Genomic DNA, 42,073 nt, shown 5'->3' with positions numbered 1-42,073 from the left:
AAGACCAAGAATCGCAGAATAACCTGGAGAATACCCTGAAAGCATAAAAATTGTGATTATGACAAGTGGAAGTATATAAAACCACTGTTTTTTAAAGATTTCTGTGGCGGAAAATTCACTCTTTTCACCAATAATATTGTGTTTTTTTGCTTCAAAATGAACCATGACAAAGACTGAGAAAAAATACATTAGTGCAGGGAATATCGCCACAAGCATTATTTTTGAATAAGGCAGACCTGTAAGCTCAGCCATGATAAATCCACCTGCGCCCATAATCGGCGGCATGAACATGCCTCCTATGGAAGCTGCTGGTTCTATTGCGCCTGCTACATGGGGCTTAAACCCTGCTTTTTTCATCATTGGTATTGTGAATGCACCGGTTGAAACAGTGTTTGCAATGGCAGAACCTGAGATGGAACCAAAAAGTCCGCTTGCAATAACTGCAACTTTTGCAGGACCACCGATTTTATGACCCACTGCAGCAAGTGGCCAGTCAATAAAAAATTTCTGGGCACCGCATTTTTCTAAAAAAGCACCAAAGAGCACAAACAAAATCACATAGGTGGCCAGAACATTGGCCATAATTCCAAACACGCCATCACTTTTATAAAATATACTGACACACAATTCAGTAAACGGAGCGCCTGCATGGGAAATCAAATCCGGTGCCAGATACCCGTAAACACCATAGGTAAGCATTACTGCACCCAGAAAAACAAATACTTTGCCCACCACCCGTCTGGCAAGTTCGATACCCACTAATACACCAATGATGGCAAACACCATATCCGTTTGTGTTTCCGCACCAGTACGGTAATTAATGGTTTCAAACATAAACATCCAGTATCCGATGGAGGCAAGGGAAAGAAGAATGAGGATATAATCCACAACCCTCATAATTTTTGATTTTGATTTGTATAAAAGGAAGACAAGCAAATAGGTTATAATGATGTAAACGCCCCTGTGATACTGGGTTGCCATGGGATGAATCACCGCAGCATAGGAGTAAAAAACGACCAGGATCACTGAGCATGCATCAAACACAATTTTCTCAAATCTATTTAACTTTTCGTACACGGTTTGCCTTCCTGTTGTTTGAAATCACTGGGGACAGATTTCAAATCTGTCCCCAGTGATTCGGTTACCGGTTAGAGGATACGAATTTTCTTTATTTAAAACCCGTACCTTAAATTAAGATATACCCGTTAAACTAACTTATGTCTATTTTAAAATACCTTTATCTTTCCAGAATTTTTCAGCACCCGGATGGAAAGGCGTTACAACACCGTCAGCACCGGTTGCAAGGGCCATCTTCTTAAATGTCTTTTTCGCAGCATGCATATGGGCCATCCCCTCATCAGTATAAATAAGGGAAAGGATTTCATATACAGAATCTGCAGGCACTTTTGAATTAGCTACCCAAAGGGCTGAATCCTGAAAGGAAGGAGAGTCATAATCTACACCCTTATAGGTATTGGCAGGGACAGACAGTTTTGTAAAATACGGATATTTCTTATAAAATCCGCTTGCTTGAGCATCTGCATCAAGGTTTACAAGGGCAATGTCATTTGTCTGTGCCGCCATGATGACAGCACCGCTCGGAAAAGCTGTAAACAGCCAGAAAGCATCCAATTGCTTGTTTCCGAATGCCTGGGCTGCATCATTGTAGCCCATTGCATTTCTTTCAATTTTATCCCAGACACCCATGTGACTGAAAAAGAGTTCACAGTTTGCAAATGCACCGGAACCGGCATTACCAACACCCACTTTTTTGCCGACAAGATCTTTTACGCTTTTGATTCCGGAACCGACACGGGTTATCAATTGGCCAGGTGCACCATAGAGCCATGCAACAGCCAGGACATTTTCATACTTTTTGGTATCATTTTTCATCATGCCGTTTCGACCCAGATAAACATGACCTGAATAAACAACACTAAATTGTTGTTTACCGGCATCTGTTTTTCTCATGTTTTCCACGGAACCTGCTGAAGACTGTGCCTGCACTTTAAACGTGCTAGACGCTTTTACAGGTTTATACACCTGGACTGCGTTGGCAACCACCTGGAATGTACCACCGGCAGGGCCGCCACCGAATACGAGTCTTTCTTTTGTAAAGGCTGTCTGGCAAAATGCCAGGGTGAGTACAGCGATAAACCCAATAACTAATAAACGTTTACTTTTCATACGATTCTCCTGTGTTTGGTGTTAAAACATAAAATCCATCTCTACCATTTAGCAGGCTACTAAATATGTAGTCAATGAATCAATTAGAGGATTTCTGATTCTGGTGTAGGTAAATTTCTTACAAATTATATGACCTGATCCACCGAGGAGAGGATATAGGAAAATCTCTGGCCGTTTTTAGACTTCGATTTATAAAACTTCAGGCACTTGTGAACGATGCTCAATACCGCATCATGGGTGTGGAGTCCCGGAACTTCCATGGCAAGTCTGGGATGGCGCCCCAATCTTCCGCCAAGCATCACCCGGAAGCCTTTTCCTTTTTCCCCGAGAGTTCCAGTGGGGCAGGCGCTTATGCATTTGGCGCAATAAAGGCATTGATGGCTACTAATTATAGGCTTAACATTCTCTTCATCCAGCATAACGGCGTTTTCATCACAAACCTCCACACAGGCACTGCAAAGGGTGCAGGCTTCATCGAAAACACCTGGCAGAACCGCTCCAATGATACCGATATCCACAATCTGAGGCCTTGAGCAGGCATTCGGGCAATCGGAAAGCGCAACCCTGAACTCGTGGTGGAATTTTAGATCCCCTTTTACAGTCTCTTTTAAAAAGGAAAGGATATTCTCTTTTTCAATAATTGTTTCAATATCCTTTGCAAGCTGGGTGCATGAATTTGCCGCGTTCGGGCATCCGGCACCCCCAAAGCAGGTTGTGACCTCATATCCTTTAATTTCTTTTTCCATCCCGCCTTTGGAAAGGAATTTTTGTTTCAATTCAGTCACATCCGACAATTCAACAAATGTCTTTCCCTTTTGTTCAACAAAATTCTCAATTTTTTTTTTTAACTTTTTGTCTTACAAAAAAAGGAATTTTTTTTATGGCCCTGTCTGCATCTTCAGACCAGTTCATGAAAGGATTTGTCCACGGGGACTGACCACAACTTCTTTAAGCGGGATATCAACATCTGCTTTTTCTAGAGCCTTCTTAATAATTATCGGCAGGGCAGAACAGCAGGGCACTTCCATGACAACGGATGTGATACTTTTTATCCCTGACACTTTAAATACCTGGGAAAGCTTTTCAACATTTTCGTCGGCATTGTCAAATTTGGGGCACCCTATCATCACAGCATTTCCTTTCAAAAAATCTGCATGAAAGGCCGGATAAGCCACAGGCACACAATCGGCTGCAATCACAAGATCTGCGTCTTTGAGAAATGGTGCACCCGCCGGAACCAATCTGATCTGAACCGGCCAGTGACCCAGACTGGATGCGCTGCCGGATGATTGACCGGGTGCCTGCGTTATTGGTTTATTAGCACAGTCACAAGGACTTTCGTTGGCTGTCGGGAAGGTACTGATTGTATTGGAAGGACAGCCACAGGCAATGGTTTCTGCTTCTTTTTTTTGAATTTTCTGCTGTTTCAACAACACTTCAACAGCTTCTTCATCAAAATCGTCTGCCTCTCTTTCTATGATCTTTAAAGCATCCTGGGGACAGTCACCTATGCACGCACCCAAGCCATCGCAATATTTATCTGCAATCACTTTTGCCTTACCATCTATGATTTGAATCGCACCTTCTGCACAGGCAAGCACACAATTTCCGCAACCGTCACACAGTTCTTCATCTATTTCGATTATTTTTCTGGTCACTTTCATATCGTCGTCCCCCTCATTCTATATTGATTTAAATCATATGCGCTTTTTTAGATCGCATATGATTTAATTTTTATTTTCTAATTCGTCCCTACCAACACCTGTTTTGCAAGCTCGTTTCCGGCTGTGGTTAAAAAAAGCCGGTCAAGTTTGGCGAAAAACTCCTTATCATCAACACCGTTTTTCCCTTCGCAACTTACCATATGGGTCAGCATATCCGCATCATGCAAAACTTTGCGGTTCAAACTGTCTTTTTTTGCCGGACGATTATGGTGTCCCACAATCTCAATAACTTCATTGATCAATTCCTCTTTTGCTCCCAGTTTTTCCATGAGAACTCTTGCCACTTTCGGGCTCTCTTTTTCCATGTATTCAGGTTTTATTGAATCATGTTTCTCAAGAACATTTTTTACACCGATATCATATAAATATGCCGCGCAAAGAACCACGGCAAGATTTGCTTTTTCTTTTTTTCCGATTTTCTCTGCAAAATTAGCCACCTTTGCAGTATGCCCAATACGTTTAAAATCCGTGCCCATATATCTTTTCATTTCTACGGCCACCCGGTCTTTTAAGAGATCATCTCTTTGGGCGACAAATTCTTCAGGCAGCGTTCCAAGACATTGCTCGGCAAATTTACAATAGGAAGCGCAGCCAAAATCCATCTTGGGATTAACAATCTTTTTTTTGCAGTTTGCACATCTTCGAGTGGCGTCATCCTTGAAAAACTCCATGGGATGACCGCATTCCGGACATTCAGTTTCAAAGATAGCGTCTTTATTCCAGTATTGGGTATCTTGTCCCGGGCATTTCATTTTAAGCCTCCTTGCAAACTTTTGGTTTACAGCCGGTGCATGATCTTTTCATACACCGGCTATACATTTTCTTTATTTACTTACCCTGCATCATAGCTGCTATATCAGCATCAGCATCTGTAGTCGGTTTAATATCAAAATTTTCAACCAGAACATTCAGTACTGTCGGGGAAACAAAGGCCGGCAGTGTGGGTCCAAGTCGGATACCCTTTACGCCCAGATGAAGCAGAGCCAGAAGAACGGCAACCGCCTTTTGTTCATACCATCCAATATCAAAGGAAATCGGCAGATCGTTGATATGATCAAGACCAAACGCTTCCTGGAGTTTAAGGGCAATGACGACAAGTGAATAGCAATCGTTGCACTGTCCGGCATCAAGCACCCTTGGGATTCCGCCGATATCGCCCAGATCCAATTTATTGTACCTGTATTTTGCACATCCGGCAGTCAGAATTATGGTATCTTTAGGCAGTTTTTCAGCTACTTCGGTAAAATAATTTCTTCCTTTTTGACGACCGTCACAACCGGCCATGACAATAAATCGTTTGATTGCGCCTGATTTTACAGCATCAACCACCTTGTCTGCAAGCGCCAGCACCTGGTTGTGGGCAAACCCGCCGACAATTTTACCGGTTTCAATTTCTTCCGGTGCGTTGCAGGTTTTGGCAAGCTCAACAATTTTAGAAAAATCTTTAGCACCTCCATTCACCCTGTCTGCAATATGTTTTACACCTGGAAAGCCAACCACACCAGTGGTAAAGACCTTATCTTTGTAGGTATTTTTCTTTTTCATGGGGATAATGCAATTGGTGGTCATGAGAACAGGGCCGTTAAAGGATTCAAAATCTTCATTCTGATGCCACCAGGAACCGCCATAATTGCCTTTAAGATGGGCAAATTTTTTAAAAGCAGGATAATAATTGGCCGGAAGCATTTCACCATGGGTATATACATCCACGCCGGTCCCATCCGTCTGTTTTAAAAGTTCTTCCATATCTTTAAGATCATGTCCGGAGATCAGTATTCCAGGATTTGTACTAACACCGAGATTTACTTCGGAAAGTTCCGGATGGCCGTAAGCTGTTGTATTGGCTTCATCAAGAGCTGCCATAGTAGTGACTGCAACCTCACCGGCTTTAAGTACCATGCCCACCATTTCATCCACGGAGAGATCCTGGGTGGTGGACGCAAGTGCCTCAAACATGAAATCAAAAATTTCATCTTTTTCTACGCCCAGAACCGATGCATGATCTGCATAAGCGGCAATCCCTTTTAACCCGATGATAAGAAGTTCACGAAGGGATCTGACATCCTCGTTTTCCGTGGCAAGTACACCAATGGTTTCAGCCTTGGCTTTAAAGGAAGCCACATCATCGGAATACCAGGTGGCACTCTCATGAAGATCCGACCCCACTTGATCCTTCACTCTTTCATAAAGCTCTTTTTTAACTTTTTGCGCCTGCTGAATCCAGTCAACCAATTTTTCTTCATCAAAATTTGCATTTGTAATAGTGGTAAATAAAGCCTGGGCAACAAACAGAGCGGCATCTTTGGGAGTTGCTGAACCTTTTGCCTTTGCCGCGCTTGCAATAACACCGATTCCTTTGAGGTTATAAATCAACAGGTCCTGAAGAATGGCTGTATCATTCTCTTTTCCGCAAACACCTTTAATGGTGCATCCTTGGTTTTTCGCTGTTTCCTGACATTGAAAACAAAACATGTTACTTTCTCCTTATATTATAGTTAATGAACAATTAATCTTTACATCCTGGCTTGAAGTTATTATAAAAAAAGATATAAATCCTTGACCTGGATCAAGTAATCTTACTTTTTTTGATTTTTTTTGATTTTAAAAATTTTTTAATTATTTTCGAAAGTTAACTGGAGAATTATATATTATTAAAAAATTAAAAGCCATCCCTCTTTTTTCAACTCTTTCTGATGAGCACCTGGAAAAAACAGCTACCATTGCCACAACCCTCAAATTTGATAAAGGGGAAATAATCTTCCATGAAGGAGATAAGGGGGATGGGTTTTATATGGTTGAAAAAGGAAAAATTAAAATTTTTAAACTTTCCTTTGAGGGCAAAGAACAGATCCTTCATATTTACGGTCCCGGCCACACCTTTGGAGAAGTCCCGGTTTTTGAAGGAAAAAATTTCCCAGCCTCTTCCATGGCGCTTGAAAAATCAGACATTATTTTTCTTCCCAGACATAAATTTGTAGACTTGATTACTGCAACACCAGGGCTTGGAATGAACCTGCTGGCAGATCTGTCCAAACGACTCCGGGAATTTACCATACAGATTGAAAACTTAAGTTTAAAGGAAGTCCCTGCTAGACTCGCAGCCTATATTCTCACGCTTTCCAAAGAACAGAAAAACAAAAAACAGGTGATCCTTCCCATATCAAAGGCACAATTGTCCAACCTGATCGGCACCACCCCTGAAACCGTTTCCAGAATATTTAAAAAAATGATGGCTTCTTCTTATATTGAGGTACAGACCAAAACCATTTTAATTAAAGACCTTGAAGGGCTTCTTGAACTGTCAGAATCAGGCAGTCTTTCTTAAGTTAAAAAAGCACCAAATATATGACAAAAAAGGCGAAATATACTATTTGGGGAAAAGATATAGACCCTGCTGCAGTATCGCAAATGGAAGATGCTGTAAGCCTTCCTGTCTCCATCAAAGGTGCTTTGATGCCGGATGCTCATTTGGGATACGGGCTGCCCATCGGTGGTGTGCTGGCGGTTAAGGATGTTATCATCCCGTATGCCGTCGGGGTTGACATAGCCTGCCGGATGAAAATGTCTGTGCTGCCCATACCTTTCAAAGATTATGAGACCCATAAACAGGTCTTCAGACAGGCCCTTGAAACCCAGACAAAATTCGGTGTGGGAGAAGAGTTTTCCCGCCCCAGGCAGCATCGGGTAATGGATGAAGACTGGACATTCAGTCATGTCGTCAAATCCTTAAAAGACAAGGCCCATAAACAATTGGGAACCAGCGGCTCAGGAAACCACTTTGCAGAATTTGGTAAACTTTGCCTAACCCGCGATGACATCGGTCTAACGGCAGGAGAATATATTGCGTTTCTGACCCACTCGGGCAGCAGGGGTGCAGGCGCCAGGATAGCCGACCATTACTCTAATCTTGCAAAAAGGCTTCATCCTGAACTTGGCAGGCCGTTAAACAATCTTGCCTGGCTGGACATGAAAAGAGGAGAAGGTATTGAATACTTCAAGGCCATGGAACTTATGGGAAGATATGCATCTGCCAGCCATGAAATTATTCACACTGCCGTGTTGAGCTTTATTGGGGAAGAATCAATTGCGACAATAGAAAATCACCATAATTTTGCCTGGAAGGAAAAAATCGGGTTACGCTCCGTGATTGTCCACCGCAAAGGGGCAACACCTGCTGACAAAGGAGTTTTGGGTATCATCCCCGGATCCATGGCTGATCCGGGATTTATTGTCAGGGGACTTGGAAATGATGAATCTTTAAATTCAGCCGCCCATGGGGCCGGACGGCAAATGAGCCGAAATGCTGCCATGAAACGATTCAGTTTTAAAGATTTACAAAAAATTTTACAAAAAAAAGACGTGACGTTAATTTCTGCTGGACTTGATGAAATACCCATGGCATATAAAAACATTGAAGTTGTCATGGATCAACAAAAGGATCTTGTTGAAATTGTGGCAAAATTTGAACCCCGACTGGTAAAAATGGCGCCACCCGGCAGAAAAAAACGACGAAAAAAAAGAAAATAATTGTTTTTTATTAACCTAAGTAGTCAAGGAGGGGAAAATGGGAAAACTTTTAAGGGTAAACACAAAAGAAAAAACCTTTGGGTTTGAAGAAGTACCGGAAGCTTATGCAGGTTTAGGAGGCCGGGCACTCACATCCAAAATGATTCTGGATGAAGTGCCGGCGACCTGTCATCCGCTTGGAAAAGCAAACAAACTGATTTTTTCCCCGGGACTTCTTACCGGTTCCCCCGCAGCCAATTCAGGCAGATTGTCAGCCGGGGCCAAATCACCGCTGACAGGTGGCATCAAAGAGAGTAATTCCGGTGGATATGCTTCCCAGAAACTTGCAAGACTGGGCATTGCAGCCCTGGTTCTTGAAGATAAGCCGGAAGAAGATGAGTTCAGCATCATTGTGATTAACAATGATAGTGTTGAAGTTCTGCCGGCAGGAGACCTTACGAATGCGGGTAACTATGAAGTGATGGAAAAACTATGGCAAAAATACGGTAAAAATGTTGCCGTTATCAGTATTGGCCAGGCAGGCGAACAATGCCTCAAAGGGGCCAGTATGAACCAGGCCGATTTGAATGGAAGGCCGGGACGTGCCCACGGCAGAGGGGGTCTGGGTGCGGTCATGGGATCCAAAAAAATCAAAGCCATCGTCGTGGATGACAAAGGTGCCCCCCGTGTTGAAATTAAAGATCCGGAAGCGTTTAAAGCCGCCAACAAAAGATGGGTGGACATGTTAAAAAGTCATCCCGTCTCCGGACAAGGCCTGCCTTCCTATGGTACGGCTGTGCTGGTAAATCTGGTCAATGAAGCTGGCGCATTCCCTACCAAAAACTTCAGATCCGGCCGATTTGAGCATGCCCAGGATATCAGCGGCGAAAAAATGGCGGAGCTCATTGAACAAAGAGGCGGTGTTACAACCGAAGGATGCCATCCGGGTTGTGTGATTAAATGTTCCAATGTCTACCATGACAAAGATGGCAAGTATCTCACATCCGGGTTTGAATATGAAACCATCTGGGCCTTTGGTGCCCATACCACCATCAAGGAACTGGATGATATTGCCATGCTGGACAGGCTGTGTGATGATTTCGGCCTTGATACCATTGAAATGGGTGTCGCTATAGGTATTGCCATGGAAGGCGGCATGATTCCCTGGGGAGATGGCAAGGCTGCCATAGATCTTCTGTCAAAAGTTGGTGATTTTGCTCCTGAAGGAAAAATCATTGGAAATGGCTCTGTGTTCACTGGCGAGGCCCTTGGTGTGGACAGGATACCTGTAGTCAAAAAGCAGGCCCTTCCTGCCTATGATCCAAGATCCTGTAAAGGCGTTGGGGTGACCTATGCCACAACTCCCATGGGGGCTGATCATACGGCAGGTTACGGTGTGACTGCTAATATTTTGAGTGTTGGCGGAACCATCGACCCTTGCAAAAAAGAAGGAAATATTGAGCTTTCCCAGAACCTTCAGGTTGCCACAGCAGCCATTGATGCAGCAGGACTTTGTCTGTTTATTGCCTTTGCCATACTTGACGATGAAGACGGGGTTCCAACCATTGTAGACATGCTTAACGCAAGATATGGACTGACGCTCACACCAAATGATATTGTTGCCCTTGGAAAATCCATCCTGAACAATGAAAAGGAATTTAACAGGAAAGCCGGGTTCACAGAAATTGATGACCAGCTTCCGGAGATGTTTAATGAAACATTTCCTCCTCATAATACAACGTGGGATTTTACTCTCGAGGAATTGTCAGAAACGCTTAAATTTTAAACCGTAAGTTTAAATAGCGTTTGATCAAAAATAAGGGCAGTACTTCTGCCCTTATTTTTTCAATTGTAACTTAATCTGCCAATATTTAAGATAACCAAATGACCTTCTTTTTTATTTTCACCAGCTTTCTTTTTATCATTTACCTTTACACCGGTTTTAGGTTAATCCCGTCTCTTCTGAAAAAACGGGCTGCACTATACTGTTGGGGTATCTTTTTCCTTTCCCTTATCTCTTTGATGGTGCATATTTATTTACGGGTCAACTTTATTTTTCCCGGTATTTCAACGGGCCTAGCCTGGATCGGATATACATCACTTGGCCTTGTCAGTTACCTTTTTTGCCTTGCCTTTTTCCGCGATCTTCTGATCATACCTTCTCTGATGATATTAAAAACAAAACAACTCTTTATAAAATCAGAAAAACTGCCCTTTTTTAATCCGGAAAGAAGAATTTTTCTCTTTAAGGCATCAGGTTTAACAATCACTGCTTTGAGCACATCCACCACTGCCTTTGGATATGCCACCGCCCTACAGGATCCAAAGGCTGTCCAAATTGATATTAAATTAAAAGAAAACCTCAAAGACTTAAAGGGGCTCAAAATTGTTCAGTTTACAGATCTTCATGTGGGCTCTACCATCAAATACGATTATGTTAAGCGCGCCTGCGATACAATCAACACCCTGAAAGCCGATCTTATTGTTTTCACAGGAGATCTTGCAGACGGGTCTCCGCAGGACCTTGCCCTTGATGTTTCCCCTTTGATGGATCTTTATGCACCCCTTGGAAAATATTTTGTCACAGGCAACCATGAATATTATTCCGGTGCAAAAAGATGGATTCGTGAAGTAAAGATGTTAGGGTTTGAGCCGCTCATCAATGAACACCGGGTTATCGAATATAACAACGGACTTTTAACCCTTTCAGGCGTGACGGATATCAGGGCCGGAACTTTTTTCCAGGATCATCAATCAAGCCCCGAAAAAGCCATTCAAGGATGCCCTGAAAAGAGTTTCAAACTGCTCTGCGCCCATCATCCCAAAAGTATTTACAGGGCCTCACAGGCAGGGTTCGATTTACAGTTATCCGGTCACACCCATGGCGGTCAGTATTTCCCGTTTGATTATTTTATCAGGCTTAAACACCCGTTTGTGAAAGGGTTATACCAATATCAAAACACACAGCTTTATGTCAGCCAGGGTACCGGATACTGGGGGCCGCCGTTAAGGCTTGGAACTTTTCCTGAAATAACCCTGTTCAAATTTATTTGATGGATTTATAGATTTTCTTTTGCTATAAAAAGAGCCAAAGCTTTTATATATGTCTGAAATTTATCGGTATTTAAAGACCACATAATCACCACAATATAAACCATATTTTTTTGGGAATAATAAAAAGAATGAAAATATATCAATATCCTTCCAAGAGTGCAGAAAAAAGAGTAAAAGATACCATAGAACGAGGCTTGGGATTCTCAAAACAGGATTATGAGAGGGTTGAAGCCTATCTTGAAGATGTAAAAACACGGGGGGATGAAGCCCTTGTTGAATACACCAAGAAATTTGATTCAAAAAAAGTCACCATTGATTCTTTAAAAGTGACCCAAAAAGAGTTTGAAATTGCATTAAAAAACGTTGATACATCATTTTTAAAAGCCATAGACCGATCTGTCAATCAAATTGAATATTTTCATTCAAAACAGAAAGAAAACTCCTGGATTGATACACCCAGAAACGGTGTCATGGTGGGACAACTTGTCAAACCAGTGAGTACTGCAGGTGTTTATGCGCCAGGAGCAAAGGGAGGGAAAACCCCTTTGGTGTCATCTGTATTAATGGGAGGAATTCCTGCAAAAATAGCTGGTGTTCCATCCATTAATCTTATGACCCCGCCCATGGAAAACGGTGAAATCAACCCATATATTCTTGCTGCAGCCCAAAGGATTGGAATTACTTCAGTTTTTAAAGCTGGAAGTGCCTGGGCAATAGGTGCCTTGGCCTATGGAACCCAAACCGTCCCAAAAGCAGATGTGATTGTTGGTCCTGGAAATATCTATGTGACGCTTGCTAAAAAAATTGTTGTCGGCATAGTAGGAATTGACATGATTGCAGGCCCCAGCGAAATACTTATCATTGCCGATAAACACGCAAACCCTCAATTTCTGGCAGCAGACCTTCTTTCCCAGGCTGAACACGATGCCATGGCCTCTTCCATACTTGTGACAGATTCACCAAGCCTTGCCAAAAATACAGTTGCCGCCATTGAAAACCAGATTGAAAAACTATCCAGAAAAAATATTGCAAAGAAATCCATTGAAAAGTTCGGTGCCATTATGCTGGTCCCGGACATTGAAACCGGAATCGAACTTTCAAACCGTCTTGCACCTGAGCATCTTGAGCTGATTGTCAAAGAGCCCTTTGATTATATCAACCAAATACAGAATGCCGGCGCCTTGTTTTTAGGGCCGTACACCCCTGAACCCATGGGAGATTATATTGCAGGGCCCAACCATGTCCTGCCCACTGCCGGGACAGCAAGATTTTCTTCAGCTTTAGGTGTTGAGCATTTCACAAAAAAAACCAGTTTAATTCATTATTCAAAAGCTGCCTTTAAAAAGGAAGCCGACGATGTGATCCGACTGGCTGAAACCGAAGGGCTGACTGCCCATGCTAACTCGGTTAAAATCAGAAAATAACAATTTATTGAAACATCATTTTACGTATTGACTAACACCCTGATTTTAATCTATAAATAACGGTTGTTTTAAATTTTGATAATAATTTTTAGGTAAAAGAAAAAATAATGCAGACCATACGAGGGTTTAGAGATATACTGCCGAAGCATATTCCCCTCTGGCAGAAAGTAGAGAAAGAGGTAACACATTTATTTGAAGCATTTGGGTTTAAAGAAATCCGGATTCCCATCCTGGAAAAAACAGAACTTTTTGCCAGAAGTATCGGAGAAGTAACCGATATTGTTGAAAAAGAGATGTATACCTTTGAGGATCGGAAGGGGGACAAACTGACCTTAAGGCCGGAAGCCACAGCTTCTATTGTCAGGTCTTACATCCAGCATAAAATGTATGCAATAGACCCTGTCAGAAAATTTTACATGATCGGCCCCATGTTCAGACGTGAAAGGCCCCAAAAAGGAAGATACCGTCAATTCTATCAAATTGATGCAGAAATATTGGGGGTGGAATCTGCCTATGTTGACAGTGAATTGATTTTTCTGTTAAACGAATTATTTAAACGTCTTGGACTGACCGGGCTTTCAGCACATATAAATTCCCTTGGATGCCCTGAATGCAGGCCATCCTTTCAAAAAGCACTTTTGAATTTTATTGAATCAAAAAAAGACAGGCTTTGTGAAAACTGCTTAAGAAGGATGGATAAAAACCCCTTAAGAATCATTGACTGTAAAATAGCAGGTTGTAGAAAAGCGCTTGCCGATGCCCCTGCAACCCTGGACTACCTCTGCAATGACTGTTCAGACCATTTTAATATAGTAAAAACAACCCTTGAAAAACAAGGCATTGATTTTATTGTGGACAAATCCCTGGTGCGCGGCCTGGATTACTATACCCGGACTGCCTGGGAAATTCAGACCACTTATCTTGGCGCACAAAGTGCAGTTGCCGGCGGCGGGCGATATGACGGCCTTGTCAAAGAACTGGGCGGCCCCCAAACACCCGCGATAGGGTTTGCCATTGGCTTTGACCGACTGGTGGAGGTAATGGAACAGACTAATAAAACATCGGAAGCCCTCTCCCTTGATCTGTTTATCATTTCTTTAGGTGATGCGGCCATGGAAAAAGGATATCACTGGTCCTGTGAGCTGAACCAGGCCGACATTCGCACAGAGATTGATTTCAGGGGAAAAAGCCTGAAATCCCTTATGAAACGGGCAAACAAACTAGGTGCCCAATATGTATTGATTGCCGGTGAAAATGAGCTGGTCGAAAATGCCATTGTATTACGAAACATGAATACCAAAGAACAGGTATCTCTCGCCATAGAAACCCTGATTCCTGAACTGATCAAGATAATTAAAAAATAATATAGAGGAAACACTACGTGACTGATTTACTAGGAGATTTAAAAAGAACACATCATTGTTGCCAATTAAGGGACACTGATATCAATAAGGAAGTTGTTTTAATGGGCTGGGTTCAGCACCGCCGTGACCATGGAGGGGTAATATTTATTGATTTAAGGGACAAAGAAGGTATCACCCAGATTGTTTTTAACCCGGAAAATTCAAAAGCGGTTCATAAAAAAGCCCAGGAAATCAGAAACGAATATGTCATTGGTGTAAAAGGAAAAGTCATTGCAAGACCCTATGATATGCTCAACCCGAACATGAAAACCGGTGCCATTGAAGTATTGATAGATGAACTGAGCATTTTTTCCAGGGCCGAAACTCCGGCATTCCCGATTGACGACCGGATCGAAGCATCGGAATCCATTCGGTTGCAATACAGATATCTGGATTTAAGACGACCCCAGCTGAAAAATAATATTCTGGCAAGACATAAGGCCACTATAGCTGTCAGGAACTATCTTGACAATAACGGGTTTGTGGATATTGAAACACCTTTTTTGACCAAAAGTACACCTGAGGGTGCAAGGGATTACCTGGTTCCGTCCCGGGTCAACCAGGGGGACTTTTATGCGTTGCCCCAGTCTCCTCAGCTTTTCAAACAATTATTGATGATCGCAGGTTTTGACAAGTATTATCAAATTGTCAAATGTTTCAGGGATGAAGATTTAAGAGCGGACCGGCAGCCCGAATTCACCCAGATCGACATGGAGCTTTCTTTTGTTGATGAAAAACAGATTATGGAGATGGCCGAGGGCATGATCGTTGCCATTTTCAAAAAAGTGCTGGATATGGACCTTGTCACACCCTTCCCAAAGATCACCTATGACGATGCCATGACAAGATTTGGTCTGGACCGGCCGGACTTGCGATTTGGCCTGGAATTATGTGATATCTCCGATATTGTAAAAGATGCCGGATTCAAAGTGTTTGCAAACGTGGTAAAAAATGGCGGCCTTGTTAAAGCCATTAATGCAAAAGGATGCGCGAGCTTTACCAGAAAACAGATTGACGAGCTGACTGATTTTGCTGCTGTATATAAAGCAAAGGGGCTCGCCTGGATAAAGATCAAAGAAGATGCATGGCAGTCTCCCATTGCCAAGTTTTTTACCGATGAAGAAAAAGATGCCTTAAGAAAACGACTGGACCTTGAACCCGGAGATATTGTTTTCTTTGTGGCAGACCAGCCGAAAATCACAAACGAAGCCCTTGGCCAGTTAAGGAATGAACTGGCAAGACGACTTGAACTGATTTCTGATGATATCTATGAATTTACCTGGGTGACCCAATTTCCATTGCTGGATTATGATGAAACAGAAAAACGTTATCAAGCCCTGCACCATCCATTCACCGCACCCCTTGAGGAAGACATTGAAAAACTTTCTTCCAATCCTCTTGCGGTTAAATCAAGGGCCTATGACCTGGTGTTGAACGGAATTGAAATCGGCGGCGGAAGTATACGTATCCATTCTGCCAAACTTCAGTCAAAAGTATTAGATTGTCTTGGAATTGATGAAAACGAGGCCAATGAAAAGTTCGGGTTTCTTTTAAATGCCCTGACATCCGGAGCACCACCTCATGGAGGAATCGCATTCGGGCTCGACCGCCTGATGATGCTGTTGTGCAAAGAAGACTCCATCAGAAATGTCATTGCCTTTCCAAAAACACAAAAAGCAACCTGCCTTCTGACGGAAGCGCCGTCAAAAGCATCAACAGCACAGCTTCAGGAACTTGCAATTAAAGTATCCAAAATAAAAGAATAATGTCAAGGATTGAGTACGTTTGAAAGACAAGACTTGCAAACAGCTTTTAGAATAGCTGTTTGCAAGGATTTTAGACAATCTATAATTCTAACGCTTCTCTTAATTTATGAGAAAAATCGATTACACTGTAAGGCTTCAGAATATACCCTTTGCACCCTTGTCTGAGCATTTTCTGGACCTTTTCATCAATGGCATATCCTGTTGAAATCAGCACCTTAATATCGGGATTTAGTTTCTTGAGTTTCAGGAATGTCTCAAGTCCGTTCATTTCCGGCATAATCATATCAAGAACAACAAGATTGATCTCTTCTTTTTTCTCTTTATAAAGTCTTATTGCTTCTTCTCCGGAAGCTACAGTTAGCACACTATACCCAAGCGCCTTGCAAATTTCTCGTCCAATCGTCAGAATCCTTTCCTCATCATCAACCAGAAGTACCGATTCATTCCCCAGAACCAGCTTTTCATCTTCTACAGGAATATCTATATTACCTGCCGCTTCCTTTAAAGGTAAAATAATGGAAAAAGAAGATCCAGCCTTTGGAGAACTCCACACATCAATGACCCCGTTATGATTCTGAATGATTCCCTTGGCAAATGTTAACCCCAGCCCCTTTTTCTCAGGATATCGTTCATGGCCTGCGGAATAAAAAGGAGTGAAAATATTCTCCAACACATCTTTTTCCATACCGATACCGGTATCTGTTATGGTGATTTTTACGAAAAATCCAGTGTTTAACCCATAAGAACCTGCGCTTCCATTTAAAATAGCGGCAGATTCAGTGACAACGGAAAGTTTTCCGCGTTTTGGCATGGCCTGTAGTGCATTATCGACAATACTTATAAAAACCTGGGTGATTTTATCAGAATCTGCTTCAACGATCAGGGGTTTTGAGTCAAGTTCCACATCCAAAACAATGCTTTTTCCATTAAGATCAAGGTTTTCCACTACTTTTCGAACCAGCCGGTTTACATCAATGAAGCTGGTAGAATACTCATCAACTTTTGCAAAACCAAGTAACTGGTTTGCAATTTCAGATCCTTTATCAATGCATTGGATGATTTCTATGATGTGTTGATAAAGCGGATCAGAAGGTTTTATGCTATTCTTCATCAGCGATGTTTTGTCTTTAATTACAGCTAAAAGGTTATTAAAATCATGGGCTATTCCACCTGCAATCGCTTCCATCGCATCGGGAGTTTCACTTTTTAATTGAATATGTTCCATTTTGGCACCTTCCCTTATAACCAATTAATATTCTCTATTAATCCAAACAAATTTTAATATAGTAAAAAGATAAGGGTATTTCAATCAGGGAAAACCCTGATTTTTGCAAAAAAATTAAACTTTTTTTACTCCAGGAAAACAATCCCTTCTTTAATTGCAAATTTTGTCAGCCCGGCAATAGTGAAAATACCGAGTTTTTTCATGATATTTGTGCGATGGGTTTCTATTGTTTTGATACTGACGTTCAGTTTTTCAGCGATGTTCCTGGTTTTTTCCCCTTCTGCAACCAGTTGAAGAACTTCCCGTTCTTTTTTTGAAATTTCTTTGAATTTTGGCATATCCTCGATATCTTTAACCATATTACCCTGGCTGTCGACATACATCCTGGCAATGGATGGGGTTAAATAAACATTACCTTTATTGACTTCCTGTATGGCATCATACAATTCATCAAATGCAGACTCTTTTAGGACGTATCCCGATGCACCGGATGCAAACATCTTATCTATGATTTTCTTACTGGAATGCATGGAAAGAGCAATGATCTTAGTATTTGGAACTGCCCGTCGTATGGCTGCCGTTGCTTCCACTCCATTGAGATCCGGCATTGAAATATCCATCATCACAATATCGGGCTGATGCGCTATTGCAAGAGATATGGCTTCACGGCCATTCTTTGCAATATCAATGACATTCACCCCCTTTTTTTCAAGAAGGTTTTTCAGTCCTTCCCGAATAATGGCATGGTCATCTGCTATGATTACCCTGATTTTCATATTCCTCACTGCCAATTTTATTTCAACCGGCAAAAGTCTATCCTGATGGCAAACTAAAATCAAACAATACTTTAAAAATCTTTATTATTTTTATTGACAAAAAAATTTAATTATTTATAATCTTTTTTCATTATGTTGTTCTTGTATATAGAAACAAAAATCAATCGGCAACAACCCGGCAAAAGTGCTGCGGCAGGTTTCCCACTTTGGCGATGGTGGCGCAAAAACACCTGTAGCAGCGGTCTAACTTAAAAAACAGAACCATAACTTAAAACAAAAAGGCTGCAGGCAAACATTGCAGCTTTTTCCTATTTTAGGGCTGTAGAAACTTATAGCCTTTTTTATTGCTCAAAGGGTTGAATACTGATACAAAATCAAATGGAGGGAAACAATGTTAGTAGTAATGGAAAAAGGCACAAGTGAAGAAAAAATTCAAGCTGCGGTAAACGCAATTGAAAAAAGAGGTTACACCGCTCGCCCCATACCCGGAGGAGACAGGGTATCCATCGGAATTCTGCACAATAAGGGTTCTGTCGATGCCACCCATTTTTTAGGGCTTGACGGTGTAAAGGAGGTTATTCCGGTGACAAAACCGTATAAACTTGTCAGCCGGGAGTTTAAGCAGGAAAACACCCACATTAAAGTTGGTGATGCTGTTTTCGGCAATGGAAGCTTTCCCGTAGTTGCCGGCCCCTGTGCTGTTGAAAGCGAAGAACAGGTCATGTCTATTGCAAAATCTATTAAAGAGGCCGGTGCAAAATTATTTAGAGGAGGTGCGTTTAAGCCCAGGACCTCTCCTTATTCTTTTCAAGGGCTTGGGAAACAAGGCCTTAAATTTTTAGCAAAAGTACGGGAAGAAACAGGGTTGCCCGTTGTAACCGAAGTCATGGATGTTGAAAATTTTGATCTGGTTGAAGAATATGCTGATGTTGTCCAGATCGGCACCAGAAACATGCAGAACTTCAGTCTTTTAAGACGTGCCGGAAAATCAAAAAGACCTGTAATTTTAAAAAGAGGGATGTCAGCCATGCTTCAGGAGTGGCTCATGGCGGCTGAATATATCATGGAAGAAGGCAACAGCAATGTCATTCTTTGTGAAAGAGGCGTAAGAACCTTTGTAAGACACAGCCGAAACACCTTAGACCTTTCTGTTGTACCGGCAGTTAAAAAAGAAAGCCATCTTCCCATCATTGTTGATCCCAGCCATGCAGCCGGTGTCAGGGACCAGGTCATACCCCTTGCTTATGCTTCAGCAGCGTTAGGTGCGGATGGGGTGATGATTGAAGTTCACAATCATCCGGAAGACGCCTTGAGCGATGGTGCACAGTCTTTATATCCCCATCAGTTTTTTGCAGCTATGGAAAAAATGAACGCCATCCATGCAATTGTTGGGAAATAATAATGGAAATATTCCATGTTAAAGGCCGGTCAAAGCTTTCTTCCATCTATGTAGGAGAAAGCCTTAAAAACCTGGAAAATTATCTGCCTGACTCCCAAACCATTATCATCACAGATGAAAATATAAAAAAATATTATCAAAAAGATTTTCCAAATGTTCCCGTCATCACCATTGGAACTGGAGAAGGTATTAAAACCCTTGCCACTATTGAAACCATATTTAAAAAACTTGTTCATCATTCCTGTGACCGCTCAAGCTTTATTGTGGGAATCGGCGGTGGTATTGTCTGTGATATTACGGGATTTGCAGCCTCTACCTTTTTAAGGGGAATAAACTTCGGGTTTGTATCCACCTCTCTTTTGTCCCAGGTTGATGCCAGTATTGGCGGAAAGAACGGGGTTAACCTGGATTCCTATAAAAATATGGTGGGGGTCTTTAACCAGCCCGAGTTTGTCATTTGTGATCTTGATCTTTTAAACACCCTGCCCAAAAAAGAAATTTCAAACGGGCTTGCTGAAATCGTCAAACACGCACTGATTTCAGATACCGACATGTTTAATTTTATCGAAAATAATAAACAAAAAGCCCTTGCCCTTGATTATGACACCATTTTCAGACTTGTCGCAGATTCCTTAAGAATCAAATCCCAATTGGTCCAGCAGGATGAAAAAGAATCTGGCGAAAGAAGAAAACTCAATTTCGGTCACACGATTGGCCATGCCATTGAAAAAATTGAAAAAGCAGGCCACGGAAGGGCTGTCGCCCTGGGAATGGTGGCTGCTGCCATATTTTCACAGGCCAGGCATCTGATAAACCAGGGAGATGTTTCAAGAATCCGTTCACTCTTAAATGATCTTAATCTGCCAGTAACCCTTGATTATAATGCAAAAAAAATCATCAGCGCTGCCGGAAAAGACAAAAAAAAACAGGGCAACGACCTTTTTTACATTTTCCTTGAAAAAATTGGAAGAGCACGGGTTGAAAAAATCAGCTTTGATGAAATGAATGAATTCATAACATCGGCCTTTAAATAATAAAAGGAGGGAAAAATTATGGCAAGCGTAAAAGGAACCCAAACGGAAAAAAATCTGTTAACCGCATTTGTTGGTGAGTCCCAGGCAAGAAACCGGTATACTTATTTTGCCAGTGCGGCGAAAAAGGAAGGCTTTGTTCAAATTTCTGATATTTTTACAGAGACCGCCAACCAGGAAAAAGAACATGCTAAACGATTTTTCAAATTTCTTGAAGGCGGAGAAATTGAGATTACAGGTGCATTCCCCGCAGGTGTGATCGGAACAACTCTTGAAAATCTCAAAGCGGCAGCAGCAGGAGAGGAATATGAATGGACAGAAATGTATCCTGATTTTGCCGCAACTGCCAGGAAAGAAGGCTTTGATGCCATTGCCATGGTATTTGAAATGATTGCTGTTGCAGAAAAACAACATGAAAAAAGATATACCGACCTGGCTGTCAATATTGAAACGGGAATGGTATTTAAAAAACAGGGCAGCACAAAATGGAGATGCAGAAACTGCGGGTATGTCCATGAAGGAGAAGAGGCCATTGAAATGTGCCCGGCTTGTGTCCATCCACAGGCTCATTTTGAGCTGCTGGCTGAAAACTGGTAAAATTTAATATACTTGCCAATACGAATTTAAGGGGTAAAACAGCTTTTATTAAATCATCAAAAGCGTTTGCCCCTTATTTATTCAGACAGCATTTGATTAATTGACAAAGAATGAATAAGAACATATATTTACAGGATATTTTTTAAACCATAAACATAAATTTAGGACGGTTGCCATGACACAAAATATAATTGAACTTGATGATGATTCCTTTGAGGATAAAGTTCTCAAATCAGATAAGCCTGTAATGGTAGATTTCTGGGCACCCTGGTGTGGTCCTTGTAAAGCCATTGCCCCGACCGTTGATGCCCTTGAAAAAGAATATGGCAATAAAATGACATTTGTAAAAATAAATGTTGATGAAAATCCGATCAGCCCCAGCAAATATGGTGTTCAGGCAATTCCTACGCTGATTTTCTTTAAAAATGGAGAAATAGCAGATCAGATCACCGGAATGGTTGCCAAAGAAAAACTTGAGGAAACTATCAAGGGCGTCCTTTAAGGAGAGGTTATAATGACAACGACTGACCATGATCTTGTAATTATTGGTGCAGGTCCTGCCGGTCTGACAGCAGGAATCTATGCCGCCAGGGCAAGGATGAATGTCCTGCTATTGGAAAAAGTCGTACCAGGTGGTCAGATCCTGGTGACCGACTGGATAGAAAATTATCCTGGTTTTCCCGAAGGCATTTCAGGGTTTGATCTTGCTGAAAAAATGAAAATCCAGGCTGAAGAACTGGGATTGAAAATTGAAACAGCAGAGGTTCATTCCCTCAATCTTTCCGGGGAATTAAAAGAAATCGTTCTAAAAGACAGGAGTATCACGGCCAAAAGTCTTATCATTGCATCCGGTGCATCCCCGAGAACACTTGGTATCGGCGAAGACAAATTCATGGGAAAGGGCATTTCTTTTTGTGCCACATGTGATGCTCCTTTTTTTAAGGATAAAACTATTGTTGCTATTGGCGGAGGAGATACGGCTGTACAAGAGGCCATATATCTGACAAAATTTGCTAAAAAAGTCTATCTGGTTCACAGAAGAGATGAGCTCCGAGCCACAAAAATACTTCAGGAACGGGCCTTTGAAAATGATAAGATTGAATTTGTTTGGGACAGTATTCCAACTGGTGTAGAAGGCTTCTTCGGTGTGGAGGGTGTCAAGGTAAAAAATGTAAAAACCAATGAAGAAAAAACCATAAAAGCGGACGGCTGTTTTATATGGGTCGGTATTTTACCCAACACCTCTTTTTTGAATGATGCCGTTGAAACAGATGAATTTGGATTTATTCGATCTGATGCAAAAATGCAAACATCTGTTCCCGGCGTATATGCTGTCGGTGATGTAAGAGATACCCCATTAAGACAGATAGCAACTGCAGTAGGGGACGCTGCTATTGCTGCTGTTTCTGCAGAACATTTTATTGGGAACCTATAATTATGAAAAAACTATTTTTGTTCTTTGCGATTGTTTTACTACTTTCCGGGTGCTCGTGGTTTGAAACGTCACATGAAATGGAAAAAAATGCCGGCGAGCTTGTTTCAGAAGGGTCTTCTGCCTTTGTTTCAGGAGACTATAAAACTGCGGTAAAAGCCTATACAGACTTGAAGGATTGGTATCCGTTCAGCAAGTACGCTATTTTAGCTGAGCTAAAAATTGCTGATTCCCATTATCATCTTGAAGAGTATGACGAAGCAATGATCGCCTATGAAGAATTTGAAAAAATGCACCCAAGAAATGAAGCTATTCCCTATGTTATTTACCAGACCGGGCTTTGCTGGTTTAACCAGATTGATACGATAGACAGGGACCACACCCCTGCTAAAAACAGCCTGACTCAGTTTAACCGCCTTATTGACCAACACCCTGAAAGTGAGTATGCCCAGAAGGCAAAGGAAAATATTAAAAACTGTATGGAAAACCTTTCAGGACATGAACTCTATGTGGCCAATTTCTATTACAAAACAAAACGATATAAGGCTGCGTTGAAAAGATATGAGTATCTTGTCGAGAACTATCCGGGTTCAAAAGAAAGCAAAGAAGCATTGAATAAAATCCCTAAGTGCCGGGCATTGGCAAACAAAATTTAAAATTTTCTTTACTTTTATTTATTTTTGCTGTATCAATCCCAGGTAATTTTTGTTTAAAAAGATTTTTGCTTTAGGAGTATAAAAATGTCGAAAGAATGTGCAATTTGCGGAAAAAAGCCAATGGTTGGCAATAATGTCAGTCATGCCCACAACCTGAATAAGAGAAAATTTAATCCTAACCTTCAAAGAGTTCGTGCAGTTATTAAACAAGGTTGTGTTAGAAAAATAGATGTATGCACGAGTTGTATTAAAGCAGGAAAAGTAATTAAAGCGTCCTAAACCGCTTCTCTGTTACATTATTTCAATGATACAAATATTCTGGTTCGGGCAGTTTAAATATAAGACAGCCCGAACCTTTATTTTTGTACTGTGATTTATTCGGCGCGGATGATCCGTTTGACATCAATTACTTTTTTAACTATTCTGATATCAGACATAATTTTTCGAAGCTGATCAGAACTTTCAACCAGGACGGTAAAATACAACAGCGCCAATCCTGTTTCCTGGGTTTCAGTCTTTGCGTTTAAGATATTTGATTTATTTTTGCTGATCACCGAGGCAATATCTGCTAAAGTGGTTACCAGGTGTTTTAATTTCCTTGTAAGCGGTTCGTTCTTCAACCTGTTTTTCAATAAAAGGGAAAAAAACCTCTTGTTCTTCAAACCAAATCTGTGATAATTTTCTCATAAAGCTGCTTCTCTTGCAGCTTTTCATCAATTATTAACCCTTGTTAATTCTAAAAATATAAATTATTTTTTTTCTGCAAGAGACTCCTATAAAACAAAGATTAAAACTCCCTCAAAAAGATGACAAAAAACTGTTGCTGGTTACGCAATACCTCATAACAGATAATCCAGCATGGTTGCAAAATTTTATCATAAACGGTTGCAAAATTTACTGTGGTTTTGATGCTGATAAAACCGGCGATACTATGACAAATAAAATGATCAACCGATACCCTTCAATCAAAAGACTTCGTCCATCAAAACATGATTGGAATGACGTACTTCAAGCATCTTTTCTTTAAACTCCTCCATTGTTCGGCTACCCTGCCAAATTTTTTAAAAATACTACTTGGGGAAAAAATGGTTTCTTAATGGATTGTGCTGTGAACGAACGCCTCAATTTATCAGAGCGAAGCTGTCTCAATTTATGTGAGCGAAGCTGTCTCAATTTATGTGAGCGCCATAGTTTTGTCCCTACAAATCCAGACAAGTTATTTGCTCTCAACAAAAAATAAACACAAAAAATAAATTTTAGTTGACAAGCCAAGAGTTATGTGTTTATGCTGATTGTATACAATATTGTATATTATATAAACTAACGGTTGTGAATATGGACACTTCGAAAAAAGCACTAAGGGAAATAGTATTTAATCAAATCGTTGATGATATTATTCATGGCAGGATAAATGCTGGGGAAAAATTATTAGAAATTACATTGGCTAAAAAATTTAATGTCAGCCGTACCCCTGTTCGCGAAGCTTTGCTACAACTAGAAAAAGAGGGTTATACATCACACACTAAAGATACGGGGACTATCGTCAGAAAAATTTCGGCTCAAAGGGTACAAGAAATTTATGAAATTTTAGGCATACTGGAAGCAAATGCCGTTGAGCAGGTTAGTGTTGATATCATTTCCAAAAAGGACTTATCTTTCTTGGATGGACTTAATAATGAAATGGAAAGATTGGCCAATGGGAAGAAATATGCGGAATATATGCAAAAAAACTCGGAATTCCATAACTATTTTCTAAAAAAACAGGGTAATAAAACCCTTATGGAAATCGATAGTGACCTACGAAGGAAGATATACAGACGGGTATCTGAGGGGCTGTCACTTCCGATTCAAATAGACAACTATGTAGATTCACACAAAAAAATTATAGAAGCACTAAAACTGAAGAATGGGGAAAAGGCAAAAAAACTAATGCTGTTGCATCTAAAAGAAGCTGCGTGCGGCTTGACCAAGGAGATAGAGAAACCCTCAAGATGGGTACTTAGATTGTAGATTTATGGGCTATGGACATAAGCCGGGACACCCAGTAGAATAAGGCTCTTCTGGAATGCCCTATTCCTGAGGCCTACCTGCTGGATGACTCTCATAAACTGGTTCAAACTGTCCCGCTTTAGGTCGCCAGCCGATTTGTGATGCACTTATATTTAGGTGATATTTTATCTCAAAATTGTGGAGAGGTAAAAAAAAATGGAGCGTCAATTGCATACAATACTACATACAATGCTAACTAAAAACCCCATAAGCCAATGAGGAGGTGAACCGACCAGCAAACAAAATAATCTGTCTACTATGGCAAAATTAAACCTATAACAATTAATGTGTAAAGGGAGAAAAAATGAAAAAGCAAATGTTTAACAGCCACTTTCTGCAGGTATTTGCAATTCTGTTTGTTCTTATAGCAATGTTTACAACTAATGCAACTGGAAAAGTTATCAACTGGAAAATGACAACTTGCTGGCCTCCGTCAATTCAATTTATTGAGGCCGACAAGCATTTTGTTAACCTCGTTAATACCCTGGCTGATGATAATCTACAGATTAAATTTTTTGAAGGGGGTGCTTTAGTACCTGCCTTTGAGCTCCTTGATGCTGTCTCACAAGGCACAGTCCAGGCCGGAGGTGATTGGCCAAACTATTGGGCTGGTAAAAACTCGGCCTTCGATCTGCTCGGAGCGTTCCCAATGGGTCTAACACCTTCCGATTACATGGTTTGGATCTACCAGGGAGGCGGGTTCGAATTATACCAGGAGCTCTATAGTCAATTCGGAATTGTTTATCTGCCCTATTGGGTTTCTACTGCGGAATCAGGGGTTAGAGGAAACAAACCGATAAGAACGCTTGCTGATTATAAAGGTTTAAAAATCAGGATGTCCGGTCAAACCCAAGGAAAAATATTAAAAGATCTTGGCGCTTCACAAGTAATGCTCTCAGGTGGAGAAATTTATCAAGCACTTGAAAAGGGTGTTATAGATGCAGGTGAATTTTCAGACCCGGCAAATGATTGGGGGTTGGGCTTTCAGGAAGTAACCAAATATTGGGCAACCCCCGGTTGGCATCAACCAGCTTCAGTCGGAGGTGTCATGATAAACAAAAAAGCTTGGGATAGTCTGCCTGCCAAAACACAAGAACTGCTGAAGACAATTGCAGCGGCTACTTTCGGTTGGACATATACCTATTATGAATATTCTTCAGCTATTGCGACTCAAAAATTTCTTGACAAGGGAATCCAGGTTACTCGGCTCAGTGATGAAGATTTAGATAAAATTCAGGAGTTATCCTGGAAGCATCTTCTTGAATCCAGTAAGGAAAATCCTATGTTTGCTAAAATAGCCTATTCCCAACTCAATTTTATGAAAATAGAAGCTAAGTGGCGTTCAATAGCGAGTCCTTTTACAGCTGGACGTAACCCTGTGCTTCCTGATCTTGAAGCAATAAAGAAGTATTCAGAATAATATTATACACAGGATATTATATTCAGATGCCTGGAAAGTCAAATTGCGCGACTTTCCAGGCAACAAGATTGATTTGCAATCATAAAACGCAACATTAAAATTATTAAAGACCTCTTTAGGTTTGGAGATTATATAGTGAAAAAAATCATCCATATCATAGACAATCTTAATGAATGGATTGGAAGGATTGTCAGTTGCTCCATAGTAGTACTCACTTTGCTGGTGGTTATCGAGGTAATCATGCGATATGTGTTTCGCAAACCGACAATTTGGAGTTTTGAGGTAACAACGCAACTATTCGGTTTCTATTTTATGACACTTGCTGGCTATAGTCTACTGCATGGCGCTCATGTCGGAGTGGATGTTGTTTCTGAGACGTTAACCCAAAAGAAACAGGCTTTTCTTCAAATACTTTCGTATGTTCTGTTTTTTTTCCCTTTTTGTCTTGTGTTATTGTACCAGGGAACGGTTTATGCCACCAAATCATGGGCAATAAAAGAAACAAGCTGGAGCGTTTTTGCTCCTCCTTTGTATCCTATTAAAACAGTAATTCCCATATCTGCTTTTTTACTGTTGTTGCAGGGGGTGGTAATTTTTTATAAAGAAATACAAAAATATAAAAAAGAGAAAAAAAATGTTTGAAGTAAGCCCGGAATGGATAACAATCCTCATGTCTATTAGCCTTTTAGTTGGGTTACTTATGGGACACAGCTTGGCATTTGTATTAGGTGGATTGGCCGTAATTTTTGGGTTTATCGGGTGGGGGCCGGATTGTTTTTATATGTTTGCAGGGCGCATCTATAATCTAATGAACGATTACATTTTATTGGCGATCCCACTTTTTATTTTTATGGCCAGGGTGTTGGACAGTTCTGGAATCGCTGAAACCCTTTTTGATGCCATGAGATATTTGTTCGGGCCAATTAAAGGTGGTATCGCCATAGCTGTCATCGTGGTTTCTACACTGTTTGGCGCTTGTACCGGTATAATCGGTGCCTCTGTTGTTACAATGGGCCTTTTAGCATTGCCAGTAATGCTAAAATATGAATATGATAAAAGGCTGAGTTGCGGCTGCATCTGTGCCGGTGGAGCGCTGGGAATTTTAATTCCCCCGAGTATTATGCTCATTATTATGGGCAATCAGGCAAATCTATCTGTTGGCAAACTCTTTGCCGGATCAATTGGACCAGGCCTGATGTTATCATTTCTCTACATTGGTTATATCCTAATCAAATGCAACTTAAACCCGACTATGGGGCCAGCATTATCGAAAGAGGTACGTTCCGAGGTTTCCAATAAAACAATTGCGAAAATGGTTCTTAAATCAATGGTCCCTCCAATGGTCCTCGTTATAGGTGTGCTTGGAACTATTTTTTTCGGAATAGCAACCCCCACAGAAGCATCTGCTGTTGGAGCTTTTTTAGCGTTTGTTTTGGTGTTGGCCTATAAAAGATTTGATGCCAAAGAATTTTTTGAAGCAATCACACAGACGGCAAAAACCACATCTATGGTAATGATGATTCTGGTTGGGGCGACCTGTTTTACTGGCGTTTTTTTAGGGCTGGGTGGAGGCGATGTTGTTCGTGATCTAATTTTGGGAGTTGGATTCGGGAAATGGGGAACGTTCGCAATCATGATGTTAATCCTGTTTGTACTTGGTATGTTTATAGATTGGATCGGCATAGTTATGATCGTTTTTCCAATTTTTCTGCCGATTGCTGACCAGCTCGGGTTTGATAAACTTTGGTTTGTTATCATTATGGCGGTAATGCTTCAAGACTCTTTTTTGACACCACCATTTGGCTATGCTCTGTTTTATCTAAAAGGAGTGGCGCCCCCTGAGGTTAAAACCAAGGACATTTATTGGGGGGCTTTTCCATTTTGGAGATTAATGGAACTGGGATTACTTATTTGTATAATTTTTCCAGGACTCATCACGTGGTTGCCCTCGGTACTTATCGATTAGAGATATCAAATATACATGAATAATAATCCAATAAAACGATCGGGAATTTCAACATACATAAAGGAGAGAGATAATGTCTATAATGGATCAACTTGCAGCATTTGTTTTTGAAACTGATTTTCAGGATATACCAGATGAAACTGTTCTTTATACAAAAGCACTGACCTCAAAAATAGTCGCGGCCATGTTAACGGGCTCTACAACCGTTGCCGGAAAAAGAATTATCAAGTATACCGAATCAAAAAATGCCCCTGGAGAAATTGGTGCTATAGGCTCTGGAAAGAAATTTCTAATAGAAGACGCGATCTTTATTAACGGAATTACTTCTCACGCTGCTGAGCTGGAAGATGATCAATTCCCTTCGGCCACCAGCGATATTACTATTTTTCCTGTGATTTTTCCTCTGGCAGAAAAATTAAACTTAACCGGTAAAGAAGTTATCACGGCCGCGGCTCTTGGTATTGAGGTCATGAACCGGATTGGAATGTTTACTTTATCATCTAAAGGTTACACGGATCTTCCATTTTATGGCGTTATTGGTGCGTCCGTGACTGCTGGCAAAGCCCTTGGGCTTGATCGGGAACAGCTTAAGAATGCTATGGGCATAGCAATGGGCTGTGCCAGTGGATTCATCATTAATTTCGGTACGGATGCTCACTATATTGAATCTGCTGTTGCCTGCCGCAATGGATTGATGGCAGCCCAGTTAGCAAAGATGGGCATGACCGGGAGCTGGGATGTTGAGAAGTGGTTATCTCAAATGTGTACCGGCCATAACTACGATGCTAAGTCAATTGTAAAAGATTTGGCAGGAGCAAGATGGCGCGTTCATGAGACGTGGATAAAGAAATACCCTTGCTGCTTTTTAACCCACCGACATATTGATATGATGCTGGAAATACTGGTAGAGCAGGAATTAACAGTGGATGCCATTGATATCATAAAGATTCATGTGGGGCCGGTTGACAACACATGCAATCGTCCTGAGCCTATCCATACAGAAGATGCACGTTTTAGTTTTCATCATATAATGGCAGCTTTAATGATAGATGGTGATGTGAACAGTTGTCACTTTTCACAGGAAGTATTGCAATCTTACGAATTCCAGAAGGCCTGGAAAAAGGTGATAGTAATTAATCATTCTGAATGGCCAGCAGAGTTCATGAGTGGCATAGCAAAAATCGAAGTATTACTTACCGACGGCAGAAAGATTACTAAGGAAAGAGTTCAGGCTAAAGGAGGCCCTGATTCCCCCTTGACCATTGATGAAGTTCATTTATTGTATGAAAAATATACATCTGATGTTCTACCTCCTGATGATATGGCAGAAACATGGCAGATGATTATTGGACTTGAAAACCATGATAATCTGAACGCCTTGCTCGAAAAACTGATTTATATTCAATAAGAAAGTGCGCCAAGCAATGAGGAAACAAAATGGAAAAAGCGATAGGATTTATTGGACTGGGAGAGATGGGTTATCCAATGGCAAAAAACTTAATAAATGCCGGATACAAACTCAATGTTTATGATATTGACAAAAAATCATTAAGACAAATTGAAAAAATCGGTGCCCAAGTCGCAAAGTCACCTATGGATGTCGCAGCCTGTTCCGAAATGGTAATCATTGCAGTCAGAACCACTTCACAGGTTGAACAGATTATTAAAGGCGAGAAAGGAGTTCTTGCCAACACCGGTCAACTTGAAACCATTATCGTTGTATCAACAATTGATCCTTTGATCGCTTGCGATCTGGCCGAGCAGTCTGAGAAGAAAGGCCTAATATTTTTGGATGCTCCAATTAGCGGTGGCAAGGAAAGGGCTGGGACAGGAGACTTAACTATTATGGTCGGTGGGTCTGAAAGTGGATTTCAGAAATACAAAAAGATATTTGATGTGCTCGGAAGCCATACTTTTTATCTTGGCGATTCAGGTATGGGCCAATATGCAAAGCTGATCAATAATATGCTTCTGCTGGTGAACATGTGTGCAGTGCACGAAGCTAAAAATCTGGCAAACAAGGTCGGCCTCAAATCGGATACGTTGTTTGATCTGCTCAAAGTAAGTACAGGTGATTCATGGGTTGTCAACAATTGGCAGATTGTTCGATCATGGAAGGAAGATTATCAGAAAGGAGGAACACTTGATTTGCTCTATAAAGATATTGACATGACACTCTCTGTGGCGGAAATTCATGAAATTCCGATGTTTCTGTCGTCGCTTGCTAAACAACTCGTAAGATACAAATAATAAGGAGACAAAATTATGATGGGAAAAAAGGTTGCAGTTTTAGGAGCGGGCGTCATGGGTAGGGGTATCACTCATGTTTGTGCAGCCGGTGGCTTTGATGTGACAATGTATGATATAGAAAGTGCCTTGCTTGAAAAATCTATTGATACCATTGCTTCCAATCTCCAAAAGGGTGTTACATTAGGAAAACTGGAAGCTGCGGAGAGAACGGCTGCACTACAGCGAATAAAATATTCCACGGATTTGGCAAAGGCAACGGCCGAAGTTGATCTTGTCATAGAAGCGATTCCCGAAGATCTTGAATTGAAGCAAAAGGTCTTTTCAGAACTCGATAAATTATGCCTGGCGCATACAATATTCGCAAGTAATACTTCATCTATGAGCATAACCGAAATCGCGTCGGTTGTTGGCAAACCGGAAAGAACAATCGGCTTGCATTTCTTCAACCCGGTTCACATGATGAAACTTGTTGAAATCGTGTGTGGTTTGGAAACATCAGAAAAAACTTTTAAAAATTGCGAGGAAATGTGCCGCAAGATGGGGAAAATAACAGTAAAAATTAACGAGTTCCCCGGGTTTGTAACAACACGAATTAATGCGTTGATCGGCAATGAGGCTTTTAATATGCTCCAAGAGGGCTTAGGCTCGCCAGAAGATATCGATATGGCTGTAAAACTTGGTTTAAACCATCCAATGGGGCCATTTGAAATGGTAGATCTCGTTGGATTGGACACTCGCTTGAATATACTTCAATACCTTCATAAAACCCTTGGTGATAAATATCGACCGGCGCCGTTAATGGTTAAATACGTAAAGGCGGGAAGACTGGGTCGGAAAGTGGGAAAGGGGATCTATGATTACAAGGAGAAACAAGTAAAATGAAAGCTGAGTTTAAAAATTTAATTTTTGAAAAGGTCGGTGGGATCGGTATTACGACTGTGAATCGTCCAAAAGTCCGAAATGCTCTCGATAAAGAAACCTGGGCAGAAATTGATAGGGTTTTGACTTTGGTTGAAAACGATCAGGAAATAAGAGTACTAATTTTCACTGGCACCGGAGAGAGCGCATTTGTATCCGGTGCTGATATTAATGCATTAAATGATCGGTCGGTTAAAGAGACTTTCCTTGGAAAGAATATTAAAATACTAAAGCGGCTGGCCCTGCTTGACAAGATAAGTATTGCAGCGATTAACGGATATGCGCTTGGCGGTGGCTGTGAGTTAGCAATGGCTTGCGATATCCGGATTGCTTCTGAAAATGCCAAATTTGGTCAACCGGAATTGAATTTAGGAATTCTGCCTGGCGCGGGTGGCACTCAGCGCCTGTCACGGCTGGTTGGAACAGCAAAAGCGAAAGAATTGATATTAACCGGTGAGATTATCGATTCAGTTGAGGCTCTACGGATTGGACTTGTCAACAAGGTTGTGGCAGTAGGATGTGCCCTGGATGCTGCTAAAGCGACAGCAGAAGCAATCCTTAAGAAGTCTGCGCTATCAGTAAAATTAGCTAAAGCTGTGATTGACGCGGGGATTGACGGAAGTATTGAAGCGGGGTTGCTGATGGAAAGGCTTTCGCAGACAATAATATTTGGAAATGAGGATCATTCAGAAGGACTGACAGCGTATTTGGAAAAGCGATCCCCTGTTTATAAAAACTAATAACTCTGATTTAAGTACTTAGAGAACCTCGAGAAAGGAGTGGGCCATTGAAACCTTTACTGATAGATCATATTGGCATTATTGTAAAAAACATAGAATTATCGTTACTGTTTTATCAGGGTATCCTTGGTCTTCCGTTAACTGGAATCGAAAAAAATTCGGAACACAATATTACTATTGCTTTTTTAAGTTGTGGGGAAACATTAGTGGAGCTGATTCAACCCACGGGTGATGGTGCGTTTAAACAGTTTATAGAGACAAGGGGTGAAGGTCTGCATCATCTGGCCGTTAGGGTTGAAAACATCGAAGAGTCTATTGATAGTCTCCGGTGCAATAGTGTGCCTTTACTTGACCTCCATCCAAAAAGTGGCAGCGGAGCTTCAAAAATTGCATTTTTAGATGCCTGTGCGGCTAATAATGTTTCTATTGAATTAATTGAACGATAATTAATCCAGGATTAGATTTGCTGGTAGTAATCGGATCGAACCAATAAAATCAGAGGGGTTACACAAATGCGCATAGCACTGCTGGGTGTGGGGTCTTTAGGTACGGCACTTGGAGGGATGATTAGTAAGTCAGGGCAGGAAATTGTACTGATTGACGGCTATGAATCCCATGTTAAAGCCTTAAATGCGAAGGGTGCCACGATTACAGGAAAAATGCAGCTAAATGCCGATGTAAAAGCATGCCTTTTAAATGAAATTGAAGGAACTTTTGACATCGTCTTTTATTTGGCAAAGAGTACCAACAACGAAGTTTATCTGCCCGCTATACTCCCACATTTAAACGATAAAAGCATTGTTTGTACCCTCCAGAATGGGTTGCCAGAAGAGCTTGTCTCTCGGTTTGTTGGAAAAGAAAGAGTCATCGGCGGCTTTGTATATTGGGGGGCCAGTTTAGTGGAACCCGGGGTTACCGAGATGACCACCGAAAAGGATCAATTAATCTATGAAATTGGCGAAATTGATGGCGGTATAACTCCCAGACTCTATAGAGTTAAAAAGATTTTGGATTTAGCCGGAGAATGTCTGATTTCTGAGAATTTGATGAGGGTCAGATGGACTAAATTGTCCTTTAACTCCGCAATGAGTGGCATGTCAGCAGCCCTGGGTTGTACCTACGGCGATGTTTTAAATAATGAGAAAGCAATAGTGTGTGCGGCATTTATAAAAAATGAGGTGCTAAAAATTGCGCATGCCCAGGGTATAAACTGCTAACTGTTGATGGCACAAATTTTGAGGATTTTGAACTTGCTGACAGTGAATCTGACCTTGAGCGCGTAAAGCCATTAATAATTAATTGTTACAAGGGGTACCGGAAGGTTATTGCCAGTATGCTTTATGACCTGCATTTGAAGAGAAAAACTGAAATTGAAGCCATTAATGGAATGATTGCCTCTAAGGGCGATATGCTCGGTATCGACACTCCTTTTAATGATAAAGTGGTTGAACTAGTAAAAGAGGCTGAACAAAATAAAACTGTAAATGTATTTGCTAACTTAGAAAAATTCAACCAAATCCTTGAGGGAAAAAATTAAGAACATTTTAGAAGAATAAAAGACTAATTAAAATTGGAGGTGTTATGGAAAAAGTAATGATTTGCGGTTCTGTACGTACACCGATCGGCAGCTATCTAGGTGGATTTAAAGACATCCCGGCATATAAACTTGGAGCGCTGGTTATTGATGAAGTAGTAAAGAAGGCCGGCGTTAGCCCAGAGGATGTCGACGAGGTGATTATGGGGCAATCTTACCAAAATGGCGAATCCGTAAATATAGCACGCGTGGCGCTGCTTGCCGCCGGGTGGCCTATGGATATCCCCGGTATCACAATAGATAGAAGGTGCTGTTCCGGCCTGGATTCAATTTGTTTCGGAGCAATGAAAATTCAATGCGGCTATGCTGACGTGATTGTGGCTGGAGGTATTGAAAGCATGAGCCAGACTGAGTTCTATATCCCGGGCGAATTTATAAAATGGGGTACTGGTGGAAGATTTGATCAAAAATTGGGATTTATGCCCAGAGGTCATGGTGCGGTGTCCACTTGGGGCATGCCTATTTATGACCGCATACAACGAGCCCGCGTCATGTCACAGCCTATTGAAAGATTCGGTGAGTTGAACTCGATGATGTCTTGGGCAGAGGCTGCTGCAAGAGAGGAAGGTATTACCCGGGAAGCGGCCGATAATTGGTCGCTGCGAAGCCATCAAAAAGCCTGTGCGGCCATTAAATCGGGAAAGTTCAAAGAGGAGATCGTTCCAGTATCGATTCCTTCGAGAAAAGAAACCATAATTCTTGATACGGACGAACCGCCACGGGCAGAAACATCGATAGAAAAACTCAGAAAACTAAAAACGGTATATGATGGCGGAGTGTGCACGGCGGGAAATTCGGCAACAGAAAATGATGGAGCTGCTGCGGTTGTTTTAATTTCTAAAACTAAGGCCAGACAGCTTGGGATTAAACCAGTTGCCCGTCTGGAGTCATTTTCAGTAGCAGCAGCAGATCCAACGCTTACCTACCCAGCAGTTCCGTCTTCGGTTACAAAGGCTTTAAAAATAGCTAACCTTACCATTGATCAAATGGATCTCATAGAGATCCAAGAAGCTTTTGCAGTCCAGGTTCTTGCGGATGCCAAGTTGATGGGTATCAATGGAAAGGTTTTGGAAGATAAAGTAAATGTGAACGGGTCTGGGATTTCCCTGGGGCATCCTATTGCCGCCACCGGCACAATGAGAATGGTGAGTCTGATACATGAACTATACAGGCGTAACGGAGTTTATGGATTAGAAACAATATGCGGCGGCGGCGGTCATGGCATTGCTGCAATCATCAGCAGGATGACGTAATTCGGCTTTGATCTAAGTCGTAAATTATCATTAAGGAAATTGAAAACATGACTCCTGAAATCAAAAAAATTCTTTTTGCAACCGACCTTTCCAAAAATTCACAAATTGCTTTTGATTTTTCATTGAGCCTGGCCGAAAAATACGAAGCCCGAATTTATCTTCTACATGTAATGCGTAAGTTGAGTTCTGCTTCCGAAAGGTTATTAATCAGCGCACTAAATGAAAAAAAGTTAAAAACCATAAGATCCAAACATAATCAAAAAGCAAGGGATGTACTTATCGGCAAGAAACAACAGGTTGTTGATCAACCGCAATTAGGTATTTCCTGTAAAGAAGAATCATTAGAGCCAGAATCCAAGCTTAATAAACTACAGGTAATAGAAATAATCGCAGAAGGCAAAAATATTACAGAAGTTATATTAAAGGAAGCGGATACTCATGGCTGTGATCTGATCGTTATGGGATCTCACGCCCAAACAGGCCTTGAGAAATTATTTATTAGTGACACGATTCGATACGTACTACGCAAGTCTGAAATACCAATCTTAGTTATACCTATTTCAGGCAAAGAATATGTACCAGACCCATGACGTAAAATATACTTATTTAACTATATATTAATATTTTATCAAAAAAGGAGAATATTTAAAATGGAATTTGAATTAACAAAAGAACAAAAAATGCTTGAAAAAGCCGTCCGGGAATTTGCGCAAAAAAAGATAGCCCCTTTTGCTAATGAGTGGGATTCGTCTAACTATTTACCCATAAAAGAAGTGATAAAACCTATGGGTGAACTCGGGTTTTTCGGCGCCACAATACCCGAAGAATACGGTGGTGAAGACATGGGCTTTATGGCGTCAGTTATAATTACTGAGGAAATCGCCAGGGCCTCCAGTTCTCTTCGCGTACAATACAACCTGCTGGGGCTAGGGTGCGCCCACCCAATCTGTATGTATGGCACTGAGGAGGTAAAAAAGAAATATGTACCAAAACTGTGCAGTGCCGAATATATGGGTGGATTTGCCATCACTGAACCTGATACTGGCTCTGACGTTATGTCTATAACAACTACAGCTGAAGACTGTGGTGACCATTGGTTGCTAAACGGTTCCAAGACCTGGATTTCAAATGCGCATGTGGCCGATGTTATTGTAATGTACGCCTACACCGACAAATCCAAGGGAAACAAGGGGCTGTCGGCATTCATAGTAGAAATGAAAAATTTCAATGGTATAACCACCAGTGAATTGGAAAAACTTGGCTCCCACTCCTCACCAACAGGTGAAATATTTTTAAACAATACAAAGGTCCCTAAGGAAAATATCCTGGGGGAACCCGGTGATGGTGCTAAAATTGTTTTCAGTTCCTTAAACAATACGCGAATATCTGCCGCCGCTGGCGCTGTGGGGTGCGCCCAAGTTTGTCTGGACGAATCTATTAAATATTGCAACTCCCGCAAGCAGTTTGGTAAACAGATTGGGCAGTTTCAAATGAATCAGGATCTCATTGCTCAAATGTCCACTGAGATCGAAGCTGCCAGATTACTGGTCTATAAGGCAGCATGGCAAAAAGATCAGGGCAATACAAAAAACGGACTTGAAACAGCTCAGGCTAAATATTTTGCCGGAGAAACAGCAATGAAATGTGCAAACTATGCGATGCGGATTCTCGGCGCTTATGGATATTCCACGGAATTTCCTATTGCCCGGTACTATCGTGATATTCCAACCTATATTATCGTTGAAGGCTCTGCGAATATTTGTAAGATGATTATCGCTATGGATCAGCTTGGCTACCGTAAGGCTAACCGTTAAATTTTTAGACTGTGTGTGAGAGGTAAATGCTTTGAATAAGAATAAAAGAAATCATTATTTTACAGGTGATAATGGCCAAAATTTTATAAAAGACCGGGAACCATCAATAGATATATCCATTGAACCCCTTTTTAATCCATGCTCGGTTGCTATTGTCGGGTGTTCAGGAGATCTTTCTCGCTTAAGCGGCAGGCCGCTGAAATTTTTACTTGATAATAATTATAAAGGACAAATTTATCCTATAAACCCTAAGTATAATGAAATCAATGGTATCCGATGCTACCCCAATATTAAAGAGATCCCGGAAACGGTTGATGTCGCTTTATTAATCGTACCGGCTTCCCGCATGGAGTCGGTTTTTCAAGATTGTGTGGTTGCTAAAGCAAAATCAGCGATTATTTTTAGTTCTGGATTTGCCGAGTTGGGAAAAGAGGGCCAAGATGTTCAGGAAAAAATCAAGCATTTGTCTCAAAAAAATGGATTGCCTGTTTTAGGGCCTAACTGCTTAGGCCTTATAAACTTGATCGATTCAATTCCGCTTTCATTTTCCAGTGTCTTGGAAGAAAAAAATCTTCAAAAAGGTGATCTCGCATTGGTCAGCCAAAGCGGAGCCATTGCCGCATATATTCTCGGGGTAGCTCAGGAAGCAAAAATTGGTTTTTCTCATTGGGTTACAACCGGTAATGAAGTCTCTCTGGATACTTTTACGGTAGCCCGGTATTTACTCATGAAAAAAGAGGTTAAGGGAGTACTCGTATATTTAGAGGAATCGAGGAACCCAGATGAATTGATTCGAGCTGGTATTATAGCCAGAGAAATTGGCAAACCGCTGATTTGCCTTAAGGTTGGACGTTCTCAATCTGGTAAAAGAGCAGCGCTTTCACATACAGGTGCACTGGCAGGCTCGGACGAAGAATACTCAGCATGTTTCAGAAAGGCTGGTATAATTGAAGCTAACCACATCGAAGAATTGCTTGACCTTGGAGTTGTGCTAAGCAAGGGTTTGAATCCTAAGGGTAATCGAGTTGCAATTATGAGTATTTCCGGTGGCGGGGGGATTATTTGTGCTGATCGATGTGAAGAGCTGGGCCTGGAAGTGCCTGAACTGAAAACCGAAACCCAGAATAAGCTGAAAGATGTAATACCTCAATTCGGGTCATACAAAAATCCCATTGATTTGACTGCAGAACTGATTTCATCTCCGGGCCTTTTAAAGAAAAGCATGAAAATTATTCTTGACGATCCAGATACAGATTCAATTGTTCTTTTCCTTGGAGGCAATAAAGAGAATGCAATTTCGCTTTCACTAGATATTATTGAAATAGTCAAGGAAGCGCGCAAGACCAGTGGAAAGCCAATACTTGTTTCCTGGATGGCAGCTCCGTCTGAAGCGATTGAAGGGCTTAGAAAATATGGGATTCCCCTTTTGTTTGACGGGGTTCGGACTATAAAAGCATTATCGCAGCTTGTAAATATGAATAGACATAATTGCGAATATAAAGCTCATATGAAAGATGATGGCCCGACGGCTTTTACTACACCGGTACAGATGAGTTCTTCTTATAATAATCTTGCTATTGGAGTTTCGAAAATCGAAAAGGTAAAATCAATGTTGATATCCGAAATGCCGTCAAACTATAATAGCGGCGCATATCCGCTTTCTGAATACGCAAGTAAAAAAATGTTGCATGAACTGGGCCTTGCAATTCCGAAGGGGGGACTTGCAAATACAGCCGGAGAAGCTATTAAATTGGCAGAGCATATTCGTTATCCGGTAGTGGCAAAAATAAACTCACTGGACATCCTGCATAAAAGCGATATCGGTGCATTGAAAATAGGGATAAATGGACCTGACGCGTTGAGAAAAGCGTTCGACGAAATTCTGGAAAACGCACATAATGCAGCACCTAAAGCGTTACTCAACGGTATATTTATTGAGGAAATGGTGCCAAATGCTATAGAATCCATCGTTGGGCTCAGATTCAGTGATAAATTTGGTCCTGTTATTCTTTTTGGAGCCGGAGGCATTTTTGTTGAACTATTGAAAGATACTAGTTTGAGATTAGCACCTGTCAATAAAGCAGAAGCGTTAGAAATGCTATGCGAACTCAAGACAAGAAAACTTTTCTCCGGCTTTCGCGGAATGGCTGTACGTGACATTGACGCAGCAGTTAATGCCATCGTTACCATATCAAATTTAGGCTCGCTTTTAGGACGTCATCTCGTCGAACTGGACATTAATCCGTTGTTTATCCTAGAGGAAGGAAATGGCATAATGGTGGGAGATGCCTTAATGATTATCAATCCAGAATAATATTTGGTCACTATTGCAGTTCATATTTTTAGTCTAATGTGAAAACCCTGGTGGTCCTGAGCGACCCTAAAAGGTTTTACCGTTCCGGCGTGAGAAAAATGTAATAAAGGTTCTTCCCCGGGAAAGCTCCAAAAGAAGAAGAGAGGAAGAACCTATGAAAGATTGACAATCATTATCACATGTAAAGTATAACCTTCAAAGAGTTCGGGCCGTTATTAAACAAGATTGCGTTAGAAAAATAGATGTCTGCACAAATTGTATTAAAGCAGGAAAAGTAACCAAAGCGTCCTAAACCGCTTCTCTGTTACATTATTTCAATAATACAAACATTCTGGTTCGGGCAGTTTAAATATAAGACAGCCCGAACCTTTATTTTTGTACTGTGATTTAATCGTTTCGGATGATCCGTTTGACATCGGTCACTTTTTTCACTTTTCTGATTTCTGACATAATTTTTCGAAGCTGATCAGAACTTTCAACCAGTATGGTAAAATAGAACAGACCAACACCTGTTTCCTGGGTTTCGGTTTTTGCACTTAAAATATTAGATTTATATTTACTGATAACAGAGGCAATATCTGCCAGAAGCCCGAACCTGTCATTCGTTCTGACCTTGATACTGGCAGGATAGGATTCTGTAAAATCATCACTCCACTGGACTTCGATCTGGCGCTCATTGCTCAATTTCATAATATTTAAGCACCCTTTCCGGTGAATGGTTACCCCCTGGCCCTGTGTGATGTAACCGATAATACGGTCGCCCGGAAGAGGATTGCAGCATTTTGAAAACTTAACAAGAATATCATTAAGCCCTTTTACAATGATGCCTGTGCTCTCTTTTTTCTTTCGCTTTCCAACCAGTTTCTGAAGAATATTTCCTTCTTTAATTTCCTGTTTTTCAAGATTCGGCAGGGCTTTATTCAAAATCTGCAAAGGAGTAAGTTTTCCAAATCCCACATTGGCGATCAGATCATCAATCTTTTTAAACCCATAGGTATCGGCAACCTTTTTGATTTCCCCTGATTTAACCAGGGCATTAAAATTCTGGTTTCTCTTTCTGAATGTCTTTTCACACATCTCACGCCCCAGAGAATAACTTCTCTCTTTTTCCCGGGCATTGATCCAGGAGCGTATTTTAGTCCTGGCTTTTACGGTTTTTACAGAATTGAGCCAGTCAGGGCTTGGATTATGGCCTTTGGTTGTAATAATTTCAATGGCATCGCCGGTTTTCAGCTCATGGGTGAGCGGCATAAGTTTTCCATTGACCTTTGCTCCTGTACACGCTGCACCGACTTCCGTATGTATCAGATAAGCAAAATCTACAGGCGTGGCTTTTTTAGGCAGGGTCTTAATGTCGCCCAGAGGTGTGAATACATATATTTCGCCAGGGTATAAATCAATACGGACATTTTCCAGGAATTCGTCCGGATCATTATAATTTTCCTGGTTTTCCACAAGCTTTCTGATCCAGGAAAACAGCTCTCCGGCACTCTTATCAACCTTTGAGCCTTCTTTATAACTCCAGTGGGCTGCGATCCCGGATTCTGCAATCTGGTCCATATCATTGGTCCTGATCTGAATTTCAACCCGTTCGCCTTTTGGACCCACAACCGTGGTATGGATGGATTGATACATATTGGGCTTGGGATTACCGATATAATCTTTAATTTTATAGTAAATCGGCTTCCACATGGAATGGATGGCACCCAGGGCAGCATAACACTGAGGAACCGAATCAAGAATGATTCTAAAGGCTATAATGTCATAAACTTTATCAAATTCAAGGTTTTGGGAAATCATTTTCTGGTAAATGCTGTAATGCTGCTTGTATCTCCCTTTTATTTCAGCTTCCAATCCCATTTCTCTCATTTTTTCATGAAGTTTCTCATTGACCTCTTTAATGTAATCTTCTTTTTCGTCCTTGGCTTTGTTCACCAAGGTATCAATATGTTCATATTCGTCCCTTAAAGTATAATAAAAAGCCTTTTCCTCCAGTTCATACTTTATCCAAAAAATCCCCAGGCGTGCGGCTATCGGGGCATAAATATCAAGGGTTTCCTGGGCAATAGCCGCCTGCTTTTCAGGACTCTGGTGATATTTAAGGGTTCTCATATTATGAATTCTGTCCGCAAGCTTGATCAAAACCACCCGGATATCATCTGCCATGGCAAGAATCATTTTTCGTAAACTTTCTGCCTGCTGGGCTATTTTGGTTGAAGTTTGAAGGGCTGAAAGTTTTGTTACACCGGAAACAATATGGGCAACATCGGGTCCGAACATCTTCTCAATATCTTCTCTGGTTGCCGGGGTGTCTTCAATGACATCATGCAGGAGGGCTGAAGCAATGCTCTCAACATCCAGCCGCATATCGGCCAAAATATCGGCCACCTCAAGAGGATGGGACAGATAGGGTTCCCCGGAAAGCCGGACCTGGCCTTCATGAACCCTTGCCGAGTAAATATAGGCCCGGTCTATAATATCCGAATCGCCTCCGGGATTATACTCATAAATTTTATCAAGTATGTCGGTAATCCTGATCATGAGCTATGCTTAATATGCTTTTGCAAAAAGTACC

40 protein-coding genes are annotated in these 42,073 nt (G+C 41.2%); 29 read left to right on the top strand and 11 right to left on the bottom strand.

Translation table 11 applies throughout. The features are described 5' to 3' along the window. From QAI40_RS07200 to hcp, 7 genes are all read right to left on the bottom strand, one after another. Window positions 1-1,077, bottom strand: a 1,077-nt coding sequence (locus QAI40_RS07200; protein ID WP_304511529.1) for a TRAP transporter permease, incomplete at its 3' end; no start/stop codon positions are given. Between the two features lie 144 nt (window positions 1,078-1,221). Beyond that, window positions 1,222-2,187: a TAXI family TRAP transporter solute-binding subunit gene (locus tag QAI40_RS07195; RefSeq protein ID WP_299977914.1), complete on the bottom strand. Its 966-nt coding sequence runs from the start codon at window positions 2,185-2,187 to the stop codon at window positions 1,222-1,224. 125 nt (window positions 2,188-2,312) lie between these two features. Next, window positions 2,313-2,963, bottom strand: a complete 651-nt coding sequence (locus QAI40_RS07190) for a 4Fe-4S dicluster domain-containing protein (RefSeq protein ID WP_299977916.1) — start codon at window positions 2,961-2,963, stop codon at window positions 2,313-2,315. A gap of 55 nt (window positions 2,964-3,018) precedes the next feature. Next, window positions 3,019-3,099 (bottom strand): hypothetical protein, encoded by an 81-nt coding sequence (locus QAI40_RS17085; protein ID WP_331520624.1) that lies wholly within the window; start codon window positions 3,097-3,099, stop codon window positions 3,019-3,021. Further along, window positions 3,096-3,851, bottom strand: a complete 756-nt coding sequence (locus tag QAI40_RS07185; protein ID WP_299977918.1) for an ATP-binding protein — start codon at window positions 3,849-3,851, stop codon at window positions 3,096-3,098. Before QAI40_RS07185 ends, QAI40_RS17085 begins: the two co-directional genes overlap by 4 nt. A gap of 77 nt (window positions 3,852-3,928) precedes the next feature. Continuing rightward, entirely contained in the window at window positions 3,929-4,663 is a 735-nt protein-coding gene (locus QAI40_RS07180) for an HD domain-containing protein (RefSeq protein ID WP_299977921.1), read from the bottom strand. A 76-nt stretch (window positions 4,664-4,739) separates the two neighbouring features. Next, window positions 4,740-6,383 (bottom strand): hydroxylamine reductase, encoded by a 1,644-nt coding sequence (gene hcp, locus QAI40_RS07175; RefSeq protein WP_299977924.1) that lies wholly within the window; start codon window positions 6,381-6,383, stop codon window positions 4,740-4,742. Window positions 6,384-6,558: 175 nt separating this feature from the next. Here hcp and QAI40_RS07170 point away from each other — a divergent pair, with 175 nt between their 5' ends. The 7 genes from QAI40_RS07170 to aspS all read left to right on the top strand — a co-directional run bounded on the left by QAI40_RS07170 (window position 6,559) and on the right by aspS (window position 16,064). Continuing rightward, entirely contained in the window at window positions 6,559-7,236 is a 678-nt protein-coding gene (locus QAI40_RS07170; protein WP_331520623.1) for a Crp/Fnr family transcriptional regulator, read from the top strand. A gap of 20 nt (window positions 7,237-7,256) precedes the next feature. Next, entirely contained in the window at window positions 7,257-8,438 is a 1,182-nt protein-coding gene (locus QAI40_RS07165) for an RtcB family protein (protein ID WP_299977927.1), read from the top strand. Window positions 8,439-8,475: 37 nt separating this feature from the next. After that, complete coding sequence (locus QAI40_RS07160) at window positions 8,476-10,203, top strand: aldehyde ferredoxin oxidoreductase family protein (RefSeq protein WP_299977930.1); 1,728 nt, start codon at window positions 8,476-8,478, stop codon at window positions 10,201-10,203. A 98-nt stretch (window positions 10,204-10,301) separates the two neighbouring features. Then, the gene (locus QAI40_RS07155) at window positions 10,302-11,471 is read left to right on the top strand and encodes a metallophosphoesterase (protein WP_299977933.1); all 1,170 of its coding nucleotides are present in this window, start codon (window positions 10,302-10,304) and stop codon (window positions 11,469-11,471) included. A 128-nt stretch (window positions 11,472-11,599) separates the two neighbouring features. Further along, complete coding sequence (gene hisD / locus QAI40_RS07150; RefSeq protein WP_304511528.1) at window positions 11,600-12,895, top strand: histidinol dehydrogenase; 1,296 nt, start codon at window positions 11,600-11,602, stop codon at window positions 12,893-12,895. Between the two features lie 107 nt (window positions 12,896-13,002). Next, on the top strand, window positions 13,003-14,259 hold the full coding sequence (hisS, locus tag QAI40_RS07145; RefSeq protein ID WP_299977936.1) for a histidine--tRNA ligase: 1,257 nt from the start codon (window positions 13,003-13,005) through the stop codon (window positions 14,257-14,259). Between the two features lie 17 nt (window positions 14,260-14,276). Further along, window positions 14,277-16,064, top strand: a complete 1,788-nt coding sequence (gene aspS / locus QAI40_RS07140) for an aspartate--tRNA ligase (RefSeq protein ID WP_299977939.1) — start codon at window positions 14,277-14,279, stop codon at window positions 16,062-16,064. 79 nt (window positions 16,065-16,143) lie between these two features. On the opposite strand, the gene QAI40_RS07135 is transcribed toward aspS, so the two are convergent. Further along, entirely contained in the window at window positions 16,144-17,289 is a 1,146-nt protein-coding gene (locus QAI40_RS07135) for a hybrid sensor histidine kinase/response regulator (protein WP_299977942.1), read from the bottom strand. Between the two features lie 125 nt (window positions 17,290-17,414). Then, on the bottom strand, window positions 17,415-18,065 hold the full coding sequence (locus QAI40_RS07130; RefSeq protein WP_299977945.1) for a response regulator: 651 nt from the start codon (window positions 18,063-18,065) through the stop codon (window positions 17,415-17,417). A 391-nt stretch (window positions 18,066-18,456) separates the two neighbouring features. On the opposite strand from QAI40_RS07130, the gene aroF reads away from it, so the two are divergent. The 7 genes from aroF (at window position 18,457) to rpmB (ending at window position 23,459) form a co-directional block, all read left to right on the top strand. After that, window positions 18,457-19,464, top strand: coding sequence for a 3-deoxy-7-phosphoheptulonate synthase (gene aroF, locus QAI40_RS07125; RefSeq protein ID WP_299977948.1), 1,008 nt, complete (start codon window positions 18,457-18,459; stop codon window positions 19,462-19,464). A 2-nt stretch (window positions 19,465-19,466) separates the two neighbouring features. Then, complete coding sequence (gene aroB, locus QAI40_RS07120; protein WP_299977951.1) at window positions 19,467-20,498, top strand: 3-dehydroquinate synthase; 1,032 nt, start codon at window positions 19,467-19,469, stop codon at window positions 20,496-20,498. A gap of 18 nt (window positions 20,499-20,516) precedes the next feature. Then, complete coding sequence (rbr, locus tag QAI40_RS07115) at window positions 20,517-21,092, top strand: rubrerythrin (RefSeq protein WP_299977953.1); 576 nt, start codon at window positions 20,517-20,519, stop codon at window positions 21,090-21,092. 175 nt (window positions 21,093-21,267) lie between these two features. Further along, the gene (trxA, locus tag QAI40_RS07110) at window positions 21,268-21,594 is read left to right on the top strand and encodes a thioredoxin (protein ID WP_299977957.1); all 327 of its coding nucleotides are present in this window, start codon (window positions 21,268-21,270) and stop codon (window positions 21,592-21,594) included. 12 nt (window positions 21,595-21,606) lie between these two features. Next, complete coding sequence (trxB, locus tag QAI40_RS07105; RefSeq protein WP_299977960.1) at window positions 21,607-22,527, top strand: thioredoxin-disulfide reductase; 921 nt, start codon at window positions 21,607-21,609, stop codon at window positions 22,525-22,527. 2 nt (window positions 22,528-22,529) lie between these two features. Further along, window positions 22,530-23,180 (top strand): outer membrane protein assembly factor BamD, encoded by a 651-nt coding sequence (locus QAI40_RS07100; RefSeq protein WP_299977963.1) that lies wholly within the window; start codon window positions 22,530-22,532, stop codon window positions 23,178-23,180. A gap of 84 nt (window positions 23,181-23,264) precedes the next feature. Beyond that, window positions 23,265-23,459: a 50S ribosomal protein L28 gene (gene rpmB, locus QAI40_RS07095; protein ID WP_299977966.1), complete on the top strand. Its 195-nt coding sequence runs from the start codon at window positions 23,265-23,267 to the stop codon at window positions 23,457-23,459. A 95-nt stretch (window positions 23,460-23,554) separates the two neighbouring features. Here rpmB and QAI40_RS07090 read toward each other — a convergent pair whose 3' ends face one another. Beyond that, window positions 23,555-23,812 carry an ACT domain-containing protein gene (locus QAI40_RS07090; RefSeq protein WP_304511527.1) on the bottom strand — a complete coding sequence of 86 codons (258 nt, stop codon included), beginning with the start codon at window positions 23,810-23,812 and terminating at the stop codon, window positions 23,555-23,557. Between the two features lie 703 nt (window positions 23,813-24,515). Here QAI40_RS07090 and QAI40_RS07085 point away from each other — a divergent pair. From QAI40_RS07085 to QAI40_RS07015, 15 genes are all read left to right on the top strand, one after another. After that, window positions 24,516-25,190 carry a GntR family transcriptional regulator gene (locus QAI40_RS07085; protein ID WP_299977972.1) on the top strand — a complete coding sequence of 225 codons (675 nt, stop codon included), beginning with the start codon at window positions 24,516-24,518 and terminating at the stop codon, window positions 25,188-25,190. A gap of 343 nt (window positions 25,191-25,533) precedes the next feature. Further along, entirely contained in the window at window positions 25,534-26,649 is a 1,116-nt protein-coding gene (gene dctP, locus QAI40_RS07080; protein WP_299977975.1) for a TRAP transporter substrate-binding protein DctP, read from the top strand. A 135-nt stretch (window positions 26,650-26,784) separates the two neighbouring features. Beyond that, a complete protein-coding gene (locus tag QAI40_RS07075) occupies window positions 26,785-27,291 on the top strand; it encodes a TRAP transporter small permease subunit (RefSeq protein ID WP_299977978.1) in 507 nt (168 codons plus the stop codon). Next, entirely contained in the window at window positions 27,284-28,615 is a 1,332-nt protein-coding gene (locus QAI40_RS07070) for a TRAP transporter large permease (protein ID WP_299977981.1), read from the top strand. Before QAI40_RS07075 ends, QAI40_RS07070 begins: the two co-directional genes overlap by 8 nt. A gap of 73 nt (window positions 28,616-28,688) precedes the next feature. Then, entirely contained in the window at window positions 28,689-30,023 is a 1,335-nt protein-coding gene (locus tag QAI40_RS07065; RefSeq protein WP_299977984.1) for an MmgE/PrpD family protein, read from the top strand. 29 nt (window positions 30,024-30,052) lie between these two features. Next, window positions 30,053-30,865 (top strand): NAD(P)-dependent oxidoreductase, encoded by an 813-nt coding sequence (locus QAI40_RS07060; protein ID WP_299977986.1) that lies wholly within the window; start codon window positions 30,053-30,055, stop codon window positions 30,863-30,865. 15 nt (window positions 30,866-30,880) lie between these two features. Further along, on the top strand, window positions 30,881-31,747 hold the full coding sequence (locus QAI40_RS07055) for a 3-hydroxyacyl-CoA dehydrogenase (protein WP_299977989.1): 867 nt from the start codon (window positions 30,881-30,883) through the stop codon (window positions 31,745-31,747). Then, the gene (locus QAI40_RS07050) at window positions 31,744-32,523 is read left to right on the top strand and encodes an enoyl-CoA hydratase-related protein (protein WP_299977991.1); all 780 of its coding nucleotides are present in this window, start codon (window positions 31,744-31,746) and stop codon (window positions 32,521-32,523) included. The genes QAI40_RS07055 and QAI40_RS07050 overlap by 4 nt, the downstream gene beginning before the upstream one ends. Window positions 32,524-32,570: 47 nt before the next feature. After that, on the top strand, window positions 32,571-32,969 hold the full coding sequence (locus QAI40_RS07045) for a VOC family protein (RefSeq protein WP_299977994.1): 399 nt from the start codon (window positions 32,571-32,573) through the stop codon (window positions 32,967-32,969). Window positions 32,970-33,035: 66 nt separating this feature from the next. Next, complete coding sequence (locus tag QAI40_RS07040; RefSeq protein WP_299977997.1) at window positions 33,036-33,740, top strand: ketopantoate reductase family protein; 705 nt, start codon at window positions 33,036-33,038, stop codon at window positions 33,738-33,740. Further along, window positions 33,734-34,060: a ketopantoate reductase family protein gene (locus QAI40_RS07035; RefSeq protein WP_299978017.1), complete on the top strand. Its 327-nt coding sequence runs from the start codon at window positions 33,734-33,736 to the stop codon at window positions 34,058-34,060. Before QAI40_RS07040 ends, QAI40_RS07035 begins: the two co-directional genes overlap by 7 nt. Window positions 34,061-34,104: 44 nt before the next feature. Then, the gene (locus tag QAI40_RS07030; RefSeq protein WP_304511526.1) at window positions 34,105-35,370 is read left to right on the top strand and encodes a thiolase family protein; all 1,266 of its coding nucleotides are present in this window, start codon (window positions 34,105-34,107) and stop codon (window positions 35,368-35,370) included. Window positions 35,371-35,417: 47 nt separating this feature from the next. After that, window positions 35,418-35,960, top strand: coding sequence for a universal stress protein (locus tag QAI40_RS07025; RefSeq protein WP_299978000.1), 543 nt, complete (start codon window positions 35,418-35,420; stop codon window positions 35,958-35,960). Between the two features lie 60 nt (window positions 35,961-36,020). Beyond that, window positions 36,021-37,184, top strand: a complete 1,164-nt coding sequence (gene acd / locus QAI40_RS07020; protein ID WP_299978003.1) for a glutaryl-CoA dehydrogenase Acd — start codon at window positions 36,021-36,023, stop codon at window positions 37,182-37,184. 31 nt (window positions 37,185-37,215) lie between these two features. After that, complete coding sequence (locus QAI40_RS07015; protein WP_299978006.1) at window positions 37,216-39,498, top strand: acetate--CoA ligase family protein; 2,283 nt, start codon at window positions 37,216-37,218, stop codon at window positions 39,496-39,498. 387 nt (window positions 39,499-39,885) lie between these two features. Here the strand turns inward: QAI40_RS07015 and QAI40_RS07005 are convergent, their stop codons facing one another. Continuing rightward, window positions 39,886-42,039: a RelA/SpoT family protein gene (locus QAI40_RS07005; protein ID WP_299978009.1), complete on the bottom strand. Its 2,154-nt coding sequence runs from the start codon at window positions 42,037-42,039 to the stop codon at window positions 39,886-39,888. Window positions 42,040-42,073 lie beyond the last annotated feature (34 nt).

It is taken from the genome of Desulfobacula sp. (assembly GCF_030611305.1).
Lineage (GTDB): Bacteria > Desulfobacterota > Desulfobacteria > Desulfobacterales > Desulfobacteraceae > Desulfobacula.
This window is presented reverse-complemented; position numbering and strand designations above follow the sequence as displayed.

Excerpts from the sequence above, each read along its gene's own strand:
- QAI40_RS07195 (WP_299977914.1), bottom strand. The coding sequence starts at position 2,187 with ATGAAAAGTAAACGTTTATTAGTTATTGGGTTTATCGCTGTACTCACC.
- hisS (WP_299977936.1), top strand. The coding sequence starts at position 13,003 with ATGCAGACCATACGAGGGTTTAGAGATATACTGCCGAAGCATATTCCC.
- QAI40_RS07100 (WP_299977963.1), top strand. The coding sequence starts at position 22,530 with ATGAAAAAACTATTTTTGTTCTTTGCGATTGTTTTACTACTTTCCGGG.
- trxA (WP_299977957.1), top strand. The coding sequence starts at position 21,268 with ATGACACAAAATATAATTGAACTTGATGATGATTCCTTTGAGGATAAA.
- hisD (WP_304511528.1), top strand. The coding sequence starts at position 11,600 with ATGAAAATATATCAATATCCTTCCAAGAGTGCAGAAAAAAGAGTAAAA.
- QAI40_RS07155 (WP_299977933.1), top strand. The coding sequence starts at position 10,302 with ATGACCTTCTTTTTTATTTTCACCAGCTTTCTTTTTATCATTTACCTT.
- QAI40_RS07055 (WP_299977989.1), top strand. The coding sequence starts at position 30,881 with ATGATGGGAAAAAAGGTTGCAGTTTTAGGAGCGGGCGTCATGGGTAGG.
- QAI40_RS07180 (WP_299977921.1), bottom strand. The coding sequence starts at position 4,663 with ATGAAATGCCCGGGACAAGATACCCAATACTGGAATAAAGACGCTATC.
- QAI40_RS17085 (WP_331520624.1), bottom strand. The coding sequence starts at position 3,099 with ATGAACTGGTCTGAAGATGCAGACAGGGCCATAAAAAAAATTCCTTTT.
- QAI40_RS07060 (WP_299977986.1), top strand. The coding sequence starts at position 30,053 with ATGGAAAAAGCGATAGGATTTATTGGACTGGGAGAGATGGGTTATCCA.
- QAI40_RS07185 (WP_299977918.1), bottom strand. The coding sequence starts at position 3,851 with ATGAAAGTGACCAGAAAAATAATCGAAATAGATGAAGAACTGTGTGAC.
- QAI40_RS07050 (WP_299977991.1), top strand. The coding sequence starts at position 31,744 with ATGAAAGCTGAGTTTAAAAATTTAATTTTTGAAAAGGTCGGTGGGATC.
- QAI40_RS07040 (WP_299977997.1), top strand. The coding sequence starts at position 33,036 with ATGCGCATAGCACTGCTGGGTGTGGGGTCTTTAGGTACGGCACTTGGA.
- aroF (WP_299977948.1), top strand. The coding sequence starts at position 18,457 with ATGTTAGTAGTAATGGAAAAAGGCACAAGTGAAGAAAAAATTCAAGCT.
- dctP (WP_299977975.1), top strand. The coding sequence starts at position 25,534 with ATGAAAAAGCAAATGTTTAACAGCCACTTTCTGCAGGTATTTGCAATT.
- QAI40_RS07165 (WP_299977927.1), top strand. The coding sequence starts at position 7,257 with ATGACAAAAAAGGCGAAATATACTATTTGGGGAAAAGATATAGACCCT.
- QAI40_RS07070 (WP_299977981.1), top strand. The coding sequence starts at position 27,284 with ATGTTTGAAGTAAGCCCGGAATGGATAACAATCCTCATGTCTATTAGC.
- QAI40_RS07025 (WP_299978000.1), top strand. The coding sequence starts at position 35,418 with ATGACTCCTGAAATCAAAAAAATTCTTTTTGCAACCGACCTTTCCAAA.
- rpmB (WP_299977966.1), top strand. The coding sequence starts at position 23,265 with ATGTCGAAAGAATGTGCAATTTGCGGAAAAAAGCCAATGGTTGGCAAT.
- QAI40_RS07135 (WP_299977942.1), bottom strand. The coding sequence starts at position 17,289 with ATGGAACATATTCAATTAAAAAGTGAAACTCCCGATGCGATGGAAGCG.
- QAI40_RS07005 (WP_299978009.1), bottom strand. The coding sequence starts at position 42,039 with ATGATCAGGATTACCGACATACTTGATAAAATTTATGAGTATAATCCC.
- QAI40_RS07085 (WP_299977972.1), top strand. The coding sequence starts at position 24,516 with ATGGACACTTCGAAAAAAGCACTAAGGGAAATAGTATTTAATCAAATC.
- QAI40_RS07160 (WP_299977930.1), top strand. The coding sequence starts at position 8,476 with ATGGGAAAACTTTTAAGGGTAAACACAAAAGAAAAAACCTTTGGGTTT.
- rbr (WP_299977953.1), top strand. The coding sequence starts at position 20,517 with ATGGCAAGCGTAAAAGGAACCCAAACGGAAAAAAATCTGTTAACCGCA.
- acd (WP_299978003.1), top strand. The coding sequence starts at position 36,021 with ATGGAATTTGAATTAACAAAAGAACAAAAAATGCTTGAAAAAGCCGTC.
- trxB (WP_299977960.1), top strand. The coding sequence starts at position 21,607 with ATGACAACGACTGACCATGATCTTGTAATTATTGGTGCAGGTCCTGCC.
- QAI40_RS07065 (WP_299977984.1), top strand. The coding sequence starts at position 28,689 with ATGTCTATAATGGATCAACTTGCAGCATTTGTTTTTGAAACTGATTTT.
- hcp (WP_299977924.1), bottom strand. The coding sequence starts at position 6,383 with ATGTTTTGTTTTCAATGTCAGGAAACAGCGAAAAACCAAGGATGCACC.
- QAI40_RS07130 (WP_299977945.1), bottom strand. The coding sequence starts at position 18,065 with ATGAAAATCAGGGTAATCATAGCAGATGACCATGCCATTATTCGGGAA.
- aroB (WP_299977951.1), top strand. The coding sequence starts at position 19,467 with ATGGAAATATTCCATGTTAAAGGCCGGTCAAAGCTTTCTTCCATCTAT.
- QAI40_RS07030 (WP_304511526.1), top strand. The coding sequence starts at position 34,105 with ATGGAAAAAGTAATGATTTGCGGTTCTGTACGTACACCGATCGGCAGC.